Annotated in this window: 53 protein-coding genes and 1 tRNA gene (2 of these 54 only partly in view); 18 read left to right on the plus strand and 36 right to left on the minus strand. The window is 61.2% G+C overall.

Annotation, left to right across the window (positions count from 1 at the left end):
* The 3 genes from rnd to AAC850_RS00515 all read left to right on the plus strand — a co-directional run.
* Positions 1–343, plus strand: partial view of a ribonuclease D gene (gene rnd, locus AAC850_RS00505; RefSeq protein ID WP_340586306.1) — the 3' end only. Its footprint begins 896 nt before the window's first position; only the last 343 of its 1,239 coding nucleotides appear in the window; its start codon lies off the left edge, out of view; its stop codon occupies positions 341–343.
* Positions 344–350: 7 nt separating this feature from the next.
* Positions 351–1,247 (plus strand): hydrogen peroxide-inducible genes activator, encoded by an 897-nt coding sequence (locus AAC850_RS00510; RefSeq protein ID WP_340586309.1) that lies wholly within the window; start codon positions 351–353, stop codon positions 1,245–1,247.
* Between the two features lie 80 nt (positions 1,248–1,327).
* Positions 1,328–2,386 (plus strand): NAD(P)-dependent alcohol dehydrogenase, encoded by a 1,059-nt coding sequence (locus tag AAC850_RS00515; RefSeq protein WP_340586312.1) that lies wholly within the window; start codon positions 1,328–1,330, stop codon positions 2,384–2,386.
* 6 nt (positions 2,387–2,392) lie between these two features.
* Here AAC850_RS00515 and pgsA read toward each other — a convergent pair whose 3' ends face one another.
* Complete coding sequence (pgsA, locus tag AAC850_RS00520; RefSeq protein WP_340586315.1) at positions 2,393–2,986, minus strand: CDP-diacylglycerol--glycerol-3-phosphate 3-phosphatidyltransferase; 594 nt, start codon at positions 2,984–2,986, stop codon at positions 2,393–2,395.
* A gap of 117 nt (positions 2,987–3,103) precedes the next feature.
* On the opposite strand from pgsA, the gene AAC850_RS00525 reads away from it, so the two are divergent.
* Positions 3,104–4,453, plus strand: a complete 1,350-nt coding sequence (locus AAC850_RS00525; protein ID WP_340586316.1) for an MFS transporter — start codon at positions 3,104–3,106, stop codon at positions 4,451–4,453.
* A gap of 2 nt (positions 4,454–4,455) precedes the next feature.
* Here AAC850_RS00525 and AAC850_RS00530 read toward each other — a convergent pair whose 3' ends face one another.
* Positions 4,456–4,659, minus strand: coding sequence for a hypothetical protein (locus AAC850_RS00530; protein ID WP_340586318.1), 204 nt, complete (start codon positions 4,657–4,659; stop codon positions 4,456–4,458).
* A gap of 127 nt (positions 4,660–4,786) precedes the next feature.
* On the opposite strand from AAC850_RS00530, the gene AAC850_RS00535 reads away from it, so the two are divergent.
* On the plus strand, positions 4,787–6,442 hold the full coding sequence (locus AAC850_RS00535) for a thiamine pyrophosphate-binding protein (RefSeq protein WP_340586320.1): 1,656 nt from the start codon (positions 4,787–4,789) through the stop codon (positions 6,440–6,442).
* A 12-nt stretch (positions 6,443–6,454) separates the two neighbouring features.
* Here AAC850_RS00535 and AAC850_RS00540 read toward each other — a convergent pair whose 3' ends face one another.
* The gene (locus AAC850_RS00540) at positions 6,455–6,865 is read right to left on the minus strand and encodes an EVE domain-containing protein (protein ID WP_340586323.1); all 411 of its coding nucleotides are present in this window, start codon (positions 6,863–6,865) and stop codon (positions 6,455–6,457) included.
* 128 nt (positions 6,866–6,993) lie between these two features.
* Between AAC850_RS00540 and AAC850_RS00545 the strand changes: the two genes are divergently transcribed.
* The 5 genes from AAC850_RS00545 to AAC850_RS00565 all read left to right on the plus strand — a co-directional run bounded on the left by AAC850_RS00545 (position 6,994) and on the right by AAC850_RS00565 (position 12,259).
* Positions 6,994–8,646, plus strand: coding sequence for a putative bifunctional diguanylate cyclase/phosphodiesterase (locus AAC850_RS00545; protein ID WP_340586326.1), 1,653 nt, complete (start codon positions 6,994–6,996; stop codon positions 8,644–8,646).
* A 61-nt stretch (positions 8,647–8,707) separates the two neighbouring features.
* Positions 8,708–9,517, plus strand: a complete 810-nt coding sequence (gene dapF, locus AAC850_RS00550) for a diaminopimelate epimerase (protein ID WP_340586328.1) — start codon at positions 8,708–8,710, stop codon at positions 9,515–9,517.
* Complete coding sequence (gene mtaB / locus AAC850_RS00555; RefSeq protein ID WP_340586331.1) at positions 9,514–10,689, plus strand: tRNA (N(6)-L-threonylcarbamoyladenosine(37)-C(2))-methylthiotransferase MtaB; 1,176 nt, start codon at positions 9,514–9,516, stop codon at positions 10,687–10,689. The genes dapF and mtaB overlap by 4 nt, the downstream gene beginning before the upstream one ends.
* Positions 10,686–11,609, plus strand: coding sequence for a signal recognition particle-docking protein FtsY (ftsY, locus tag AAC850_RS00560; RefSeq protein WP_340586334.1), 924 nt, complete (start codon positions 10,686–10,688; stop codon positions 11,607–11,609). Before mtaB ends, ftsY begins: the two co-directional genes overlap by 4 nt.
* Positions 11,609–12,259 carry an inner membrane-spanning protein YciB gene (locus tag AAC850_RS00565; RefSeq protein WP_340586336.1) on the plus strand — a complete coding sequence of 217 codons (651 nt, stop codon included), beginning with the start codon at positions 11,609–11,611 and terminating at the stop codon, positions 12,257–12,259. The genes ftsY and AAC850_RS00565 overlap by 1 nt, the downstream gene beginning before the upstream one ends.
* 78 nt (positions 12,260–12,337) lie before the next feature.
* Here the strand turns inward: AAC850_RS00565 and AAC850_RS00570 are convergent, their stop codons facing one another.
* The 11 genes from AAC850_RS00570 to AAC850_RS00620 form a co-directional block, all read right to left on the minus strand.
* Positions 12,338–13,636, minus strand: a complete 1,299-nt coding sequence (locus AAC850_RS00570; RefSeq protein WP_340586338.1) for an APC family permease — start codon at positions 13,634–13,636, stop codon at positions 12,338–12,340.
* A gap of 62 nt (positions 13,637–13,698) precedes the next feature.
* Positions 13,699–15,591, minus strand: coding sequence for a potassium transporter Kup (locus AAC850_RS00575; protein ID WP_340586341.1), 1,893 nt, complete (start codon positions 15,589–15,591; stop codon positions 13,699–13,701).
* 97 nt (positions 15,592–15,688) lie between these two features.
* Positions 15,689–16,369, minus strand: coding sequence for a tetratricopeptide repeat protein (locus AAC850_RS00580; RefSeq protein ID WP_340586344.1), 681 nt, complete (start codon positions 16,367–16,369; stop codon positions 15,689–15,691).
* The gene (locus tag AAC850_RS00585) at positions 16,366–16,803 is read right to left on the minus strand and encodes a cytochrome c-type biogenesis protein (protein WP_422723162.1); all 438 of its coding nucleotides are present in this window, start codon (positions 16,801–16,803) and stop codon (positions 16,366–16,368) included. Before AAC850_RS00585 ends, AAC850_RS00580 begins: the two co-directional genes overlap by 4 nt.
* On the minus strand, positions 16,800–17,342 hold the full coding sequence (locus AAC850_RS00590) for a redoxin family protein (protein ID WP_340586347.1): 543 nt from the start codon (positions 17,340–17,342) through the stop codon (positions 16,800–16,802). Before AAC850_RS00590 ends, AAC850_RS00585 begins: the two co-directional genes overlap by 4 nt.
* Entirely contained in the window at positions 17,339–19,303 is a 1,965-nt protein-coding gene (locus AAC850_RS00595) for a heme lyase CcmF/NrfE family subunit (protein WP_340586349.1), read from the minus strand. The genes AAC850_RS00590 and AAC850_RS00595 overlap by 4 nt, the downstream gene beginning before the upstream one ends.
* Entirely contained in the window at positions 19,300–19,761 is a 462-nt protein-coding gene (gene ccmE, locus AAC850_RS00600; protein ID WP_340586351.1) for a cytochrome c maturation protein CcmE, read from the minus strand. Before ccmE ends, AAC850_RS00595 begins: the two co-directional genes overlap by 4 nt.
* Complete coding sequence (locus AAC850_RS00605; protein ID WP_340586354.1) at positions 19,758–19,898, minus strand: hypothetical protein; 141 nt, start codon at positions 19,896–19,898, stop codon at positions 19,758–19,760. Before AAC850_RS00605 ends, ccmE begins: the two co-directional genes overlap by 4 nt.
* Positions 19,895–20,641: a heme ABC transporter permease CcmC gene (gene ccmC, locus AAC850_RS00610; protein WP_340586357.1), complete on the minus strand. Its 747-nt coding sequence runs from the start codon at positions 20,639–20,641 to the stop codon at positions 19,895–19,897. The genes AAC850_RS00605 and ccmC overlap by 4 nt, the downstream gene beginning before the upstream one ends.
* 100 nt (positions 20,642–20,741) lie before the next feature.
* Positions 20,742–21,806, minus strand: a complete 1,065-nt coding sequence (locus AAC850_RS00615; protein WP_340586360.1) for a Leu/Phe/Val dehydrogenase — start codon at positions 21,804–21,806, stop codon at positions 20,742–20,744.
* Between the two features lie 47 nt (positions 21,807–21,853).
* Positions 21,854–21,930: transfer RNA gene (locus AAC850_RS00620), tRNA-His, on the minus strand.
* A gap of 198 nt (positions 21,931–22,128) precedes the next feature.
* Between AAC850_RS00620 and AAC850_RS00625 the strand changes: the two genes are divergently transcribed.
* From AAC850_RS00625 to AAC850_RS00635, 3 genes are read left to right on the plus strand one after another with little or no spacing between them, the layout of a single operon-like run.
* Positions 22,129–22,785: a prolyl hydroxylase family protein gene (locus tag AAC850_RS00625; RefSeq protein ID WP_340586362.1), complete on the plus strand. Its 657-nt coding sequence runs from the start codon at positions 22,129–22,131 to the stop codon at positions 22,783–22,785.
* Between the two features lie 7 nt (positions 22,786–22,792).
* Positions 22,793–23,206: a GFA family protein gene (locus AAC850_RS00630; protein ID WP_340586365.1), complete on the plus strand. Its 414-nt coding sequence runs from the start codon at positions 22,793–22,795 to the stop codon at positions 23,204–23,206.
* 10 nt (positions 23,207–23,216) lie between these two features.
* Complete coding sequence (locus tag AAC850_RS00635; protein ID WP_340586367.1) at positions 23,217–23,765, plus strand: DUF2165 family protein; 549 nt, start codon at positions 23,217–23,219, stop codon at positions 23,763–23,765.
* A gap of 65 nt (positions 23,766–23,830) precedes the next feature.
* Here AAC850_RS00635 and rpmE read toward each other — a convergent pair whose 3' ends face one another.
* From rpmE to AAC850_RS00710, 15 genes are all read right to left on the minus strand, one after another.
* Complete coding sequence (gene rpmE, locus AAC850_RS00640; RefSeq protein ID WP_340586370.1) at positions 23,831–24,067, minus strand: 50S ribosomal protein L31; 237 nt, start codon at positions 24,065–24,067, stop codon at positions 23,831–23,833.
* Positions 24,068–24,164: 97 nt separating this feature from the next.
* Positions 24,165–24,614, minus strand: a complete 450-nt coding sequence (gene fabZ / locus AAC850_RS00645; protein ID WP_340586373.1) for a 3-hydroxyacyl-ACP dehydratase FabZ — start codon at positions 24,612–24,614, stop codon at positions 24,165–24,167.
* A gap of 24 nt (positions 24,615–24,638) precedes the next feature.
* Positions 24,639–25,331 (minus strand): OmpH family outer membrane protein, encoded by a 693-nt coding sequence (locus AAC850_RS00650; protein ID WP_340586376.1) that lies wholly within the window; start codon positions 25,329–25,331, stop codon positions 24,639–24,641.
* The gene (bamA, locus tag AAC850_RS00655) at positions 25,331–28,042 is read right to left on the minus strand and encodes an outer membrane protein assembly factor BamA (protein WP_340586378.1); all 2,712 of its coding nucleotides are present in this window, start codon (positions 28,040–28,042) and stop codon (positions 25,331–25,333) included. Before bamA ends, AAC850_RS00650 begins: the two co-directional genes overlap by 1 nt.
* Before the next feature lie 195 nt (positions 28,043–28,237).
* The gene (gene rseP / locus AAC850_RS00660) at positions 28,238–29,341 is read right to left on the minus strand and encodes an RIP metalloprotease RseP (protein WP_340586381.1); all 1,104 of its coding nucleotides are present in this window, start codon (positions 29,339–29,341) and stop codon (positions 28,238–28,240) included.
* A complete protein-coding gene (locus AAC850_RS00665; RefSeq protein ID WP_340586384.1) occupies positions 29,342–30,496 on the minus strand; it encodes a 1-deoxy-D-xylulose-5-phosphate reductoisomerase in 1,155 nt (384 codons plus the stop codon).
* Complete coding sequence (locus AAC850_RS00670; RefSeq protein WP_422723172.1) at positions 30,493–31,182, minus strand: phosphatidate cytidylyltransferase; 690 nt, start codon at positions 31,180–31,182, stop codon at positions 30,493–30,495. Before AAC850_RS00670 ends, AAC850_RS00665 begins: the two co-directional genes overlap by 4 nt.
* A 40-nt stretch (positions 31,183–31,222) precedes the next feature.
* Positions 31,223–31,864 (minus strand): polyprenyl diphosphate synthase, encoded by a 642-nt coding sequence (uppS, locus tag AAC850_RS00675; RefSeq protein ID WP_340587218.1) that lies wholly within the window; start codon positions 31,862–31,864, stop codon positions 31,223–31,225.
* A gap of 58 nt (positions 31,865–31,922) precedes the next feature.
* Complete coding sequence (gene frr, locus AAC850_RS00680; RefSeq protein WP_340586389.1) at positions 31,923–32,480, minus strand: ribosome recycling factor; 558 nt, start codon at positions 32,478–32,480, stop codon at positions 31,923–31,925.
* A gap of 4 nt (positions 32,481–32,484) precedes the next feature.
* Positions 32,485–33,204, minus strand: a complete 720-nt coding sequence (gene pyrH, locus AAC850_RS00685; RefSeq protein ID WP_340586392.1) for a UMP kinase — start codon at positions 33,202–33,204, stop codon at positions 32,485–32,487.
* Between the two features lie 224 nt (positions 33,205–33,428).
* Positions 33,429–34,355, minus strand: coding sequence for a translation elongation factor Ts (tsf, locus tag AAC850_RS00690; RefSeq protein ID WP_340586395.1), 927 nt, complete (start codon positions 34,353–34,355; stop codon positions 33,429–33,431).
* A 114-nt stretch (positions 34,356–34,469) separates the two neighbouring features.
* Complete coding sequence (rpsB, locus tag AAC850_RS00695) at positions 34,470–35,291, minus strand: 30S ribosomal protein S2 (protein WP_340586399.1); 822 nt, start codon at positions 35,289–35,291, stop codon at positions 34,470–34,472.
* A 475-nt stretch (positions 35,292–35,766) separates the two neighbouring features.
* Positions 35,767–36,708 carry a CDP-diacylglycerol--serine O-phosphatidyltransferase gene (pssA, locus tag AAC850_RS00700; RefSeq protein WP_479691104.1) on the minus strand — a complete coding sequence of 314 codons (942 nt, stop codon included), beginning with the start codon at positions 36,706–36,708 and terminating at the stop codon, positions 35,767–35,769.
* Positions 36,705–37,457 (minus strand): phosphatidylserine decarboxylase, encoded by a 753-nt coding sequence (locus tag AAC850_RS00705; RefSeq protein ID WP_340586402.1) that lies wholly within the window; start codon positions 37,455–37,457, stop codon positions 36,705–36,707. The genes pssA and AAC850_RS00705 overlap by 4 nt, the downstream gene beginning before the upstream one ends.
* Before the next feature lie 83 nt (positions 37,458–37,540).
* A complete protein-coding gene (locus tag AAC850_RS00710) occupies positions 37,541–38,947 on the minus strand; it encodes a helix-turn-helix domain-containing protein (protein WP_340586404.1) in 1,407 nt (468 codons plus the stop codon).
* 158 nt (positions 38,948–39,105) lie between these two features.
* Here AAC850_RS00710 and AAC850_RS00715 point away from each other — a divergent pair, with 158 nt between their 5' ends.
* From AAC850_RS00715 to AAC850_RS00725, 3 genes are read left to right on the plus strand one after another with little or no spacing between them, the layout of a single operon-like run.
* The gene (locus tag AAC850_RS00715) at positions 39,106–40,701 is read left to right on the plus strand and encodes an isocitrate lyase (RefSeq protein ID WP_340586406.1); all 1,596 of its coding nucleotides are present in this window, start codon (positions 39,106–39,108) and stop codon (positions 40,699–40,701) included.
* A 32-nt stretch (positions 40,702–40,733) separates the two neighbouring features.
* The gene (locus AAC850_RS00720) at positions 40,734–40,889 is read left to right on the plus strand and encodes a hypothetical protein (RefSeq protein WP_340586409.1); all 156 of its coding nucleotides are present in this window, start codon (positions 40,734–40,736) and stop codon (positions 40,887–40,889) included.
* Positions 40,886–43,039, plus strand: a complete 2,154-nt coding sequence (locus AAC850_RS00725; protein WP_340586412.1) for a malate synthase G — start codon at positions 40,886–40,888, stop codon at positions 43,037–43,039. The genes AAC850_RS00720 and AAC850_RS00725 overlap by 4 nt, the downstream gene beginning before the upstream one ends.
* Here AAC850_RS00725 and AAC850_RS00730 read toward each other — a convergent pair whose 3' ends face one another.
* From AAC850_RS00730 to AAC850_RS00760, 7 genes are all read right to left on the minus strand, one after another.
* The gene (locus tag AAC850_RS00730; RefSeq protein WP_340586415.1) at positions 43,040–44,539 is read right to left on the minus strand and encodes a tryptophan halogenase family protein; all 1,500 of its coding nucleotides are present in this window, start codon (positions 44,537–44,539) and stop codon (positions 43,040–43,042) included.
* Positions 44,536–45,510, minus strand: a complete 975-nt coding sequence (locus tag AAC850_RS00735; RefSeq protein WP_340586418.1) for an alpha/beta hydrolase — start codon at positions 45,508–45,510, stop codon at positions 44,536–44,538. Before AAC850_RS00735 ends, AAC850_RS00730 begins: the two co-directional genes overlap by 4 nt.
* Positions 45,507–47,504: a glycoside hydrolase family 97 protein gene (locus AAC850_RS00740; RefSeq protein WP_340586420.1), complete on the minus strand. Its 1,998-nt coding sequence runs from the start codon at positions 47,502–47,504 to the stop codon at positions 45,507–45,509. The genes AAC850_RS00735 and AAC850_RS00740 overlap by 4 nt, the downstream gene beginning before the upstream one ends.
* A gap of 32 nt (positions 47,505–47,536) precedes the next feature.
* Entirely contained in the window at positions 47,537–49,132 is a 1,596-nt protein-coding gene (locus AAC850_RS00745; RefSeq protein WP_340586421.1) for an alpha-amylase family glycosyl hydrolase, read from the minus strand.
* Positions 49,129–50,997: an alpha-amylase family glycosyl hydrolase gene (locus AAC850_RS00750; RefSeq protein ID WP_340586423.1), complete on the minus strand. Its 1,869-nt coding sequence runs from the start codon at positions 50,995–50,997 to the stop codon at positions 49,129–49,131. The genes AAC850_RS00745 and AAC850_RS00750 overlap by 4 nt, the downstream gene beginning before the upstream one ends.
* Positions 50,994–52,508, minus strand: a complete 1,515-nt coding sequence (locus AAC850_RS00755; protein ID WP_340586426.1) for a tryptophan halogenase family protein — start codon at positions 52,506–52,508, stop codon at positions 50,994–50,996. The genes AAC850_RS00750 and AAC850_RS00755 overlap by 4 nt, the downstream gene beginning before the upstream one ends.
* 122 nt (positions 52,509–52,630) lie before the next feature.
* Entirely contained in the window at positions 52,631–55,372 is a 2,742-nt protein-coding gene (locus AAC850_RS00760; RefSeq protein ID WP_340586429.1) for a TonB-dependent receptor, read from the minus strand.
* A 321-nt stretch (positions 55,373–55,693) separates the two neighbouring features.
* On the opposite strand from AAC850_RS00760, the gene AAC850_RS00765 reads away from it, so the two are divergent.
* Both AAC850_RS00765 and AAC850_RS00770 read left to right on the plus strand, forming a co-directional pair.
* Positions 55,694–56,740: a LacI family DNA-binding transcriptional regulator gene (locus AAC850_RS00765; RefSeq protein ID WP_340586431.1), complete on the plus strand. Its 1,047-nt coding sequence runs from the start codon at positions 55,694–55,696 to the stop codon at positions 56,738–56,740.
* 129 nt (positions 56,741–56,869) lie between these two features.
* Positions 56,870–57,544: the start of an MFS transporter gene (locus tag AAC850_RS00770; RefSeq protein ID WP_340586434.1), read on the plus strand. It continues 888 nt past the right edge of the window; only the first 675 of its 1,563 coding nucleotides appear in the window; its start codon is at positions 56,870–56,872; its stop codon lies off the right edge, out of view.

Below are 57,544 nucleotides of genomic sequence, written 5' to 3' on the forward strand. Positions count from 1 at the left end.
GCGCGGCGCTCCGCTGGGCAAGGAAGGCGCGCTGGTGGCCGATCTGCTCAAGCTGCTACTCAAGATCCGTGCCCGCGAGATCGATGTCGCAAGCCGCCTGCTGACCAAGTCTGACGAGCTGGAGGCGCTGGCTGCGGGCGTTCGCAAATTGCCGATCCTCGAAGGCTGGCGTTTCGAAACCTTTGGCAAGGATGCGCTCGACCTGGTCGAAGGCAAGCTGGCATTCGCGGTCGAGAAAGGGCGTCTGAAGATGACCCATATCGACGATGTGAAGGCAGAGGCCGAAACAATTGACGCTGCTGCTGTAGACCCGTCAAGCGAAGCAACGACTGCGAAAAGCTAGACCGGCGATGTCGACCTACCTGCCCACGATCAAGCAGTTGCAATATCTTGTCGCGCTGCACGAGCACGAGCATTTCGGGCGTGCGGCGGAAGCATCCTTCGTGTCGCAATCCACACTGTCGGCAGGCATCCGCGAGCTTGAATCCCTGCTCGGCGTGACATTGGTTGAGCGCAGCCGCCGCGTGGTGCGCTTTACCCCGCTCGGCAACAGCGTGGTCGCAAAGGCGCACCGTGTTTTGCGCGAAGCCGAGGAACTGGCCGAACTGGTGCAGGCCGCTGGCAAGCCGCTATCGGGCGAACTGCGCATGAGCGTGATCCCGACAATCGCGCCCTTCCTGCTGCCGCGCATCCTGCCGCGCCTGCGCAAGGAGCGTCCGCAACTCAAGCTGTTCCTGCGCGAGGAAACTTCGGACCACGCTATCGAGTCGCTTCACCACGGGCGCGCCGACTGCGTGCTGCTCGCCCTGCCCTTCGCTACGGGCGAGGTGGAGGCGGAAGTGATTGCAGAGGACAATCTCTACGTTGCCTTCCCGAAGGATGATCCGCGTGATCCTCCCGCCGAAATTCCACCGGCGATGATCGATGAAGGGCGCTTGTTGCTGCTAGAGGACGGTCATTGCCTCAAGGAACATGCGCTCGCCGCCTGCAACCGCCCCGAAATGCGCGCGAGCGCCACGATGATCGGCACCAGCCTTCACACGCTGGTGCAAATGGTCGACAATGGCCTCGGCCTCACGATGCTGCCCAAGATGGCGATCGATGCGGGAATTCTGAAGAACACCGATGTCGTTGCTCGCCCTCTCAAAGGTCGCAATACTTCGCGGGAAATCGCGCTTGTCTGGCGCACCAATTCACCCCGCTCGGACGAATTCCGGCTGCTGGCAGACGAGTTGCGGGCGGGCTGACGATCTCGCTATCATGGCGAGGTTTGCCATGTTACGAGCTGTCCACGCGGTGCTTATGCCGTAAGTTCAGGAAGATTTTCATGAAGACAATCGGATATGCTGCACGCGACACCAGCGGCACGCTTGCGCCCTTTACCTTCGATCGCCGCGACAATCTGGCAGCCAACGATGTCGTTATCGAAATCCTCTATTGCGGCATTTGCCATTCCGATCTTCATTTTGCGCGGGACGATTGGGGGATGACCCAATATCCGGTCGTGCCAGGCCATGAAATCGTCGGTCGGGTGACTGCGACCGGCTCCGGAGTTTCCAAGCACAAGGAAGGCGACATTGTCGCCGTCGGCTGCATGGTCGACAGCTGCCAGACCTGCGACCAGTGCGGCGCAGGGGACGAGCAGTTCTGCCGCGAGGGCATGACGATGACCTACGGCTCGCCCAGTCCTGATGCCGAGGGTGTCACGCATGGCGGTTTTTCCAAGCACATTGTCGTGCGCGAGGAGTTCGTCCTTTCGGTTCCCGGATCGCTCGATCCGGCAAAGGCCGCGCCGCTCCTTTGCGCAGGGATCACGACCTATTCGCCGCTCAAGGCAGCAGGCGTGAAGGAAGGAAGCCGCGTCGCGGTCGCAGGGCTTGGCGGACTCGGCCACATGGCTGTTAAAATAGCTTCAGCGATGGGCGCGCATGTCACCGTGCTGTCGCGTACTCCCGACAAGCAGAAGGACGCCGCCGATCTGGGGGCCGACGCCTTCCTGCTCACTTCAGACGAAGCGGCGATGGAAAAAGCGACGGGCGGTTTCGATATCATTATCGACACCATCCCGGTCGCGCACGACATCAATCCCTACATCCCGTTGCTCGATATCGGTGGCGAAATTGCCATCGTCGGCCAAATCGGTCCGCTGGAAGAACCTAACGCCGCGCTTCTGATTTTTGGCCGCAAGAAAGTGACCGGCTCCTTCATCGGCGGCATCGCCGAAACGCAGGAAATGCTCGATTTCTGTGCCGAAAAGCAATGCATGCCCGATATCGAGATGATCCGCATGGACGAAATCAATACAGCTTTCGACCGGCTCGAAAAATCGGATGTACGCTATCGCTTCGTGATCGACATGGATTCGCTTGCAATGGCCGACGCCTAGCGCGCCTCAATCCATGTGCTTGAGGCCGACCCGCAAATAGTCCCAACCGGTAATCACCGTCAGGATGGCCGCGGCCCACAGCGTTATCAGACCGACCGTGTGCGGCACGTTGTGGGAGATACCGCCCGCGAGCACGTTCCAGTCCGGCAGGCCCTGGCCGAGGATCAACGACCCTAGCGCGACAAGCTGGAACGTCGTCTTCCACTTGGCCAGCTTGCTGACAGGCATGCTGACCTGCAGGCCACCCAGGAATTCGCGCAAACCTGACACCGCAATCTCGCGGATCAGGATGATCAGCCCGGCGATCACGTGCATGTCGCCGACATAAGGTCCGCGAAGAACGCCCATTGCGGTCAACACGAGGATAACCGTCGCGACCATGATCTTGTCGGCGATGGGATCGAGAAATATCCCCAGCTTGCTGACCGCGCCGCTCGAGCGTGCGAGCATTCCGTCGAAATAATCGGTGATACCCATCGCGCAGTACAAGGCGAATGCGAACAAGTATCCCAGCTCCCAACCCGGCCACCAGAGCAGGAAGGCTAGCAGCGGCAATGTAAGGATGCGAGACAGGGTGAGGATGTTGGGCAAGGTCCACATGGCATTCCTCCTAGCGGTTTAATCCTTCGGGAAAAAGCTTGGCCTATGCGGAAGATTGGCGATAAGCCGGGTCACAACTGCCCGCGGGCGAGAAAAAAGGCAGAACCAGCCGCCATCATGTTCACATCGACACACCTGCTGAAGCAGCGTCGTTTCCTGCCGTTGTTCGTCACCCAGTTGCTGAACGCGTTCAACGACAATCTCTACAAGACCACCATGGTGCTTTTCGTTGTCTATGCGGTGTATAACTCGCCTGACACGGAAACCATTTTTTCAGGCGTCGCCTCGTTCGTTTTCATCCTGCCGTTCTTCCTGCTGTCCGCAATTGCCGGACAGTTGGCGGACATGCGGGACAAGGCCGCGATAATCAGGGCTGTGAAAGCGGCAGAGATCGCGATCATGACAGTAGGGGCGTTCGGGCTTTTCCTTGCGTGGCGCGGGATTGCGGTGGACGTGTTCGCCATCCCGCTGCTGATGCTCGCCCTGTTCGCGATGGGTGTGCATTCGACATTTTTCGGGCCGATCAAATATGCGATTCTCCCGCAACATTTGGAAAAGGATGAGGTGCTGGCGGGTACAGGTCTGGTCGAGGCGGGGACCTACCTTGCTATCATGGCCGGAACGATCCTTGCCGGGTTCCTCGCACAAAGAGTCGAAATCGCAGCGCTTGCGGTAATGGGTTTTGCGATCATCGGCTACTTCACCAGCCGGCATGTCCCGCCCGCCCCGCCGATGGGCGAGCTGCCCGAGAAGGTGGATTTCAATCCCTTCACTTCGTCCTATCGACTGGTCCGCGATGTCTCGCACAATCGCGAAGTGTTCTTCGCCATCCTCGCGATCAGCTTCTTCTGGACGATCGGCTCGGTGCTCTTCATCCAGTTTCCTCCGCTGGCCAAGAACGTGCTGTTCGCCGACCCTGCCGTGGCGAGCCTGTTCCTCGTGTTCTTCTCCATCGGAGTGGCCATCGGTTCCGTCGCGGTGAACCTGCTGCTGAAAGGTCGCGTTTCGGCGCGCTATTCTCCCGTATCGGTGCTCGCGATGGGGGCGATGGTAGTGGTCTTCTATTTCGTCTGCCGCGCATGGAACGCTATGGTGATCGACGAGGAACTAATGGGGATCAGCGCCTTCCTGTCCTATCCGCTCGCTTGGGCAGTCCTGTCCAGCCTGTTGCTGATCGCCATATTCGGCGGGATGTTCGTCGTGCCGCTCTATGCATTTCTGACGACCAAGGTTCCGGCCAACCAGGCAAGCCGCGCAGTGGCGGCGAACAATATCGTCAATTCGGGCGCAATGGTGATGGGCGCAGTGTTCGCGCTCGGCCTGAGCGCGATCGGTATACCGCTGGCGGAGCAATTGCTACTGAGCGCGGCAATGTGTCTGGTGTCAGCCTGGTTGGGCCTGGCGCTCTATCGCGCCGAGCAAAGCGCGCCCGAGGCTGCCGAAGCAGCGCCAAGCGCCGCCGAGTAGCTTCAGCCGAACATTACCAACGTAGCGACAAAGCCGGCGGTATAGGTGGCGAGCACCGTTTCCGCGTCCTTGCGCGTCAGGCCAAGGCGCAGGCGCCAAGGCACCGTGCGTTCGATCTCGTTCGCCCGGTGCAATGCGTGCGGTGGAAGGGAGGCCCGGTAAGGGTGGCGGGCCGATTCATCGGTAAGGACCAGTGCGCGTCTCATGATGTGGTTTTAACCCTTTGGTAACCAATCCGGGTATCGCGGAATCGTTCCTGTCCACAGACGGGACATACTGGCGGCCTCCACAACCAGTTGCCGCTGCAACCACTCGGGGCTAACGCTTTCCGGCATGACCCGAACCGCATCGCGCCTGCTCGTCGATTGCCTTGTCGAACAAGGCTGCGACCGCGTTTTCACCGTTCCGGGGGAGAGTTTTCTTCCCGTTCTCGACTCGCTGGCTGATTGCGGCGCGATCGACACCGTCACCTGCAGGCAGGAAGGCGGGGTCGCATTCATGGCCTGTGCCGACGGGGCGATGACCGGCAAACCCGGCGTGGCCTTTGTCACGCGTGGTCCGGGCGCGACCAACGCCAGCATCGGCGTGCATGTTGCAATGCAAGATTCGCAGCCCATGATCCTGTTCGTCGGTGATGTCGATCGCGGCATGAGGGATCGGGAAGGCTTTCAGGAGGTCGACTTTCCGGCCTTCTTTGCACCACTCGCCAAATGGGCGGCGAAGATCGACGACGCGTCGCGTATCCCCGAATATGTCGCACGAGCATGGTCCACGGCGATTTCTGGGCGGCCCGGTCCCGTCGTTCTCGCCCTGCCCGAGGACATGCTGCACGAGGTGGATATAGCCAGCCCGGTGCGCCCGGCCGTGACCCGTCCCGCGCAGGCGCCCTGCCCTGATGCCATGGGTACCATGATGCGCATGATCGCTGACGCCGCTGCGCCGCTCGCCATCGTCGGCGGTGCAGGATGGCACGAACGCTCGCGCCATTACTTTACCGAGTTTGCCGAACGAATCGGACTTCCCGTCGCAACAGCGTTCCGCCGACAAGACGCTCTGCCGCCGTCCTCCAGCGTTTATGCAGGCAATCTCGGTTACGGACCTAACCCCAAGCTGGTCGAGCGTGTAAAGCAGGCCGATCTGTTGCTGGTGGTCGGCGCACGTCTGGGCGAGGCAACGACCGACGGCTATTCGCTCATCACGCCCGATCACCCGGACCAGTCGCTGATCCACGTCCACCCCGATCCTGTCGAGCTGGACAGTGTTTATCGCACCGACCTCGCACTCTGCGCGGACATGGCGGAATTCGCCGAAAGCGCTGCACTGTGGGACACGGACGACATCATTCCGTTCGACGCGGGGCCGCAGGCGCATGACGAATGGCTTGCCTGGAATACGCCGCGCGAGGAGCCTCAGTTCGACCTCGACCTGGCATTGGCGATGCAATCCGCGCGCAGACTGCTGCCGGATGATGCAATCATCTGCAATGGCGCTGGCAATTACGCCGGCTGGTGGCACCGCTATTGGCCTTATGCGGGCTTTCCCTCGCAACTTGCCCCCACGGCTGGCGCGATGGGTTACGGCGTTCCGGCGGCTGTTGCTGCTGCCCGCCGCTTCCCCGATCGCTGCGTGGTCGCGGCTGCTGGTGATGGATGCTTCCTGATGAACGGACAGGAACTGGCGACCGCTGCGCAGTACAATCTCGACCTGCTGGTAATCCTGTTCGACAATTCAACCTACGGCACGATCCGCATGCACCAGGAGCGGGAGTATCCGGGCCGCGAAGCCTCGACCCACCTTGCCAATCCGGACTTTGCCCTCATGGCGCAAAGCTATGGCGGATGGGGCAAGCGCGTGGCGACCAACGCCGAATTCGACGCCGCGCTGGAGGAAGCCGTTGCGAAAACGGGCATCCGCCTGATTCACTGCATCACCGATATCGAGCAGTTGAGCGCGAGCGGGGTAACAGTCAGCGGATTGCGCGCCAAATAGCGCGAATCGTGGCTAAGCTTTCGACATTGCGACGATTTTTTTCCATTCGTCGGCTGTAATTTCCGCCACGGAAAGGCGCGACAGGCGCACCAGTTCGATACCTTCAAGATCAGGATTGGCCTTGATCGCCTTCAGCGTGACCGGGTTCTCGACCGGCTCCACCGGCTTTACCTTGACCGTCGGCCACTTGCCTTCCGGATCGGTCGGATCGATCAGTCCGGCCTCGCTCACCGTGGCGATGCCGACAATCTCCAACCCCTTGTTTGAATGGTAGAAAAACAGCCGGTCACCGACTTTCATCGCCTTCAGATTGTTCGCGGCGCGATGATTGCGGACACCGTCCCATATTGTCTCGCCATCGCGGTTGAGATCATCCCACGAATATTTGAAAGGTTCCGATTTGATCAGCCAGTGGTTGGGCAATGCACTCTCCTTGAAAAAGCCCTGTGCGAATAGCGAGTTGCGGCGCTAGTCGCAATTAACCGATCCTTGAACATGTTGGCGGATAAGCGGATCCGATCAATCAGGGTGAGCGACCTTTGGAAAAGACATTGAAAACCAGCAAGATTGGCGTGGAAAGGGCTTTGAAAGCCGCCGACCGCGACTTTCTCGCGCTCGGAATTGCCATTGCTGCGGTAATCCTGTTCGTCGGCACGGGCGGCACCATCATGCCTCAGATCGTCCGGTCATGGATGGGAGTGGGCAGCGCGCCCGACATGTTGCTGACCAACGCCTTGCTCCTCAACGTGGCGTTGCTGATCTTCGGCTGGCGTCGCTACAACGACCTGCACCGCGAAGTCCTGGAACGGCGCCGCGCAGAAAAACGCGCTCGTGAACTGGCCGAGCGCGATCCGCTTACGGGTTGCCTCAACCGCCGCAGCGGCCCTCCTGCCATCGACGCGCTCGTCCGCGGCGCGCGCGAACGGCAGCAGGAAGTTGCGGTGGTGATGATCGACATCGACAATTTCAAGCAGATCAACGACCTCAACGGTCACCGGACGGGCGACCACGTACTTACCACAATCGCAAATCGCATCGACGCGGAGCTGCCAACCGACAGCGTGTTGATTCGCATCGGCGGAGATGAGTTCGCCTGCGCCTTCGCATTTCATCATCACGCCCGCGACCGGGCGGATTCGATTGCCGAAGCCATCATCAAGAAAGTTTCTGCACCGGTCGAAGATACCGAAACTCACATCGAGACGACCATTTCCGTTGGATTGACGCGAACCGATCCCAGTTCCGACGTTACGGCCTCGGCAGACCGGATGATCCATTGTGCGGATATTGCCATGTATCACGCAAAAAAGCGTGGCCGGAACCGTCACTACTGGTTCGAATCCCAGATGGAAGACGAACTTCGCTACCGCAGTGAAATGGAAGCCGGCATTCGCGAGGGCATGAAGAACGATGAATTCGTGCCCTATTACGAACAGCAGATCGACCTCGATTCGGGCGACCTGGTGGGGTTCGAGATGCTGGCGCGCTGGCATTCTGAAAAATTCGGAATGGTCAGCCCGGAGATTTTCATTCCGGTCGCCGAGGATATCGATGTCATCGGCCAATTGTCCGAAAACCTCATCCGCAAGGCATTGAAGGATGCCAGCGAATGGGACGCTTCGCTCTCGCTTTCGGTCAACATATCGCCCTTGCAGCTGCGTGATCCGTGGTTTGCGCAAAAATTGCTCCATATCCTCGTCGAGAGCGGTTTCCCGCCGAGCCGGCTGGAGATCGAGATCACCGAAAGCTGTCTGCACGAGAACATCGGTGCGGTGCGTTCGATCGTCACGAGCCTGAAGAACCAGGGCATCCGCATCAGCCTGGACGATTTCGGCACCGGCTATTCCAGCCTGTCGCAATTGCGCTCTCTCCCGTTCGACCGGCTGAAAATCGATCGCAGCTTCGTGACCGAAATTGCCGCAGAGGAAGTGAGCGGCGAACTGGTGCGGGCAATTGTCTCGCTCGGCAAGGGACTGTCGCTGCCGGTTACGGCTGAAGGCATTGAGAACGGCCATGTTCTCGAAAAGCTGAGCGGCCTCGGCAAGATCAAGGGCCAGGGCTACCTTTACGGACGTCCGGAAGACGCTGCCGCCACGCGGAAGAGGCTGGCCGCGCTCAACTTGCTGGCGAAGCACGTGAAGCCCAAGACTTCAGAACGGGTCACGCCGGTAGAACCCGAAGTCGACCAACGCAAGGCCAGCTGAGCCACGTCGCAAATTCGGCTGCGCCATTGCGGTTCGACCTGTCCACCCCTAGGTGGCGGACATGCGTATTCCCTTCGTCAAGATGCACGGGCTGGGCAATGACTTCATCGTGCTCGATGCGCGAGACGGCACCCTGCCCGCGCTTGAGGCGACGACAGTGCGTGCGCTGGCCGATCGCCATCAGGGAATCGGTTGCGACCAGCTGATCGTGCTGGAGCCGGATAAGAGCGCGACTTGCCGGATGCGGATCTACAACCAGGACGGCGGCGAAGTCGAAGCCTGCGGCAATGCAGCGCGCGCGGTGGGATTGCTGCTTGGTGAGCCTGCCCGCATCGCTACTGCCGGCGGGCTGATCGAAACCCGCCCGGATACCGCGGGCATTGCGGTCGACATGGGTGAGCCGCGCTTTGAATGGGATGCAATCCCCCTCGCCTATGCGATGGACACGCTCACCATGCCGCTGGGTTGGGAAGAGCTGGAACAGCCTTCTGCCGTCAACGTCGGCAATCCGCACATCATCTTCTTCGTGGAGGACAATGACGTGGTGCGGCTCGACCAGCTGGGACCACTGATCGAGCACGACGAGCTCTTTCCCGAGCGCATCAATGTAAACGTCGCCAGCGTAGAAGATCGCGCCACCATTCGCCTGCGCGTGTGGGAACGTGGTGCCGGGCTGACGCGTGCTTGTGGGACGGGGGCGTGCGCCACGGCGGTCACAGCCATGCGCCGGAACCTTGTCGACCGTGAAGTGACCGTGCACTTGCCCGGCGGCCCGCTCACCATCGCCTGGGGGGAGGACAACCGCATCACCATGACCGGCCCTGCGACCGAGAGCTTTCGCGGTTCCTTTGACTGGGACGACTTCGCGTGAGCGGAGCGGAGGTCATTTCGCTGGGCTGCCGCCTCAATATCGCCGAGAGTGAGCGTATCCGCACGCTGATGGCAGACGATGCGGATGTTGTCGTGATCAACAGCTGCGCCGTCACTACCGAGGCAGTGCGCCAGACGCGGCAGGCCATCCGCAAGGCCCGCCGCGCCCGGCCCGATGCGCGCCTGCTCGTCACCGGATGCGCGGCCGATATCGAGCGTGACCAGCTTTCCACCATGCCCGAAGTCGATGGACTGGTGCCCAACACGCAGAAACTCGATGCGCGTGCCTGGAACGTGCCCGAGCGCGCCGAGGCTGCACCGCCGACGCACACGCGCGCCTTTATCGCAGTGCAGAACGGCTGCGATCACGCCTGCACCTTCTGCGTCATACCGCAGGGGCGCGGACCGAGCCGTTCGCTCACCGTCGCGCAGGTGCTCCGCGAAATCGATCGTCACTTGGCCAAGGGCGCGCCCGAGGTTGTGCTGACCGGCGTCGACGTGACCAGTTGGGGCCATGACTTGCCCGGCGCGCCTGCGCTTGGCGAATTGGTCTCCGCTGTGCTCGACAAATTCCCAGAATTGCAGCGCCTGCGCATGTCTTCGCTCGACGGTGTCGAGATCGATCCGGTGCTGGAGGAATTGTTTGCAAGCGAAATGCGCATGATGCCGCACCTACATCTCAGCATGCAGCACGGTTCGGATTTGATCCTCAAGCGCATGAAGCGCCGCCACAGCCGCGCCGATGCGGTGGAGCTTGTCCAGCGCCTGCACGAACGTCGCCCCGAACTTGCCGTTGGTGCCGATATCATCGCGGGCTTCCCGACCGAAACCGAGCAGCATCATGCCGATAATCTTTCCATAATCGGCGAACTGCCCATCGTGCACGGTCATATCTTCCCCTACTCGCCCCGCCCCAACACGCCCGCCGCGCGGATGCCGCAAGTGGACAGGCAAGTGGTCAAGGCGCGCGCCGCCGAATTGCGCGCTGCGGTCAGCCGAACCCGCGATAGCTGGCTGGCAAGCCTGGTGGGCAAGCCGCTCAAGGTACTCGCCGAGAAGGACGGGGCCGGCTATGCGGAAAACTTCGCCCGGGTCGCCTTGCCGGAAGGCACGCCGGTCGGCACCATCCAGACCATCACCCCAACCGCAATCGAACAAGGCCTTCTTACGTGAGCGAAACCACATGGTCCGACAAGCTGTTCGGCGGATTCCGCAAGACTTCGGACCGCCTGTCCGAGAACCTCACCGGGGTCGTGGGCACCGCCAAGCTGGATGATGCCACGCTGGATGAGGTGGAAGATGCGCTGATCGTATCCGACCTTGGCCCTGCAGCAGCTGCACGCATCCGGGCAAAGCTGGCTGACAAGCGCTTCGGCCTATCGATTACCGAGCGCGAGTTGCGCGAAGCCGTGGCGGAAGAAATCGCCGCGATCCTGCGCCCGGTCGCCGTGCCGCTGGAAGTCACCGCCTTCCCGCGCCCGCAGGTTATCCTCGTGATCGGCGTCAACGGCTCGGGCAAGACCACGACCATCGCCAAGCTCGGCCATTGGCTGCAGGAGGACGATTACGAGGTCATGCTGGCCGCCGGTGACACTTTCCGCGCGGCCGCCATCGGACAATTGAAGGTCTGGGCAGACCGCATCGGTGCTCCCATCGTCACCGGTCCCGAAGGCGGCGATCCGGCGAGCATCGTGTTTGACGCGGTCAAGAAGGCGACCAATATCGGCACCGATGCGCTGATCGTGGACACCGCCGGTCGCCTGCAGAACAAGCGCGAATTGATGGATGAGCTGGCGAAGATCCGGAAGGTTCTCGGCCGGCTAAACCCCGAGGCTCCGCACGATGTTCTATTGGTGCTCGATGCCACCAATGGCCAGAACGCGCTCAGCCAGATCGAGATATTCAAGGAAGTGGCGGGCGTCACCGGCCTCATCATGACCAAGCTGGACGGTACCGCGCGCGGCGGCGTGCTGGTGGCGGCGGCAGAACAATACGGCCTGCCGATCCATGCGATCGGCGTGGGTGAAACGCTCGACGACTTGCGTCCATTCGATCCCGATCTGGTCGCGCGCGTAATTGCAGGAGTGGCGTAATGACCGACGAAGCCCGGAAAAAACCGAAATCCGGCTGGCTGAACGTGGCAGTCGATTACGGACCGCTGCTGGTGTTCTTCCTTGTCTACAAATACTTCTCGCCGGACGAGGATGGAAACATGACCGGCGAAATCTTCGCCGTCATCCGGGGCACCGGCGCCTTCATCATCGCCGCAATCGCTGCGCTGGCCATCAGCAAGTGGCGACTGGGCAAGGTCAGCCCGATGCTGATGGTCTCGACCGCCATGATCGTCGGCTTTGGCGCGCTGACCATCTATTTCCAGGACGAAGCATTCATCCAGTGGAAGCCGACGATCATCTACGCGATCTTCGCAGTCGTGCTGCTGGTCGGGTACTGGCGCGGCAAATCGCTGCTCAAGATACTGCTCGAAGCGGCCTTTGAAGGCTTGAACGACGAGGGTTGGCTGAAATTGTCGCGCAACTGGGGGCTGTTCTTCATCCTCCTTGGCATAATCAACACCACGCTCATCTACACCGTCAGCTTCGAATTCTGGCTGGGCGCCAAGCTCTGGCTGTTCCTGCCGCTGACCTTCCTGTTCACTTTCACGCAAGTGCCCATGCTGATGCGGCACGGGCTCGATCTGGGTGAGAAGGAAGAGGTGCTGGAGGAAACTCCGCCGCCGGGTTGAGATTTAACTCGAAGCGCACTCGAATTCTGCCTCACCACGAAGATTCGACCATGCGACTGGTGAGCGAAAAGCATCCGCTCAAACCGCTGGCGCGGCCGCTGTATCGCCTACGTCCGAACGCTTGCAAAGCCAGCGCACCACAAGGCCTATCGCGAGCAGGACAAACACCCACAACACCGGCTCCAACCCGGCGCCATATGTCGCGAACAGGGCGAACACGCTGGCCACGCCAAGCACAGGCCAGCGTTTTGCACGCTTGTTTTCCAGGATCGCTGCCAGCGTGCCGAAGATGTAGAGGACAAGAATTGCGCCGGTCGTCAGCAGGGCAAGAAAGGCGAACATGCCTGCAAGCCCGCGGGACATGGTGCTGAGGACCAGCACGGTCGCCGCGATCCCCTGGATCAGGATCCCGTAATGATATGCGCCGAACCGGTTGGCGCGCAGGAACACTTGCGGCACTTCCTTCCGAAAAGCCATCGAATATGTGCATTCCGCGCCGATCAGGATGAGTGAATTCGAACAGCCGGTGACACTGACAAAAATGCAGAACGCCACCAGCCCGCCCATGATCGGTCCGAGGTTTGCGGACAAGGCATCGGAAAAGGGCGATGATGAAGCGGCAACCGCCTCCCACTCGTAAATGCTCATCAACCCCGCGCTGGCCACCAGATACAGTCCCGTCACCGCCACGACCCCGCCGATCAGGGCCAGTGGCACATTGCGTGCCGGATTGCGGATCCTGTTTACGGTCAGGACCGCGACTTCGAAGCCGAGCAGCGCGAACAGCGTCAAGGCAACGGCATCGGAGATGTTGCCAAGGTTGATGGGAGTTGGTGCTATCGGCTTGAGCGGCGCGGCGCTTAGCCCCACCCACATGAACACGCCCGCGGTCAGCAGCAGCGGAATTAGCTTGATAGCGACGGTCACGACCTGAAACCTGCCCGCCGACCGCGCGCCGCCAAGGTTGATGGCAACCAGCAGCCAGATGAGCGCGATGGCGATGATCGACCCGGCATATGCGCCGAGTTCGATCAATCCGAAGCTGGCAACAATGCCGCCCCCTGCAATGCATAGCGCCGCGATTGATGTGGGGCCGGCAGCCCAATAGGCCCAGATCGAAAGAAAGCCCGGGATCTCGCCCAGCACCCTTTCGATATTGTGCTGCGCGCCCTTGCCCGTGCCATCCATCAGGTAACGCAACGAAAGCGCGAGGCTGATTGCGCCGGCGCCGCATATCAGCCAGCCGATCACGACATTCCAGCCCAAGGGGGCGAGTGCCGAAGGGAGGAAGAATATTCCCCCGCCAACCATTGTCCCGATAACCAGGCACACGCTCATCACCGCGCCCAATTTCGGCGCAGTTTCAGCATTCTGCATCGCAACTTCCCCCCAAAGTGCTTTGCAACCCCGGAACGGGCTATGTCACGGCGGGGGACGTGTCAAATCTCTACCTGGCTTCCCAGCTCGACCACGCGGTTGGTGGGCAATCGGAAGAACTCCATCGGGGTCGCCGCATTTCGCATCATCCAGGCGAACAAACGCTCACGCCAGATCGCCATGCCCGGCTTTTCCGCGCTCAGCAGTGTCTGCCGGCTGAGGAAGAAGCTGGTGTTCATCATGTCGAACGGGCCGCCGCACATCTCACGGCTGGCGAGCGCCTTGGGCACGTCCGTTTCTTCCATGAAGCCGTAATGCAGGATCACGCGGAAGAAGCCGTCGCCCAGTTCCATGATCTCACATCGCTCTCCCGGATCAATGTAGGGTACGTCGGCAATATCGACGGTCAGCACCACGATGCGTTCGTGCAGCACCTTGTTGTGCTTGATGTTGTGCAGCAGCGCAGATGGTGTGCCACTGGAACCCGAGTTCATGAAAATAGCCGTGCCCGGGACCCGCGCCGAACTGGAGCGGGCTGACTTGGCGAAGATATCGAGCGGCAGCCCCATCTCGGTCATGCGGCTGCGCATCAAATTGCGCCCCTTCGCCCAGGTGGTCAGGATCGTGAAGGCAATCGCGCCCACGAGCAGCGGGAACCAGCCGCCGTCGGGCACCTTGGTCAGGTTTGCCGCGAAATACGCCCCGTCCACTATCAGGAACACCAGCACCACCGGAATGGCGATCCACTTGGGCCATTTCCATACCCCGATAAACAGCACACCCATCAGCAAGGTGTCGATCGTCACCGCGCCCGTCACCGCGATGCCATAGGCGCTGGCAAGGTTGGACGAGTTCTGGAATGTCAGCACCAGCAGGATCACCGCGCACATAAGCGCCCAGTTGATCACCGGGATGTAGATCTGGCCGGAATGCTCGTCGCTTGTATGACGGATCGACAGGCGCGGCACGAAGCCGAGCTGGATAGCCTGGTGGGTGATGCTGAACGCGCCAGAGATCACCGCTTGGCTGGCAATGAAGGTGGCGCAGGTGGCTAGGATCACCAGCGGCAGGCGATAGGCCTCGTCCGCAAGGAAGAAGAACGGGTTGTTGATCGCCTCTTCGGCTGCCGCATCGGGCAGGCCCATGATCATTGCGCCCTGCCCGAAATAGTTGAGCAGCAGGCACGGCATCACGAAGCCGAACCACGACAGCTTCATCGGTCCACGCCCGAAATGGCCCATGTCCGAATAGAGTGCCTCTGCACCCGTCACCGCCAGCACGACCGAACCCAGCGCGAGGAAAGCGAACCATTTGTCGATGATGAAGAATTGCACTGCGTAATAGGGATTGAGCGCCCACAGGATTTCCGGTGTGCCCAGGATCTGCACGATGCCCAGGACGGCGATGACCGTGAAATAGATGATCATCACCGGGGCAAACAACGCCCCGACCTTCTCTGTGCCGCGTTGTTGCAGCACGAACAGCCCCACGAGCAGCACGAGCGCGATGGGTATGACGTAAGGCTCAAGCGAGCTGTCTACGACTGTCAGCCCCTCGACCGAGGAAAGAACGGAAATCGCGGGCGTAATCATGCTGTCGCCATAGAAAAGCGCCGTAGCGAAGACGCCGAGCAGCACGATGAGCCAACTGTAATTGCTCTTGCCGATGCTGCGAGAAAGCAGCGCCACCAGAGCGAGGCTGCCGCCCTGCCCGTTGTTATCGGCGCGCATCAGGATGGTGACGTACTGGATCGCCACGACCAGCGTCATCGACCAGAAGATCAGGCTGACAACGCCGAGGATATGCAGATCGTCGATCGGCATCTTGTGCGCGCCGCGGAATGTCTCGCGAAAAGCGTATAGCGGGCTCGTACCGATATCGCCGAAAACGATACCGATAGCGCCGGCGGCCAGTTTCAACTTGGCCGAATCGCGGTCATTAGTGGCTGCGCTCATATGGATTTAAGGCCCAATTCGCTAACTCGCCCTGCGGCGAAGCGCGCGCGATAGCAGCGTGGAAGCGGCCTAGCAACATTGTGCGATGCACAAACGCTCATTCGCCTTCTGCCGTAGTGGCGGGGACAGGAGCAGCAGGAGCCGGCGAACCTCCCATTGCGCCGAGCATGGCATCGAGGCGCTGCAGCCGTTCCTGCAACCCCGCCCTGCCCGCCGCGTCCTCAGGCGCGTTGGCCAGAGCTTCGGTCCATATCCCGCGCGCCTCCATCAGCCTGCCTTGGCGGATCAGCGCAACTCCAAGGAAATAGCCTGGTGCCGGATGCTCCGGTGCGAGGGTCGCCGCCTGCTGGTAGGCATACAATGCAGGCGCGGTCAGCGCGCCGTCGGCATGTTCGACAAGCGCATTGCCCAATGCCAGCCATGCCTCGAAATCGCGCGGGTTGTCGCGGGTAATGCCATTGAGGAACTCGGACGCGTCCGAATACTGGCCTCTGCGCGCCATACCATCAGCGGTGAACATCATGTTGGCGCGGCTCTGTTCATTCTCGGCAACGAATTCGCGGCGCTGTGCCACGATATCGAAATTGTCCTGCTGACCCGCCGATTGCGCACTTTTGGGGGCTGACGGCAAATCGGGGCTCGCCTGCCAAGCGTAACCCGCCAGACCAAAGGTAAGCGCTGCAGCAAATGTGGTCCACAGCGCGCGTTCGATCCGGAAGGCAAGAACCGAAGCGACAAGAACAGCAAGAGCCAGCAGGGCGACGAGGAGCCAGATCATTCCGCTTCCCCTCTCCGCCCGATACGCCGCCACATGACGAGCCCTGCCAGCAGGATCAGCAACACCGGTACGGCGAACAGCGGCCAGGTGGTGGCGCTGACCTGCGGTTCATAGCTGATGTAGTCACCGTAGCGGGAAACCAGATAATCGCGCACCTCGTCAGGGCTTTCGCCAGCGGCAATCCGCACTCGCACCTGGTGGCGCATATCCCCCGCAACCGGGGCATCGCTGTCGGCGATGGACTGGCTCTGGCATTGCAGGCAGCGCAAGGTCGCCATCAATTCACGCGCTGCTGCTTCCTGCCGGGGATCGTCAAGCTGCGTATAGGCATAGGGTGCTGGCGGCACAGCCGTTTGCGCGGACAGCATAGCTGGCGTGGCCAGCGGCGCGAAGACCAGAACGAGCAGGAAGAAATAGGGGCGCAGCAGCTTCATGATCCGCTCCCCGCGCGACGCAATTCGTCGAGCAGCAACGGCACATCCTGCTCGGTAACGATACCGATATGCTGATAGGTGATCCGGCCGCTGCCATCGATCACGAAAGTTTCCGGCACGCCCGACGCGCCTAGCGCGAATTGCGTTTCGGAAATGTCATCGCTCCCGATCCGGGCAAAGGGGTTGCCATATACCTCCAGGAAGCGCGCAACATCCTCCGAATGGTCGCGCAGGGCGATTGCATTGACCGTCGCTCCTGCCCGTTCGAGCGCTTCAAGCTGGGGAGCCTCTATCCGGCAGGGGATACACCAACTGCCAAACAGGTTGAGCAATTGCGGTTCACCATTGGTGAAATCAGATGTTGCAAGGCCGGGCCGCCCCTCGAATGCGGGCTCGAGATCGAATTGCGGCAAGGGCTGGCCGACCATGGCGCTACGGACGAAATCATCCTTGGGCTGCGAAAGCTGGTAGGCGAACAGCGCAAACAACGATGCAGCAAGTGCAACGATGATCCAGAGAGAGATACGCAAACGCCTCATGCCGGCACCTCTTCGAAGTCGTGACCGGCTTCGTCCTCAGCCTCGCCCTCGTTACGGCGACGGCGCAGATCGCCCAAGACGCGCCCGATCAACGCCAGCGCGCCGCCGAGTGCGATCAGCAATCCGCCATACCAGATGAAAGTCACGAACGGCTTCCACCACAGGCGCATTTGCCAGCGGCCATCCTCTGCCTGGTTGCCCACGGCGACATAGAGCTGGCCGTTCCAGCGGGTGAGCAGTGCCACTTCGCTGGTTTCCATCTGCGGTGTCCAGAAGTTGCGCGATTGGGGATGCGCCTCGCGCTCGGGCCCGCCCTTGTAGGATACCATCATGTTGGCCTGCATCGCAGTCCAGTTCGGGCCAGCGACAGCGTTGACGCTGTCGAGCCTCCCGGTCCACGGACCGACCTCCACCACATCTCCGACACTGGTTGCGACCAGCCGCTCCTGCTGGAAAGCCGTGTCGGCGGCCATGCCGAACAGCGCAACGGCTACTCCGAAATGGGCAATGCACATGCCCCAGACCGCCAGCGGCGTGCGGCGCAGCGCGCGCTTGAGCAAGGGGGCGAAGCTGGCAATCGCCAGACCAGCGGCGATCGCCAGGCCGAACATGGGCAGGATGCCGATATCATTCCAGATGGCGACGCGGATCAGCACGGTGAACGCGATGGCTGCGACCAGCGCCACCGGCTTGATGATGCGGGAAAATTCGTCCCGTCGCCAGCGCAGCAGCGGGCCGACCATCAGCACCACCATCATGGGCAGGAAGAAGATTGCACTCACCGGGTTGAAGTAAGGCGGTCCGACTGAAACGCGCACGTCGAACGCCTCTGTCAGCAGCGGATAAAGCGTGCCGAGCAGCACCACGCCGAGGATAGAAGTCAGCGCGACATTGTTCACCACCAGCGCGCCTTCGCGGCTGACGAGGTTGAAGCGCTCACCCTCCGCAATCGTGTTGGCGCGCAAGGCAAAGATCACCAGTGCACCGCCGATATACAGCGCCAGCAGCGCGAGGATGAAGCTGCCGCGCTCCGGATCAACGGCGAAGGCATGGACACTTGTCAAAATACCCGAACGCACCAGAAAGGTGCCGACCATGCTCATCGAGAAGGCGACCACGCCCAGCATGATCGTCCATGTACGCAAGGCATCGCGCGCGGCCAGAACGCTGACAGAGTGCAGCAATGCGGTCGCGGCGAGCCATGGCATGAGGCTGGCGTTCTCTACCGGATCCCAGAACCACCAGCCGCCCCAGCCCAGCTCGTAATAGGCCCAATATGATCCGGCAGTGATGCCGATGGTCAGGAAAATCCAGGCCCCCAGCACCCACGGACGCATGACGCGTGCGAAATCGGGTGTAACATTGCGCGTCAGCAGCGCCGCGACGGCAAAGCTGAAGGCGACGGAGAGGCCGACATAGCCGATGTAGAGCGTGGGCGGATGGAAGGCGAGGCCGACATCCTGCAGCAGCGGGTTCAGGCCATTGCCCTCGGCAGGCACTTCGCGCAGCCGCTCGAACGGATTGGACGAAAGCAGCAGGAAGGCATAGAAACCAAGCGCGACAAAGGCTTGTGCACAGAGCGTTGCCATCATCGTACGTTCGGGCAGTCGACGCTCGATCAGGGCGATCAGGCCCCCCGCAAGCGCCATCACCGTGATCCACAGCAACATCGAGCCTTCGTGATTGCCCCACGCGCCCGACAGCTTGAAGATCAGCGGTTTCATCGAATGCGAATTCACCGCCACCAGCTTTACCGAAAGATCGGTGATCGCGAAAACGTAGAGCAGCGAGAGGAACGCCACCGCGCATAACACCGCCTGCATCACTGCTGCCGGGCGAACCAGCGCGGCGATTGCAGTGTTGCCATCGGCCACACGCGCACCGGCAAACCCGGCGAACAGTTGCAGCGCGGCAAGCGCCGCAGCGAGCCACAGGGCAGCGAGGCCGATTTCTGCAATCACTCGACCGTTTCCTGCACTTCCTCGCGAATTTGGTCGCTCGTCATGCCTTCGAGTTCGCGCGGCATGTAATTCTCGTCATGCTTGGCGAGGAGGTTGTCGGCGACGAACACGCCGTCTGCATTCATGCGGCCGTCCGCTACCACGCCGGACCCTTCAACGAAGAGCGCAGGGCGAATCCCTGTGAAGGTGACGGGAACGCGCGCCTCCCCATCATGGACGATGAATTCGATAGTGACCCCGTCAGCCTGCGTGGCGAGTGAACCCGTCTCGACCATGCCGCCAAGCCGGATCGCTTGCCCCGTTTCGGGTGGATTGGCGGCAATGTCTGCTGGAACGTAGAAGTAGCTCGCCTGATCGCGCAGCGCGTAGATAGCCAGCAAGGTGGCGCCGATCATCGCAGCCACCGCCACCAGCAACAGCACAAGGCGCTGGTGCTTGGGTTTGAAGCCCGTGTTCATTCGCCCTTGGCCCTGTCTCGCCGCGCCTCGGCGGATTTCATCGCAAACCAGCTTTGCGCGACAAGCGCCAGCGTACCGACCACGCCAACCCCGTAGGAGGCGTAGACGAACGTCATCTGGTCGAGCGTTTCCGTCACGAGACTGCGCCCTCTGCCTGCATTTCCGCTTTCTGCGCCCTGCGCCGGAGCCGCGCCTCGGCCTGTATGTCGGCGAGGATCATCCTCATCCGTGCCAGCACCACGCCGCCGAACAAAAGCGAAAAGCCCGCGACTGCGGCGAACAGCGGCCACAGGAACACCGGGTCGATAGAGCTTTGCCCCATGGTGATGCTAGGCGGCTGGTGCAGCGAGTTCCACCACACGACCGAGCGGTTGATGATCGGCACGTTGATCGCGCCCACCAGTCCGAAAATCGCGGCAATCCGGCTCGATTGCCCTTCGCGCGCGAGCGAGGCGGACAAGGCGATGTATCCGAAATAGAGGAAGAGCAGCACCAACATGCTCGTCAGCCGGCCATCCCAGACCCACCATGTGCCCCATGTCGGGCGACCCCAGATCGAACCGGTTGCAAGGCAGATCGCCGCAAACGCCGCCCCCGGTACAGCGGTTGCACGCGCAGCAATGGCAGCAAGCGGGTGACGCCAGACCAGTTCCACAAGGCTGGCAATCGCAATCGCGGTCCAGCCGCCCATACCCAGCCATGCGGCGGGGACGTGGACAAACAGGATGCGCACCGTATCACCCATCAGCCGGTCGGGCGGAACCTGCGTGAAACCCCACAACAGCGCCGCACCGGTAATCACCAGTCCACTCACCAGCAAAATCGGGGTGAGCCACTTCGCGATTCTCAGGAACCGGGCGGGGTTGGCGTAGATGTGCATTGTCAGACAGAAGCCATTTTCTGGCACCACCTTTGGCAGGTGGCACGACGGGCGACAAGCCTTCGCCTGTCACCAGTCGCCGATATCGCCAGCAGGCTGTTCAGCCGCGGCCGATCAGTTCCATCGCCATCGCATCGGCAACTTCATTCGAAGGACGCCCCTCGGCATCGCTCGCGTCCCAGATCGATTGCAACCGTCCGGGGATCTGCGCGATACGCTGGCGCACTTCGTTGATGTCGCAGGTCTCACCTCTCTGCCGGCACAGATATTCCCAGCTCACGTTGATGATGCCACCCGCGTTGATCACGTAATCCGGAGCATAGAGGATGCCGCGTTCGTGCAGCCGCTTGCCATGCTCGCGCCGCGCCAGCTGATTGTTCGCGCCGCCTGCAACGATTGCGCAATCGAGCCGGGCAATGCCCTCGTCATCGAGAATCGCGCCGAGCGCATTGGGACTGAAGACATCGCATTGCGTGCCGATGACATTATCGGATTCGACCGCTGTGCCGCCCACTTCGCGGGCCAGTTCCTGCGCGCGCTTGATGTCGATATCGGCAAGCACGAGGTCCGCGCCATCCTTGGCGAGCAGGCGGGCTACGCCGCCGCCGACCGAGCCGCAGCCCTGCACGGCAACACGGACGCCTTCCATGCTATCCTTGCCCAGCTTGTGCGCCGCTGCCGCCTTGATGCCGAGGTAAATACCCATCGCCGTGAACGGGCCAGGATCACCGCCCGCATCACCCTCTTCGGCAGGAAGTCCGCAGACATGCGACGTGCGCTGGGCAATCGCCACCATGTCCGCCTCGCTCGCGCCGACATCTTCGGCGGTCACATAGCGACCGCCCATCGCCTCGACGGCATCGCCGAAGGCTTCGAGCATTTCGGGTGTCTTGGTGCCGTTCTTGTCGAGCAGGACGACAGCCTTGCCGCCGCCGATCGGTAGACCAGCCATGGCGTTCTTGAAGCTCATCCCGCGTGACAGGCGCAGTGCATCGCGCATGGCACCCGATGCTTCTGCATAATGCCAGAAACGCGTGCCGCCCGCAGCAGGGCCGAGATGGGTCGAATGCAGGGCAATGATTGCGGTCAGGCCTGAAGCGCGGTGATGCACCACCTCCACCCGTTCGTGTTCGTCCCAGTCCGGTTCGGTCCACAATGCCGACATAAACGCCCTGCCTTCTTCAAATTAATCGACAGGGTTGCTGGGAGAAATGGGGCGATCGAGGGGTCTCGAACCCCCGACCTCCGGTACCACAAACCGGCGCTCTAACCAACTGAGCTACGATCGCCACACCAACAGCAACACATGCCAAGATGCGCGGCTGTAAGGTTCTGCGCCTGCCGGTCAAGCGGCTTGCGGCGCGGGGGCGAGCCAATTGCACAAGCAGGCCGTGTTGCAAAGCAAAAAGTGGCCGCCGCACCATTTGGCGAAAGATTGTTACGCGCCCCCCTTTTTTTGCGACCGCGCGCGCCCTATCAAATATCGCATGTCAACGCCTACACCGAATCTGGCCGCGAATCCGGGCGAGACTCGCGCCGAGATATTGTTGCGCCATGCCGGGATGCGGCGCGTCCCCTCGCCCCGCCTGACCTTGCTCGATTGCCCTGCTTTCCTGCCGCCTGATCTGTGCACCCGGCTTATCCGCCTGATCGACAAGGACCGCCGCCCCTCGACCATCGCCGACAGCGACGGCGACAACTACTTTCGCACCAGCGAGACATGCGACCTGGAAGCGAGCGAGCCCGCAGTTCAGGACCTGGAAGCGCGCCTCTTCGCGCTCAACGGCATTAACTCCGCGCATGGTGAGCCTTTGCAAGGCCAGCGCTACGAGGTCGGGCAGGAATTCAAGCCGCACACCGATTTCTTCGAACCCAACGGTGCTGATTTTGCCAGATATTGCAGCACCGCGGGCAATCGCACCTGGACGTTCATGATCTATCTCAACGAGGTCGAGGCAGGCGGCGCGACGCGGTTCAAGGTCGTGAAAAAAACTTTCCAGCCCGAAATTGGCAAGCTGGTGTGCTGGGACAATCACCGCGAGGATGGCTCTCTCAACACCGCGACGCTTCACCACGGGATGAAGGTACGCAAGGGCGTGAAATATGTGATTACCAAGTGGTATCGCGAAAAGCCGTGGAGATAGAATCGTCGTGACCGAAATACGCCAAGGCGGCTGCCACTGCGGCGCCGTGCGGTTCCGCTTCACCATGCCGGACGAGCCGCTGATCCGCCGATGCAATTGCACAATCTGCGCGATGAAGGGCATTGTTATGCTCGATGTGCCCAAGACAGATGTCGAGATCACGGCAGGGAAGGACGCGCTGTCGACCTACACTTTCGGGTCCGGCGTGGCGAAGCACCACTTCTGCTCCAACTGCGGCATCCACGTGCTGCAGGAATTGCGATCGGAGCCGGCTAATTGCGCAGTCAGCCTCGCCTCCATCGATGGCATGTCGATCTATGACCTGCCGGAAACGCAAGTATTCGATGGCCAGAACCACCCGGCAGATACCGGCGATTACAACTACATCGGCGTGCTGAAGTTCGAACGACACCAACGATAGGCCGCAATATTTGCGCGAAGCCTACCGCCCGCCTAACCTGCCTGACCGGAATCTAGTCTGGGGGGAACCAATGATCCGCATTGTGAAGGCCGCATTGGTGGCATCAGTCGGGCTGCATGCCCTTTTCTACGCACTTCAAAACCTGGCCAATTTGTCTCAGGCACATGGAGCGCTGCTCTATGTCATGTCCCTGGCTGACCACGAGGTATATCCGGTCACCGCGTTTTTCGCGCTCGACAACCCGGCAATGGCATGGATCGCACTGGGCATAGTCCTGATCGGCGAGTTCGGCGCAGGATTTTTCGGTCTGAAGGGCGGATGGGACCTGCTGCGAGCCCGCAAGGCCGAAGGCGCGGAATTTCATGCTGCCAAAAAGGCCGGCATCATCGCGGCCGGACTGGCTTTGCTGACCTGGTTTGGCCTTTTCATGACCTTTGGGGCGGCGTTCTTCCAAATGTGGCAGACCCCGATGGGGACAGGGTCGATGGAAGGCGCATTCATGTATTCGGTCGCATCTGCGGCGACGATCCTGTTCGTCTGCCTCACCGCTGACGACTGACACCACGAACGAAAAAGGGCGGCCCAATTGGACCGCCCTCTTGAATTTTGAGCAAAGGTAGGCGCTTAGCCTTCCTTCTTGCCGCCGATCTTGAGGCCGCCGAAACGCTGGTTGAACTTGGCAACGCGGCCGCCGTCCTGCAGGCGCTGCGGACCGCCGGTCCATGCCGGGTGGCTGGTCGGGTCGATTTCGAGGTTCATCGTATCGCCTTCCTTGCCCCAGGTGCTCTTGGTCTGGAAGGTGGTGCCGTCGGTCATCTTGACGTTGATGACGTGGTATTCGGGATGCGTATCGGCCTTCATGGCGTATTGTCCTTTTGAGCATGCGCCCGGTTCCGACCGGACAAGCTGTTAAAATGCGAAGGCGCGCGGTTAGCGGCGCCGCGCGCTAAAATCAACCTTATTCAGGCGGGTCGGCTATCATGGCGGTGAAGCTGACGTCGCAGGTCACCTTGCCATCGACGCTCGCCTTGCCGGCGAATTTGCATATCTTGCTGCGCTGCTGGGTAAATTCCACATCAAGCGACAGCAGACAGCCCGGCTCTACCGGAGCGCGGAATTTCGCGTTCTCGATTGCCATGAAATATACGAGCTTGCCGCTATCGGCCAGATCGAGCGTCTCGATCCCGAGGATACCCGCAGCTTGTGCCAGTGCCTCAATCTGTAAGACGCCGGGCATGATCGGGCGACCGGGAAAGTGTCCCTGGAAGAAACCTTCGTTAAAGGTCACTCCCTTGACTGCGCTGATCCGCTCGCCCTTCACCAGTTCGGTGACGCGATCGACCAGCAGCATCGGGTAACGATGCGGCAGGGCCTTGAGAATACGCGGAATATCGAAAGCGTCGCTCATCGCCCTGCCCCGTTCATCGTGTGCTTAGCGGCCCGTGCTGGCCGGAGCCTGCTGACCGGCGGCAGCCTGCTGCTGCTGCATGGCAGAGATCATGAGGATCTGCTGGATCTGCTGGAACAGCTGAACCGCGCCTTCGGAAGGCTGGTAGTCTGCAGCCGGCACGATCTGTGCAGCAGGCATACGCGTGTTGAGCGCGGTCACCACGTGCGACGTGATGTTCACGGCGTCAGGCGCATAGATAATCGCATCAGGCTGGAGAATGATCTGGATATTGCGGTCCGATGCCACCTGCTGGAGAGCTGCCGAATACTGGCTGGCAATCTGCGAAACCACGTATACGCGCGCAAGATTGATCGGCTGCTGCAGCGTGGCGATTTCCTGATCGATTGCCTGGATCTGCTGCACCGTCGTGTTGTTCGGGTCCTGCAAGGCAGGCTGTTCAGCCGCGTCGAGCTGGCCGTTGCCATTGGTGTCGAACGTCTGGATCAGCTGCTGGCGCTGCTGCTGGCGCTGGTCGATGGTGGTGCGGTTCGCCTGGTACTGCGTGGCGATCTGCTGGTAGCCAGTCTGGAAAGCCTGCGATTGCGCAACGGCAATCGGCAGGTCTGCAGTAGCGATACCATTGACCTGTGCCATCGCGGGCGTGCTCATGGCGGGCGCGGCCAGAGCCGTCGCGGCGAAAGCGGCGGCGAGCGCCGGCTTAATCATGCTTTTCATCAGAATTGTGTTCCTACGTTGAACGAGAAGAGTTTGGTTTCGTCACCACGCTCTTTTAGCAAAGCGGTGGCGATATCGATCCTGAACGGACCGAAAGGCGAGTTCCAGTTGACGCCGAAACCGACCGAGACGCGGGGAGAAATCGAATCTCCGACAAACTCTTCCACGAATGGCGGCAATTGCGTACCGACGGGCGTGTTGTTCAGCCCATCGGGCCCGATCGGGCTGGTCACGATTTCCTGGCTTATAATCGCACCAGTTGAATCGCGGGTGAATTGCGAGAACAGTGCATTGCCTTCGCCGTCACGCTGCGGGATGAACAGGCCGTCCGGCAGCGGACTTTGCGTCAGATCCGGCCTGTTCACGTCGAACACAGAACCGACATCGATGAACACGGATGGCCGCAGGCCAAGCTCGCGGGCACCGGAACCAAGCGGGATTTCAACCTCGGCACGGGCAAGATAATAGGCGTTTCCGCCCAGCGCGTCGTCCTGGTTGCGTTCGTTGCCCAGTTCCAGCAGGTCGGTATCGTCCAGCACCCCGTCGCCATTTTCATCGACGTAGAAGCGGCGCACGACGCGCGGACCGATACCGCGAATGTCAAACCCGCGCATCTGCCCTTCACCAAGGAAGAAGCGTTCGGTCAGCAGGACATCTTCATCGCCCCAGCCGTAGATATAGCCACCTTCAAGCGAGAGCGAGCCGATGAAGCCGCTGCCTAGGTTCCAGTAACGCGCGGCGTTGATACGTGCGCGGGCATATTGCGTGTCACCGCCAAGGCCAGCGAAGTCGACCGAAAGCGAAGCGCTGGTACCACGGGTAGGTCGCAATCGGCTGTTGAGCGTGTTGTACGACAGCGTCGCGCCAAGGATCGACTGCACGCGGTCACCCAGCGCATCGCACAGGTAGCGACCGGCCAGCAGCGGTTCACACTGCGCTACCCCGTCACCATCGAAATCAGCGAAGAACTGGTTCTCGTCGATCGTGATTTCCTGGTAATTGAGCGTGTAGCGACCCAGCAGGCTGATATATTCGGTCAGCGGCACACCGACGCGCAGGCCGATACCCGTGGTAGCCTGCTCGTAGGTCGCGCTGTCGCGGTCGAAGTAGCCGTTGTTGTAATCGCGGCGGTAGATATCCGCGCCGACCGCAATATCGCGGTCGAACAGTTTGGGTTCGGTGAAGCTGATGTTCGCCGAGCGTGAATAGCGCGAGTAATTGACGCCAACGCCCACCGTCTGACCGCGCCCGCGGAAGTTGTTCTGCCGGATCGATCCGTTGAAGATGAAACTCTCGAGGCTGGAGAAGCCAGCCGAAAGCGTCAGCTCGCCGGTCGGCTCTTCCTGCACATTGGCCTGCAGGATGATGCGGTCGGGGCTGGAGCCTTCGACCTGTTCGACTTCGAAGTTTTCCTGAAAGTAGCCCAGCGAGTTGATGCGGGCGGTGGTGCGTCGAACCTGCAAGGAACTGAAAGCGTCGCCTTCCGCGATACGGAATTCGCGGCGGATCACCTTGTCCTGCGTCAGCGTGTTGCCGTTGATCTCGATAGCCTCGACATACACGCGCGGCGCATCGGCCACCGTGAAGGTCACGTCCATCGTACGGGTTTCGGGGTTACGGCTGATGCGCGGGCGCACCTCGGCAAAGGCATAGCCAAAGGCACCGGCAGTTTCGGTCAGGCCTTCGACAGTATCGTCGATCTGTTCGGCATTGTACCAGTCGCCGCTCGCCATCGCGAGACCGGCGGTAAGCTGCTCACTGGAGAAATCGCGCAGCTGGCTGACAACTTCGACATCGCCGAACTTGTACCGCTCGCCTTCTTCAACCACGTAGGTGATGATGAAGTCGCGGCGGTCCGGCGTCAGCTCGGCCACGGCGGAAACGACACGGAAATCGGCATAGCCTTCCGTCAGGTAGAACTGGCGCAGCTTCTGCTGGTCGAACGCCAGGCGATCAGGATCGTAGCTGGTATTGGAGCTGAAGATCGCGAACAGGCTGGCTTCCTGGGTCGCCATCTCGTCCTTCAGGTCGCCATCGGAAAATACTTCGTTTCCGATGATGTTGATCTGGCGGACCTTGGACTTGGGACCTTCGGAAATCTCGAAGATCACGTCCACGCGGTTCTGGTCGAGCATGACCATCTGCGGTTCGACCGTCGCGGCGAAGCGGCCCTGACGCTTGTACAGCTCGATGATGCGAGCCACATCGGCACGCACGCGGCTGCGGGTGAAGATCTGGCGTGGGGCGAGATTGATCTCGGGCAGGATCTTGTCAGAATCGACGCGGCGATTGCCTTCGAGGATGATGCGATTGATGATCGGGTTTTCTTCAACCTCGATCGTCATCGTCCCGGTACCTTCGTCGAAGGCGATCCCGAAATCGGCAAACAGTTCGCTGTTGGCAAGCGCGATCAGCGCCTGGTCAGCCGCGGCGGGCGTATAGACATCGCCCGGTCGCAGCTGGATATAGCTGACAATGGTTTCCGGCTCGAGCCTTTGCGCGCCCTGTACGGCAATGACACGGATCACCTGCTCCTGCTGCTGCACGGTGGCAACAACAGGTGCTTGTGTGTCCTGTGCCCCCGGAGGCGGCGCAGTTGTGCCCTCATCCTGAGCGTGAGCAACGAGCGGGAGACCCGCGAGCATGGTGCACCCCATGAGGGTGGCAGCGTAGTGCTTTGCAGTGATAGTCTTGGCCTTCTTGGAACTCATTATCCGTCCACTCTAGTCGACACCAGCGCCCCAAGCGATCAGCCCGTCCGGCCCTGCCCGTACAAGGCCCGCCTTCCGGAATGTTAATTCGGTCGTCAGCGCGAAGACGCGCCATTGCCCGATGCCAGCTTGGCAATCAAGCGATCTAGCCGAATTTGGCCCGGATTTCGCGCTGAGTTGTCTACCTTTCCACGCCTAGCCGCCCCAGAAGGGCAATTTGGCAATATCGATCACCGTCACGAACAGCATCAGTGCCAGGACTATGGCCATACCGGTGCGGAACGCGAGTTCCTGACTGCGAGCGCTGGCAGGTTTGCGGCGAATTGCTTCAACCGCGTAAAACGCCAGATGTCCGCCGTCGAGGGCGGGGATTGGCAGCAGGTTAATGAATGCCAAGTTAATTGAAATCAGCGCGGCGAAAAACGCGAAGGACTCAATTCCAAGGCTCAAGCGCTCACCGGAAAACTTGGCAATCGTGATCGGTCCGCCAAGCTCTGTAACAGAGCGACGACCGCTGATTATCTGCCAGATGCCGGTGACCATCATATCCAGCACCTGCCAGGTCTGCGTGGTCGCCAGAGAGAAGGATTCGAGCGGTCCGACCGGCACGAATTCGCGGCTTTGCGACCCTATGCCGATGCGCCCGACCTTGAACCTGTTGCCGAAACGATCGCTTTCATCGACCGATGCAATGGTGAAGGAATAAAGCAGTCTTTCGCCATCGCGGTCGACCGTGACGTCGATATCATCATTGGGATAGGGCGCGACCAGCGATGCGATCTCGCTGAAATCCTCGATCGGCTTGCCGTCTACAGAGATGATACGGTCGCCTATTTCCAGCCCCGCCTCGGCCGCCACGCCTTCTTCCTGCAGCACCTCGATGACGGGCGGTGAAACGCCGCGGCCGTAGATCATGTTGAAGCTGGCGAGGATGGCGATTGCGACGAGGAAATTGGTGACCGGTCCAGCGGCCACGATCAGGGTTTTCTGCCACAAGGGCCTGGTCTGGAAATGGTCCGGCCCAGCGGGCGCATCGAGATCGGGCACGCTGGCGGGGTTCATGTCACCCCTGAACTGGACATAGCCGCCAAACGGCAGCGCAGAAAGCTTCCAGCGGGTGCCGCGCTTGTCGGTATAGCCTGCGATTTCCTTGCCGAAGCCGACCGAGAACGCCTCTGCGCCGACGCCGAACCAGCGCCCGACCAGATAGTGGCCAAGCTCGTGCAGAACCACGAGCGGCCCCAGCATCAGCAGGAAGCCGACAATATACATCCAGAACGGCAGGCTTTGAATTTCCACTCAGGCAGGCTCCAACATGTGCATCGCGCGTGTTCGTGCCTCGGCATCGACAGCCAGCACGGCGTCGAGCGTTTGGGGCGCGTCGGGCGCGTAATTGTCGAGGGTTCTGGCAGTAATTGCCGAAATTTGCGTGAACTTGACCTGACCGGCGAGGAAAGCCGCCACCGCGACCTCGTTCGCCGCGTTGAGTACGGCAGGTGCCGCCCCGCCCGCGTGCGCCGCCTCTCGCGCTAGTCTGGTGGCAGGGAAACGCTCCTCATCGGGAGCGAAGAAGGACAATTCGCCGATCTCGGTGAGGTCGAGCGGTTTGCAATTGGTGTCCATCCGCGCCGGATGCGCCAGCGCAGAGGCGATAGGCACACGCATGTCACTCGGCCCGAGCTGGGCGAGCGTCGAGCCGTCGCGATATTCGACCATCGAGTGGATAACGCTTTGCGGGTGGACGACGATGCGCAGCCGGTCCAGCCCCACAGGGAACAGGTGGTGCGCCTCGATAAATTCCAGACCCTTGTTCATCATGGTGGCGGAATCGACGCTGATTTTCGCGCCCATGTCCCAGTTGGGATGCGCCACCGCCTGCGCGGGCGTTGTCGCATCCAGTTCGGCGTAGGACTTTGTGCGCAGCGGGCCACCGCTGGCGGTCAGCGTGATCCAGCGTACATCCTCGACAGCATTGCCCTGGAGGCACTGGAAGATGGCGTTGTGCTCGGAATCGACCGGCAGCAGCGTGGTGCCGTGCTGCGCGACCTTGGCGGTCATGACCTCGCCAGCCGAAACCAGCGCTTCCTTGTTGGCGAGCGCGACTGTGTTGCCTTGCTCGATCGCCGCCATGGTAGGCGCAAGTCCCGCGCAGCCGACGATTGCGGCAACCGTTATGTCTGCGGGGCGCGAGGCAGCTTCGCACAAGGCCTGCGCCCCACCCGCTGCTTCGATGCCGGTGCCCGAAAGATACTCGCGCAGTTCTTCAAGAGAGCTTTCGTCGCCAACGACCGCAACCTCTGCGCCGAATTCACGCGCCAATTCTGCCAGCTTCTTCGCAGCGCAGTTCGCCGTGAGCGCGACGACGCGCCATTTCCCGCGCTCACCACGGATCAGGTCGAGCGTCGAATCACCGATGGAGCCGGTCGCGCCGAGGATGGAGATTGAGCGGGTCATGGATGCACACGGTACCACAATTCAGCCGAAACGATGGCTACGGGCAAAAGGCCGTCGATCCGGTCCAGCACGCCGCCATGGCCAGGGATCAGATTGCCCGAATCCTTGATGCCCGCACGCCGCTTGAGCCAGCTTTCGAAGAAGTCGCCTGCTTGCGCTACCACAGCGAGGCCCGCGCCGATTGCGAGCGCGGCAAGGCCCATGACGGACATTGCGTCAGGCCCGACGTTCGAGGCAAAAAATGCCAGTGAGACAAGGCCGGCGGCGATCATTCCGCCGCCCAGGCCCGCCCATGTTTTCGAAGGGCTGATGCGCGGCGCGATCTTCGGTCCGCCAATCGCTCGGCCTGAGAAATACGCGCCCGTATCGGTCGCGATCACGATGGCCACAACGCCCAGCACCACCGCTTGCGGTAGCAGGGCCAGAGCGGTCGCGCCCCAGCCGAGGTAGAGCACACCTCCGATAATAGTCCCGGCTCGGGCAAGATTGTTCGACGAAATGCGAGTAGCGATCCGCCAGAATTCGTAAACACCGACCAGCGCGATCACCGCGACAAGCGCACGCCACCACCAGCCGCCCAGCCACAGGGCAAGCCCCGCAATGGTTACCATCACAAGCGCACTCGCCGCACGTTTGGGAAGATCGCTGGTCCGCACCGAAAGCGGGACGGTGACGAGCCTCTTCATACCCGCCTTCAGCCGGTCACGCCTGCGCTCTGGCGGGATATCAGCGCCCTCCATAGCGGCGCTCCCTCTTGGCGAAATCCTCACAGGCGTCGCGCAGATGAGCCTCGTCGAAATCGGGCCACAGCACATCGAGGAACAGCATTTCGGCATAGGCCGCCTGCCACAGCAGGAAGTTGGACAGGCGCACTTCGCCACTGGTGCGGATCAACAGGTCGAGCGGCGGGAGGTCTGCGGTGTAGAGGTGCTTTTCAATGCTTTCAGGATCGATGGCACCATCTTCAGCCGCGCGCCGTGCGGCGCGGGCGATTTCCTGTTGCGCTCCGTAGTTGAGCGCCACTGCCAGCGTGCGCTCCCCGCCCTTAGTCCGCTCAAGCGCATCTTCGAGCTTCGTGACAATATCGGGCGCAAAGGCCTTGTAATCGCCTATGATCTTGAGCCGGACCTTCCGCTCGATCATATCCTTGAGGTTGGCTTCGATAAACCTGCGCATCAGGTTCATCAGGTCGGAAATCTCATCCTCGTCCCGCTTCCAGTTCTCGGACGAGAACGCATAAAGCGTCAGGCACTCCAGCCCGAGAGTTTCCGCCGCCTGCACAGTCTTGCGTACGGCTTCTCCGCCCTGCTTGTGACCGAGCGCACGCGGAAGGCCGCGCTTCTTTGCCCAGCGGCCATTGCCGTCCATGATGATGGCGACATGACGGGGATATGATGGATCTGGCACCCGAAAATTCCCGCGACGCCTACTGCGTCATGATTTCCTTTTCCTTCGTCTCTGTCGTGGTGTCAGCTTCGGCGACGAATTTGTCGGTCAGTTCCTGGACTTCGGTTTCGAGGCGCTTGCGTTCGTCTTCCGAGATTTCCTTTTTCTTCTCGTCTTCCTTCAGCGCCTCATTGGCATCGCGACGAACGTTGCGGATGGCGATCTTGGCCTTTTCGGCATAAGTGCCAGCGAGCTTTGCCAGCTCCTTGCGTCGCTCCTCGTTGAGGTCGGGCATGGGCAGGCGGATGGTCTGGCCGTCGGTCATCGGGTTGAGCCCGAGATTGGCCTTGGTGATGCCCTTTTCCACCGCGCTAACATTGGCCTTGTCCCACACCTGCACGCTGAGCATCCGCGGTTCGGGAGCAGAGACGGTGGCCACCTGGTTGAGCGGCATCATCGAGCCGTAGACCTCGGCCACGACCGGATCGAGCAGAGCGGTGTTGGCGCGCCCGGTGCGCAGGCCACCCAGATCGCCCTTCAGGCTCTCAACCGCGCCCTGCATCCGGCGCTCGATATCGGCCTTGTCATATTTCGGCATCGTCTCAGTCCTTCTGTACTATCGTTTGAACGCCCTCGCCCGCCAGCACGCGCGCGACGTTGCCCCTTTCGCGGATCGAGAACACCACGATGGGGATATCGTTGTCGCGGCACAGTGCCACAGCGGATGCATCCATCACCCTCAGATTGTCGGCAAGCACCTTGTCATAGGTAACGGTGTCGAACCGCTTGGCATCTGGATTTCTCTTGGGATCGGAATCGTACACGCCATCGACGCTGGTGCCCTTGAGCAGCGCGTCGCAGCGCATTTCGGCAGCGCGCAGCGCGGCCCCGCTGTCGGTAGTGAAATAGGGCGCGCCGACACCGGCGGCAAAAATCACGATGCGACCCTTCTCGAGGTGCCGCTCTGCCCGGCGGCGGATCACCGGCTCGCACACCTGGTCCATCTGGATGGCGCTCTGTACGCGGGTGTGAACCCCGATCTGCTCGAGCGCGCTCTGCATGGCCAGAGCATTCATCACCGTCGCGAGCATCCCCATGTAATCGGCCTGCGCACGGTCCATCCCCTGAGCCGCGCCCGCCATGCCGCGGAAGATATTGCCGCCGCCAATCACGAGACAGATCTGCAGCCCCGTGTCGCGTGCAGCCTTCACCTCTTCGGCAAGGCGCGCGACGTAGGCGGGGTCGATTCCATACTCCTGCTCGCCCATCAGCACCTCGCCCGAAAGCTTGAGCAGGATACGCTTGGAGTTGGGCAGCAGCATGTGGTGGTGGTCCCTCTCGGTCGGAGCAGAATACGACAGTTCGCGCGGCTTTAGAGCGCAAGGGCAGCGAAGCCAAGGGTTTGCCGGTGCTTTTGCCGATGTGGCTTGCCCGGAGCGAAGCACATAGGCGGGACGCCAAGTTGCCCCCCACCCCGTCCGACCATCAAAAAGGCCGCCGGAGCGCTAACTCCGGCGGCCTTTCGAAGCCTCAATGGCGAGAGCGATCAGCCGCCGACGGCAGCCGCAACTTCTGCCGCGAAATCGCTTTCTTCCTTCTCGATGCCTTCGCCGAGCTGGAAGCGGACATAGTCCTTCAGCACGATGGACGTGCCGGCTTCCTTGCCAGCGGCTGCAACCACGTCAGCGATGGGCGTCTTGTTGTCCATCACGAAGACCTGGCTCAGCAGGGCGTTTTCCTTGGCGTATTTCTTGACTGCGCCTTCGACCATCTTTTCCTGCACGTTTTCGGGCTTGCCGCTTTCGGCAGCCTTTTCGGCAGCGATCTTGCGCTCACGCTCAATGATGTCGGCGTCGAGGTCTTCGGCGGTCAACGCCTGTGGGAAAGCCGCGGCGATGTGCATGGCAAGCTGCTTGCCGAGCGGTTCGAGAACGTCCGCACCCGCTTCGCTTTCCAGCGCAACGAGCACGCCGATCTTGCCGAGGTTCGGAGCCTGCGCATTGTGCATGTAAGGCACGATCACGCCGTTGCTGACGGTGACGCTCTTCATGCGGCGAACCTGCTGGTTCTCGCCGATGGTGGCGACGTTATCGGTCAGCTTGTCCGAGACGGTACCGCCATCGGGATAGGCGGCAGCCTTCAGCGCGTCGACATCGTCCGAATCCTGTGCCAGCGCGACGTCGGTCGTCTTGCGCACGAAATCCTGGAACTTGTCGTTCTTGGCGACGAAGTCGGTTTCGGAATTGACTTCCACCGCAACACCCTTGGTGCCGGTCACAGCCACGCCCACGAGCCCTTCGGCGGCGGTACGGCTGGACTTCTTCTGCGCGGTGGCGAGACCCTTGGCGCGCAGCGCGTCAACCGCGGCTTCGATATCGCCGTTTGCGGCTTCGAGTGCCTTCTTGGCATCCATCATGCCCGCGCCGGTCTTTTCGCGCAGGGACTTCACGTCGGAAGCGGTAAAAGCTGCCATTGGTTTATCCTTTTTGAAATTGATCAGGCACCGGACCTCTAGGGTGAGGACCGGCGCGATATGAGAGAGAGATGTAGCGCGCGGCTGGCAATTCAACCGCGCGCTTCATCACATTCAGGCGTCGGCCTTGGGCTCTTCCTTGGCAGCTTCCTCGGCGGGAGCGGCTTCGGCGGCAGGCGCTTCTTCGGCAACCACGGCTTCGGCAGGCGGTGCGTCCATGGCGCCGACATCGGCACCCGAATCAACCACGCCCTTGTCCGAACCGGCGGTTGCGGCCTTGGCAATCGCGTCGCAATAGAGGCGAACAGCGCGGCTCGCATCGTCATTGCCGGGGATCGGGAAGGAGATGCCTTCGGGATCGACATTGGTGTCGAGCACGGCCACGACCGGGATACCCAGCACGTTGGCTTCCTTGATCGCCAGGTCTTCCTTGTTGGCGTCGATCACGAACATCACGTCGGGCACGCCGCCCATGTCGCGGATGCCGCCGAGCGAGAGTTCCAGCTTGTCCTTCTTGCGGGTAAGCTGGAGGACTTCCTTCTTGGTAAGGCCGCCGGTGTCGCCCGAAAGCTGCTCTTCAAGCGACTTGAGTTCGCGGATCGAGCCCGAAATCGTCTTCCAGTTGGTGAGCATGCCGCCCAGCCAGCGGTGGTTGACGAAGTGCTGGCCGCAAGCGCGTGCAGCTTCGGCAATCGGCTCCTGCGCCTGACGCTTGGTGCCGACGAACAGCACCTTGCCGCCGGCGCGAACGGTCTGCTGGACGAAATCCAGGGCGCGCGCAAACAGCGGAACGGTCTGCGAGAGGTCGATGATGTGGACACCGTTGCGGCTGCCGAAAATATACGGCTTCATGCGCGGGTTCCAGCGGTGGGTCTGGTGGCCGAAGTGTGCGCCGGCCTCGATCAGATGCTGCATCGTGACGGTGGGACCCGCCATAAGAAATTCCTTCCGGTTATACCTCTGGATAGCGGGGAACCGGCCGCGACCTTCTGAAAGACCGCAGGCGGCACCGGTATGTGTGCCATCCATGTGAATTTGCCGAACGCGCAAGCTGCGGGAATCGCAGAGAGCTGACCGGCGCGTGCGCCTCTAGACGAGCCGATAGGGAAAAGCCAGCGCCAATTGCGGGATTCCTCGTTCTATAGCGCACGAGTGGAACACAATGAGAACAAAATGCTTGACGCGGCGGAACAGAGGTGGAACAAACCATGCATCAGGGGCGGAAACAGGAACTTCCGGCCGACTCGAAGCTTTATCCTCCAGCGGCACGCCGCATCGCAAAGGACATTCGATATGACGCTGGCAATTGCGATTTCACTGTTTTTCGGCCTCGTAGCCGCATTTTCGCTGACCTCTTGCTACGCCTCGCTGCGCAAGGCGCTGGTTCATTACCATGCTATCCGGGCCGAACTCAGTTCGTTGGATCGTGCGGAGGCATTGCGCGATCGTGCTGTTCACCTTCCGGTTCGCCGCCCACGAGAGGCGTTTGCACGGGCTCTTGCGGTCTAGCTGTCGCACGGCGCTCTCGCTTGACCTTCTGGTAGCGTACGATGCTCCAGGCGATCAGGCTGAGATAGATCACCCCGATCAGCACCAGCGTCCACCACGTCTCCAGCAATAGTCCGCCAACCAACAATCCGGCGACCGCTATCGTCGCCAGCTTCAGATTCCCCTTGGGACGAAGCGATTTCCAGCTTGGCGTTGCGACATTCGACACCATCATCACGGCAACAAGGATCAGCCAGGGCCCGACGAGCCATGGGTCACGGAAGATCGGCTCATCCGTCGCCAGCCACAGATAGATTGGCATGAAGGCGAAACCCGCACCCATCGGTGCAGGAACACCGGTAAGGAAACCGGCAGACTTGTGCGGCTGGTCCTCGACATCGATCTGCGCATTGAACCGCGCCAGACGCAGCGCGCAGCAAATTGCGTAGGCCAGTGCCGCCAGCCAGCCGAGGCGTGGCAGCTCCACCAGCGCCCAAAGATAGAGGACAAGCGCCGGCGCTATGCCGAAACTGGCCGAATCCGAAAGGCTGTCCAGCTCCGCGCCGAAACGCGACTGTGCCTTCAGCAACCGCGCAACACGCCCGTCCATCATGTCGAGCACGCCTGCAATGATCATGGCAAAGACGGCCTTGTCCCATTGCTCGGCAATCGCGAACAGGATGCTCGTCAAACCCGAACACAAGGCTGCAGCGGTGATGGCGTTGGGAAGCACGGCGCGCATCGAAAGGCCCCTGCCCGCGCGTGAACGCGTCACATGCTCATGCTCGCTCGCCTTGGGACCAAGCCATGCCGGGCCGGGCGTGGCAGTCGCCTCGTCATCGAATTCGTCATCATGTCGGTTCACTGGCTAACGCCCTCCAGCAGGCCTTGTTGCCCGATCTCCGCCAGAACCGTCTCGCCTGCGATAACGCGCTGGCCGAGCAGTACTTTCGGCTCCGTCCCGGCGGGTAGGTACACGTCGACGCGGCTTCCGAAGCGGATCAAGCCCACGCGCTGGCCGGCCGCGACTATATCGCCAGGCTTGATAAAGGGCACGATGCGACGCGCGACCAATCCGGCGATCTGGGTGAAGCCAATGCGGGTGCCGTCGGACCGTTCGACAAGTATATGCTGGCGTTCGTTTTCGTCGCTCGCCTTGTCGAGATCGGCATTCATGAAGGCGCCCGGGATATAGACGATGCGCCGCACTGTTCCGGCAACCGGCGAGCGGTTGATATGTACATCGAACACCGACATGAAAATCGAGATGCGCGTGACAGGTTCCGTGCCGAGCCCCTGCCCGCCATCACCGTCGCTACCCTGCAATTCAGTAGGAGGCGGCACCTTCGCGATCAGTGATATCTGACCGTCTGCAGGCGACACGATAAGATGATCGTCCTGCGGAACGACACGTTCGGGATCACGGAAGAAGGCGAACACACCGCCAGCCAGCGCCAGCAGCGGCCAGCCGATCAGTTCCCAGTCGAAAATGACAAGGAACATCAGCGCTATGCCGACCGCCGCAATGCCGAACTTGCGTCCTTCTGGATGGATTGCGGGAAGACCCCATTCGGCGTCTCCGCGCCCACGATTGTCTCTTAATTCTCCGGCCATTTGTAACTTCTAGGCGCTGTGCAGCGCGCTCACAAGCGTGCAATGTGGCGCAATTCGTGGATAGCGCAGCCTAATCCCGCCAATCACTCCATTGAGAAATCGAAAGGAACGCCGCTTTCGCGGAAGCGCGCGGGCACGATTTCGCGGCCCATGGGCGGGGCCGAACGCGCTATGCAACGCGGCCGATGGCACAGGCGACAAGCCACGCCGATCGGCATCGGATCATGTCCTTGCAGTGATGCTGCATACGCCAGCCTGTCGAGATGCGTCGCCGAACAGGCAATCGCGACGGAGCGCGTTACGCTGGCGGCCCCAACACCGCCTCCGCCTCCGCGCACCGTGCGCGCGATGGACACATAGCGTTCGCCATCAGGCAGCTCGATCAATTGCGCGTCGACTTCGCCGGGCCGTTCAAAAGTGTGGTGTACGTTCCACAACGGACATGCCCCGCCATGGCGCGCGAAGGGGAATCCTGCTCCGTCGAGCCGCTTCGACACGTTGCCCGCACGGTCAACGCGCAGGAAGAAGAACGGCACGCCCTCCTCGCCCGGCCTCTGCAAGGTAGTCAGGCGGTGCGCAGCCTGTTCGAAACTGACGAGAAAGCGCGAGCACAGCGCTTCCACGTCATAGCCCAATTCCTTCGCCGCGCGCGCAAAGGCGCGGTGCGGCATCAGCAAGGCAGCCGCCCAATAGGATTGCAGCGCGCGCCTGATCAGCCGCTTGCCATCCTCGCTAGCAATACGACCCTCGGCGATTATCCCGCCGATGACCTGATCCTGCTCCAGTATCGCGATTTGCAAGGCGGCCTGGAAGCGGCGGCCAGCGTAGTCGAGCCGCTCGGCAATATAGATCCGGCGACGGTGATAGTCGTGCCAGCGCAGCGCGCCCTGCAGTAGCCCATCATCGGTCAGCCTCAGTTCGAGCTGGTGGTTCTCGGCCAGATGGTCACGCATGGCCTCATATGAATCGAGTTCGCGCGCGGCGGCGCTGGCGCTGTCGTCTAGCTCGGGGAAGCAATTGCGGCGCGCGGCGAGAAATGCACGGGCCTCCCCTACCGGATCGCTCGCTCCTGGCGCACTGTCAGCAACGCCCTCGCCAGTGTCGCGGCGTTCGGCGAGCGCCAGTTGCTCTTCACCAAAGGCCGTGTGCAACCGCAGCAGCGCCTCTGCCATGCCCGGATAGCTGGTCGCGATGTCCTGAATGTCGAGCGGCTCGATCGCGATATCGGCAAAGATCGGGTCACGCAGAGCACCCTGCAGGCGAACGGCAGTTTCGTCCGCATCCTCATCGGCCAGCGTGCCGACATCGATGCGATAGGTTGTTGCCAGCTTGATGAGCATCTCGGCCGTCACCGGACGCTGGTTGCGCTCCATCAAGGCGATATAGCTGGGCGATATCTCGAGATCGTCCGCCATGTTGGCCTGAGTCAGACCCAGTTCGCGACGCAGTTTCTTGAGCCGTGGGCCGAGATACAGCGCTTTACCCGCCATCGTCATTTTCACCTTCATCCGCGCGCGGAAGTGCGCTCCTTACAACTTTACATACATTTTTTGTAAAGTTTGACAATATGACACTTCCAAGGGCGACGAATCTCAACTCGGAAGGCAGACAGGCTCCAGAACACGCATTTTTACCACTTGGAGCTGCTATGACCTATTTCGCCGAAATCCACCGTCAGACGGGAATCAAGCACCGCGAAGGTGCCACGTGGCAGGGTATCGATCCTGAATTTGCCGCACGCCTGCGCTTGCAGAACCGTTTCCAGAACGGCCTCGATATTGCGCGATATACTGCCAAGATCATGCGCGACGACATGGATGCCTATGACAAGGACCCGGCCGCCTACACGCAGTCGCTGGGCTGCTGGCACGGATTTATCGGCCAGCAGAAGATGATCTCCATCAAGAAGCATTTCGGGACCACCAAGGGGCGCTACCTCTATCTTTCGGGATGGATGATTGCCGCCCTGCGCAGCGAGTTTGGCCCCCTGCCCGACCAGTCGATGCACGAAAAGACCAGTGTTCCCGCGCTTATCGAGGAACTCTACACCTTCCTGCGCCAGGCCGACGCCCGCGAACTGGGCGGCCTGTTCCGTGAACTGGACGCTGCGCGGGAAGCCGGTGACGAGACCGCCGCCGCCACAGCTCAGCAGGCGATCGACAATCACGAGACTCACGTTGTGCCGATCATCGCCGATATCGATGCAGGCTTCGGCAATGCCGAGGCGACTTACCTGCTCGCCAAGAAGATGATCGAAGCGGGCGCCTGCGCCCTGCAAATCGAGAACCAGGTGTCGGACGAAAAGCAGTGCGGCCACCAGGATGGCAAGGTCACCGTTCCGCATGAGGACTTCCTGCAGAAGATCCGCGCGATCCGTTACGCCTTCCTCGAACTCGGCGTTCCCGAAGGCATTATCGTTGCCCGCACCGACTCGCTTGGCGCAGGACTGACGAAGCAGATCGCTTACAGCAAGGAGCCGGGCGACCTCGGTGACCAGTACAACAGTTTCCTCGATTGCGAGGAAGTCGATCCGGCTGATCTTGGTACGGGAGAGGTGCTGATCAGCCGCGAGGGCAGGCTTTTGAAGCCGAAACGCCTGCCCTCGAACCTGTTCCAGTTCCGCCCCGGAACCGGCGAGGATCGCTGTGTGCTCGACTGCATCACCGCATTGCAGAACGGCGCCGACCTGTTGTGGATCGAAACCGAAAAACCGCATGTCGAACAGATTGCCGGCATGGTCGATCGTATCCGCGCGGTCGTGCCCAATGCGAAGCTGACCTATAACAATTCGCCCAGCTTCAACTGGACGCTCAATTTCCGCCAGCAGGTTTACGATGCCTGGGAAGCAGAAGGCCGCGATCTCAGCGATTTCGAACGCGATCGCCTGATGAGCGAGTTTTATGATGACAGCGATTTGGCGAAGGAGGCCGATGAACGCATTCGCACCTTCCAGGCCGATGCTGCCAAGCGTGCTGGCATCTTCCACCACCTGATCACGCTGCCGACCTATCACACGGCCGCGCTGAGCACGGACAATCTCGCCAAGCGCTACTTCGGCGAAGAAGGCATGCTTGGCTACGTCAAGCAGGTGCAGCGCGAGGAAATCCGCCAGGGCATTGCCTGTGTGAAGCACCAGAACATGTCGGGATCCGACATCGGTGACGACCACAAGGAAGCCTTTGCCGGCGAAGCGGCTCTCAAGGCCGGCGGCAAGAACAACACGATGAACCAGTTCGCGGCCTGATCGGGCGCGGACACTATCGAAGGAGACTTACCATGGCAGAACCTACACTGGCCCGCCCCGTGTTCTCGACTGAGGATTTCGGACTCATTCGCAACGCCTTGGCCGTCGCCATCCGCAATGGCGAAGACAATGCCGAAACCCGCAAGCTGGTGAACCTCCACCACCGTCTGGGGCGTTTCGCACGATGACTACGCAGGCCCTGGCAGAAATCACCCGCCCCACAACTGGTGCGGAGACGGACAATGGCTATCAACAGCGCGCCGGTTTGCAGGTGGCGCATGAGCTGGTCGCTTTCGTCGAGCAAGAGGTGCTTCCGGGCATCGGCCTTGGCGCCGCAGATTTCTGGCAGGGTCTCGCCCGTCTTGCGAAGACCTTTGTCCCGCGCAATCGCGACCTGCTCGAAAAGCGGGGCTATATGCAGGCGGCGATCGATGACTGGCACCGCAGCCATCCCAACACGCCGGGCGGCGCTCCGGAAGAGTTCCTGCGCGAAATCGGCTATCTCGTTGACGAGCCCGAACCCTTCACGATTGGCACCGAAAACGTCGATGCGGAGATCGCGCGAATCGCCGGACCGCAGCTTGTGGTCCCCGTGCTCAATGCGCGATTCCTGTTGAATGCTATCAACGCCCGCTGGGGCAGCCTTTATGACGCGTTCTACGGCACTGATGCTCTCGACGGGAAAGCGCCCGCATCAGGCGGGTATGATCCGGCGCGCGGCGCGCAGGTCGTCGCTCGGGCCAAGGCGTTTCTCGATAAATCTGTCCCCCTCGCCGAAGGATCTTGGACCGAATGGACTGGCGGAGTCGCTGCTCTTGCCAATCCCGAGCAATTGCTGGGCACATCAGGCGACAATCTTATCCTCGCCAATAACGGCTTGCATATCGAGCTGGTGATCGACGCAAATCATCCCATCGGCAAGACGGATCCCGCCAATATTGCCGACGTCCGGCTGGAGGCCGCGCTTTCGACAATTGTTGACCTGGAAGATTCAGTCGCGGCCGTTGATGCGGCTGACAAGGTTGCCGCCTATCGCAACTGGCTCGGCGCGATGCGCGGCGATCTGGAGGCGAGTTTCACCAAGGGCGGCCAGACGATGACCCGCACCGCCAGCCCTGATCGCACCTACACCGACATGGAAGGCGAGGCGCGGGACATTCACACGCGCAGCCTGCTGCTGGTGCGCAATGTCGGCCATCTCATGACCACGCCTGCGGTTCGACTCAACGACGATGCCGAACTGCCCGAAGGCCTGCTTGACGCGGCGATCACGATCGCCATCGGTATGCACGACCTCAGGGCGACCGGTCCGCTGCAAAGCAGCAGGACTGGCGGCATCTATGTGGTGAAACCCAAGATGCACGGACCCGAAGAATGTGCCTTCACCAACGATCTGTTCAACGCGGTGGAAGACATGCTCGGCCTCGCCCGCAACACGGTGAAAGTGGGCGTGATGGACGAAGAACGGCGTACCAGCGCCAACCTTGCTGCCTGTATCCAAGCCGTGAAGGATCGCATCTTCTTCATCAACACCGGCTTCCTTGACCGCACGGGTGACGAAATCCACACTTCGATGCTGGCTGGCCCGATGCTGCCAAAGGCCGAAATCAAGCAGGCCGACTGGATCGCGGCCTATGAAGATCGCAATGTCCAGATCGGCCTAGCATGCGGCTTTGCCGGACGGGCGCAGATCGGCAAGGGCATGTGGGCGGCCCCCGACCGTATGCACCAGATGCTGGCGGAAAAGTCGGGCCATCCCGCAAGCGGCGCGAGCACAGCCTGGGTTCCCTCCCCCACCGCTGCCGTACTCCACGCGACGCATTACCACGCCTGCAATGTCGCAGAGCGCCAGCAGGAGCGTGCGCGTGAACCCATCGCATCCCTTGAGAAACTTCTCACCGTGCCATTGGCTGAGAAGCCCAACTGGTCCGACGCGGAAATACGCGAGGAATTGCGCAACAATGTGCAGGGTATTCTCGGCTATATGGTGCGCTGGATCGATCAGGGCGTTGGCTGTTCCAAAGTCCCGGACATTCATGATGTAGGACTGATGGAAGACCGCGCCACGCTGCGCATCTCCAGCCAGCACATCGCCAACTGGCTGGAGCACGGCATCGTCAACCGGTTGCAGATCGATGAGGCGCTGCATGAAATGGCGGCTATCGTCGATGCGCAGAACGCTGGCGACCCGGCCTATCGCAAGATGGCCGAGCACCCGCGCGATTCCATCGCGCTGGCTGCGGCGCGCGAGTTGATCATCACGGGCACGCACCAACCCTCCGGTTATACCGAGCCTGTGCTTCACCGTGCACGGGCGCGGGCGAAAGCCGCCAGCTAGCTAGCCGCTGCCGAGAGTGATTTCGGGGAAATTGGCAGCGCAGGACGCGAGCAATTGCCGGATACGCTCCGGATCGTGGCCAGCACCGCCAGGCGGTAGCGGCTGCATCTTTTCGACCGGCGGAAACGTCCCGTAACCGGCGAACAGCGCGTGCCAGCTCATCGGCGCATAATGCGGCGTTCCGTAGAGTTGCACGTTTGCCGCCGCGATATCCTTGTGCGTGAACCATGCGGTCATCATCGCCTTCAAATTGTCCGACAGATCGTGGTTCGCGGCATTTTCGCGCCAGTAGTCCGTGTCGCTGCGCTGGTTCATCCGGTAATGCGCGACGATGTAATCGCGAATGCCCTCATAACGAGCATTGGTCTTGGTGTTGAACGCATCTCGATGCTGCGCGCTATACCCCCCCTGTTCATAAGCATCGGCAAATTCCAGTGCCGTAGAGATGACGATGTGAAGAGCGGTCGCTTCGAGCGGTTCGAGAAACCCCTGCGCCAATCCCGCAGCTAGGCAATTGCCACGCCAGCTTTCTGCCATGCGGCCAACTTTCATGCGCAGGAGACGCGGTTCCGTCTCGTCCGCCTGCAAGCCCAAGGCTTTAAGCAATTCGGCCGCAGCATCCTCATCCGAGATATGACGGGAGGAATAGACATAGCCATTGCCCGTGCGCGAGGTGAGCGGGATGTGCCACTGCCAGCCCGCCTTCATCGCGACCGCCTCGGTCTGCGGACGGAAATGATCGACCGGCGGCGTAGGCACTACCACAGCGCGATCGTTGAACAGGTTTTCGCCGAACGAGACGAACTCGCCTCCCAGCGCCCCCTGCGCGATCATGGCACGAAAGCCCGAGCAATCGACGTAAAAATCGCCGCTGATGCGTTCCCCGCCCTCGCACACCAGTGCTGACACTTCGCGGTTATCCGAAAGCTCGACCTCTTCAACCTTCAGGGGCCGGTGATCGACACCGCGCTCCACCGCCCAGTCCCGCAGGAATGCGCCCAGCTTGTAGGCGTCGAAATGGTAGCCATAGCTTGGCGCGAAAGGGAAGGTTTCCGCAGCCTGCGGCCCCTTGCCCTGCTCTGCCAATACCGCTGCAAGAAACCAGTCGTCGGGCAATGCGCCAACGTCCAACCCGCGCCTTGCCAGCATACAGGCGTGGGTAAAGGCCGGCTCTGTGTGCAGATCGACGGGACCGGGGAACGGGTGAAAATAGCTGTCGAAGTCGGGACGCTCGCTCCAGCCGGTGAAGCGGATGCCGAGCTTGTAGGTCGCATCGCAAGCCGCCATCCATTCAACTTCAGCAATGCCGAGATGGTCGAACATGGCTTTCATCTGCGGAGTGGAGCCTTCACCGACACCGATAATCCCGATGTCCGGACTTTCGATGACGGTGACCTTTCCGCCGCGATCAGCCCAGCGGTGGTGGAGCAGGCAGGCGGTGATCCACCCGGCGCTGCCACCGCCCAGGATGACCATGTGCGGCGGCGTGGGCTCAGTCATTCCTCTTCCCGCCAAAGCCATGCCAGCATTTCGGCCATTCGTGCGTTCCAGGCAATCTCGTCATGCTCTGCGCCTCGATAGACGCGTGCGGAGAAGTCCACGCCCTCGCGCCAACCATTGCGGGTAAGGTCTTCGGAAACGGCTCGCTGCCACGGGGCGTAGTATGCATCGAGCATTTCGGTACCATGATCGAGCCACAACCTGCGCTCTCGCGGCCCACCAAGCTTGGCATCGAGGTACGCATCCCACGCGGCAGTTATCGCCTCGGAATGGTTCATGGCGAGTTCCGGGTCGACCAGGGCGAAATGCGCACTGACACAGCCCGCACGGCCAAAAACATCGGGCCGCTCGATGGCTGCAAAACATGCCATCAATCCGCCCATGCTCGCACCAACGACGGTGGTGTCCTCGGGCGCAGCAAGCGTCCGGAATTGCGCGTCGACATGCGGTTTGAGCGTGTCGCTCACCCAGTCGAGCAAGGCTCGGGACGCAATCGGGCCGCCTGCCATCTCCTCGACATTCGCAGCCAGCAATTCGCCATCCAGACTCTCCGCAAATTGCGGCACATATAGGCGATAGCGGTCAGTCCCCGGCGGCGACCAGTGGCCGACCACGATATGCGACCGCGCCGTGCCACTCGCCACCATGTCGGTGAGCACGTCATCCACTTCCCAGGCCTTGCCGTAATGCGTCAGCTCGGGATCGAACAGGTTTTGCCCGTCCCACATGTAAAGCACCGGGTAACGCACATCCGGCGCATCATGATAGCCCGGCGGAAGCCAAATAGTGATGCGCTGGTCAGGCAGGCCCGGTGCAGCGATAGCTGTCCATTCGACGCGCTGTGCCGGCGATTGCAGTTCATCAGCGCGGGTGGCGGAGATGGCGCTTTCCGGAGCAACGGTATGAGCGCAGCCACCTGCAAGAGTGGCGGCGCAAAATATCGCCAGCAGTTTCACAGCCCGCGTTATCACTCGCCGCTATACTTGATCTCGATGGCAAAGCCGCCAGCCCGCGCCATGTGGAGGTCAAGCGTATCGCCGCGCCTTACGGTCACTTCGCGCACGTCCATCGCGTGGCGATCCTCTCCCATACCGTCGGCTCCCTCTCCGTCTTCCCAGATGGTGGCAACATATTCCGTGTCTTCGTAAAGGAAGTCCAGCGCGATGGTTACGTCACGGGGCTGATCGTCGGTGACGCCGCCGATGTACCATGCATCGCCTTCACGGACCTGCCGCGCAATCACAGCGAATTCACCCACCGCGCCATCGAGCAGGCGGCTATCGTACCAGTCGACACCCACGCGTTGCACGAAATCGAGTGCCTGTGGGTATGCAGCGATGTTTTCCGGCAGGTCAGCGACCATCTGGATCGGTGAGTAAATCGCGACATAGAACGCAAGCTGGCGCGCCAGGGTGGAGGGAATGTCCGGCACGGTTGCGTGGCGGCCTGCCAGCGAAAAGACGCCGGGCGTGTAATCCATCGGGCCAGACAGCATCCGCGTGAAGATCAGCTCTGGTACGTGATCCGGCCCGTTCTTCGGGACTGCCCAGGCGTCGTACTCTGCCCCGCGAGCGCCCTCGCGGCTGACCCAGTTCGGATAGGTGCGGCGCAGCCCGGTATCCTTGATCGGTTCGTGCGGGTTCATGGCAATGTGATGCTCGGCGGCCTCCTGCACAACGCGCAAATGGTGGTTCACCATTTCCTGCCCATCATGCCAGACGAATATTTCGCCGCCTTCGCCATCGGGTGCGATTATTCCTCCGGCATCGGCGACATAGCCGCTTTTGACAGCATCGATACCGAGGCTTTCATAGAACGCCATCGCATCACCCAACTGGCGTTCGTACACGTCGATATTGCCACCAGTTTCGTGATGTCCGATGATCCGAACGCCGCGTTCGCGGGCGTAATCGGTCACGGCAACGATGTCGAAATCAGGGTAGGCCTCGGTGAAGCTGTAATCGCGGCCATTGCCGAACCAATTGCCGTCCCAGCCGATGTTCCACCCTTCGATCAGCACGCCGCGAAAGCCGTTTTCGGCGGCGAAGTCGATATGACGCATCGCATTTTCGGTCGTCGCGCCGTGCTTCTCGCCGCTCGCCCAACTGCTGTCATCGAGGTGCATTTCCCACCAGATGCCGATGTATTTGTGCGGCTCGAACCAGCTTACATCGCCGAGCACATTTGGCTCGTTGAGGTTGAGGATCATCGCACTTTCAAACAGCCCGGCGGGTCCGTCGGCAATCTGGATCGTACGCCAAGGTGTATGGAATGCGCCTTCACGAATGACCTTTGGTCCGCGCGGGCTCGGCGCCAGCTGTGCGCGTAGCCTTGTGCCTTCCATCCGGCGAAGCCACATGCCCGAATAATCGACCAGTGCAGCTTCGTGGAACGACAAATGCGTGCCGCTCTCCAGCACCATCGTCACCGGCGTGTGGACGGTGGACAAGGCGCTGATCGGCGTGCGCTCATAAAGATATTCGTAGCGATTCCAGTCGCCTGCGGGAATGGACCACGCCTCCCCATCGCTCGCGATACGAAATTCGGTAAGTTCCTCCGCAATATTGGCGACAAGCAGACTGTCCTGCTGCGGAAATTCGATGCGGAAGCCGACGCCGTCATCGAAGACGCGCATCCTCACGGTCATTTGCCGCGCTGCGTCATCCTGCTGGCGGAAGGTAACGGCCAGTTCGTTGTGGCGGTCAGCGATGAAGCGACGTTCGCCCCACGGCTGCTCCCATGTCGTGTCGATGGTATTGGTGGTTTCTTCCACCACCGCGAAATTGCGGCGCATCGGATCGACATCAGTGAAGGTGAAACCGATGGTCGATTGTTCGATCACCAATTCTCCATCGAAGCGGATCTCGTATGACGGGACGCCTTCGCCATTCGCCTCGAGCGTGGCGACGATCCGGCCATCGGGAGATGACACCGTGCCTGCCAGCGCTGCCGCTGGAACGAGCATACAAAGCAGTGAAAGAGCAAGGCGAATCAAGGTCATAACTGCACCACTATGGCTGCGAATGGAGGGAGCATTTCGGAGGTCGCGCCGTTGACTGCGGCAAGCACTGGACCAGCGGTTTCAGACGGGGCGAGCGAAGCCTCAGCATCCCCGAGGTTGACGAAAACACGCACCACCTGCCCTTCGGCACGCCGTTCCAGCATCAGGACATCACCGCGCACGTCGCACGCTGAAACACCGCCATGGTGCAGCGCCGGATGCGCCTTGCGCAGCGCGAGCATGTTGCGGGTATGATTGAGCAGCGAACCTTCATCGCCGGCTTGCACTTCCACAGCGCGTTGAAGGTTTTCCTCACCCAAGGGTAACCAAGGACTGTCACTGCCGAAGCCGCCGCAATCGCGAGCGTTCCACGGCATTGGCGTGCGTGCGCCATCACGGCTGAGCGTCAGCGGCCAATTGGCAATCGCCTCGGGGTCATGCAGTTGGTCGAACGGGATATCGACCTGCGTCAGCCCCAGTTCTTCGCCTTGGTAGAGAATGATATTGCCGCGCAAACAGGAAAACAGCAGCATCTTCATCCGGGTGAAGGCTTCGTGCTGTTCCGGCCGGCACCAACGGCTGAGAGCGCGCGGGGCATCATGGTTCTCGAACGCCCAGCTTGGCCAGCCAATGTCAGGCTCGTCCGGCCATAGGGAGAGCGCATCACAAACAAGCTGCGGCGTCAGCTTTTCGGCGTAAAGAAAGTCGAAGCCGTAGGCCGAATTGAGATGCGTTTCTCCGTGTGTAAACGCTTTCATTTCCGTATCGGCGTCATCTCCGCCAACTTCGGCAACAGTGAAGATACTATCGTACTCGTCCGTAAGCGTCCGGATACGCTCGATGAATGCGGGAATATCGGCGTGAGACTGGTTGTGAACGCGCAATTGGAAATCGAACGAGCGCGTGCGTGCCTTGCCATTCTCCGGCGCGGGGGGATTATCGCGCAGTTGCGGGTCGTGCATTGCGAAATTGAGCGCATCGATGCGGAAGCCATCGACACCGCGATCGAGCCAGAAGCGCATGACATCGAGCACCGCGTCCTGCACTTCGCGATTGTGCAGATTCATCTGCGGCTGGCTGCTGAGGAAATTGTGAAGGTAATACTGCCCCCGCCTCGCGTCCCATGTCCAAGCGGGTCCACCGAAGACCGATTGCCAGTTCGACGGGGGAGAACCGTCCGGCTTGGGATCGGCCCAGACATACCAGTCAGCCTTGGGATTATCCTTGCTGGATCGGCTCTCCACAAACCACGGGTGCTCGTCCGAACTGTGCGAATATACCTGGTCTATCAGCACCTTGAGGTCGAGTGTATGGGCGCGGGCAACCATTGCATCGAAATCGGCCAGCGTCCCGAAGATCGGATCGACATCGCGGTAGTCCGCCACGTCATAGCCGAAATCCTTCATGGGAGAGGTGAAGAACGGGCTGACCCAGATCGCATCTACACCCAGCCGCGCCACGTGATCGAGGCGCGAGGTAATGCCCGGCAAATCGCCGATGCCGTCACCATTGGAATCCATAAAGCTGCGCGGATAGATCTGGTAGATCGCCGCGCCCTTCCACCATGGCAAATCGGATTGCGCTTCGCTCATTCAGCTGTCTCGCTTACGCGGCAAACAGCCCAACCGAAGGCCGGAACGGTGAAGGCGGCGCTGCCCGGTGCAGTCACCACGGCAGGGCAGGCCCCTGCCAGCGTTTCGAAAGCGCGCGCATCATAACCGACGCGCACATTGGCCGAACGCGGGACAGCCGTGGTGTTGAAAACGGCAAGATATTCGGTGCCATCGTCGGGGTCGAAGCGCGCAGCAGCGAAGATGCCCGGCTCCTGCTCGTAATGGCGCACCTGCTGGCGACCCCGGCTAAGCGCCGGATGCGCCCGCCGGATCGCGGAGAATTCGGCAATCAGGCGATAGAGCGGATGGGCCGTATCGAAATTACTGTCCGCCGTGGTGGCATCGGTGCCGATCAGCACATTATCATTATATTCGGCAGTCACGCTGGGGAACATGTCCTCGCGCGCCATCTGGTCGTTGCCATCTCCGACAAAGCCCTGCTCCGCACCGTAATAGACGGTTGGTGAACCGCGCAGCGTCAACATCATGGCATGGCCCAGCTTGACGCGGGCGAGCAGCTCATCCTGCGAAATTCCGGCCATGTCTTCTCGGATGAGCGTGGAAAAGCGGCCCATGTCGTGATTGCCGAGAAACGTCGGCAGCGTGAGCGCGGTCGCCTCGCCGCCTTGATACAATACGTCGCCATCGAACATTTCGGCGAGGACATGGGTGCCCTGCCCGCGACCCAGTATCTCGCGCATGGCCGACTGGAAGGCGAAATCGAGCACGGCGGGCAGCTCGTCGCGGCGGGTGTATTGCGCGATGTAGCCACTGTTGGGCGAGTCCATGTAGACTTCGCCGAACATGTGGAAATTGGGAATGCCCGCCGCTTCGGAACAGCTTTCCATGGCCGGTACGAATTCGCGCCAGAAGCCCGGATCGACATGGCGAGCGGTATCGATGCGGAAGCCATCGACCCGTGTGTTGGTGATCCAGTCGCAGAAGATGTCGATCATGCCTGCACGAACGCGCGGGTGTTCGGTAAAGAGATCGTCCAGTCCCACAAAGTCACCAAAGCGGCTGCTTTCGCCGGTGAAAGTCGTGTCGCCGCGATTGTGGTAGTAAATTGGATCGTTGAGCCATGCGGGGACTTTCACCTCGCGCTCGGCATCGGGCACATACGGCGTGTAGGCATAGGCTGGATCGGTCAACTGGGTGAAGTTTGCCTCGCCCGAATCCTCATGCCCCATGAAGCCGGGATTGATCGGCTCGCCGTCGACACCGCCGCGCCGCGAATAGGGAAAATCGCCGAGGCTGCGGTAGACATAGCCGGTGTCATCGCCTTCGACATAGCGGATCACATCCGCCGTGTGGTTGGTGATGATGTCCATGTAGACCTTCATCCCGCGCGCATGGGCGGCTTCGACGAAAGCGGTAAATTCCTCGCGCGTACCGAAATGGCCGTCAGGCCGGGTGAAGTCGGTCACCCAATATCCGTGGTAGCCTGCGCTTTCATCGCCTTCAGGACCCTGCACGGGCTTGTTCTGGAAGATCGGCGCGAACCAGATCGCGGTGACGCCAAGCCCTTCGAGATAATCGAGCCGCCGGGTCAGACCGGCAAGGTCACCGCCATGATAGAAACCGCGTGCGGCAGGGTCGTAGCCCGTTTCCAGCCGACCACCCGTGAAATCGCCGGTGTCGTTCGACGGATCGCCGTTTTCGAAGCGATCGGGAAGAACGAAATAGATAATTTCCTCGCTCGGCAAGCGGTCGAGATAACTCGCCTCCGCGCCAGTCGTGCTAGCTACGGGAGCTGCCGCCTGCTGGGCGGTCGCGCACCCGGGCAGCGCTGCGGCGCCAAGCGCCAGCGCAAGGGCATGGGTAATCCTTGGGCGAATAATCATGCGGGAATCTCCGGGCGGGCCATGCCGCCGACATAGGATTGCAGGAAATCTTTGTGGCCGGGCATCTGGCCGACCTGTTGAGCGGTTATGGCCTCGGTCTGCTCCAGCAGCGCGCGCAGATCAGCCTCGGGCAAGGCATCAGCGACCGGATTATACGCTGCCGGCTCGACACCCTGCCCTGCGAGGACCTGGAACCAGCCCACCTCGGTGAACAGTTCCTCATGCTCGCGGTGGATCAGGCCGGAAGCGCGCCATTGCGCCAGCTTGGTCGCGAGAGTGTCGGGCAGTTCCATCGTGCGCAGCGCATCCCAGAACGGCTCTCCAACGCGCTGGTTGGCATGATAATGCAGCACGAGAAAATCGCGGATGCGCTCCCATTCGAAGCGCGCCTGCGCATTGAACCAGTCGCGCGTCGATTGCTCGCCGCGGCCTTGGGGCAATACGGTCAGGAAGCGGCTGATCGCGCTCTGGATCAAATGGATACTTGTTGATTCCAGCGGCTCCATGAAACCGGCCGAAAGACCCACGGCAAGGCAGTTGCCCTTCCAGTGTTCGCGCCGCATTCCGGTGGTGAAGTGGATAGGACGCGGGTCGGACAGCGGTGCTCCGTCGAGATTGGCAAGAAGCGTGGCGCTGGCCTCGTCATCGGACATATATTCGCTTGAATAGACCAGTCCGTTGCCGATGCGGTGCTGCAAGGGAATGCGCCACTGCCAGCCCGCCTTGTGCGCGATCGAGCGGGTATAGGGAATGAACTCGCCGCCCTGTTCGCAAGGAACCGCCATGGCGCGATCACACGGCAGGTAGCGGCTCCAGTCGTCGAAGCCTGCTTCGAGCGCGCCTTCGACCAGAAGGGCACGGAAGCCGGTGCAATCGATGAAGAAATCACCCTTGATACGCGCGCCGCTGTCCAGTTCGAGCGTCGCGATGTCTCCGCTATCGCCATCGCGGGCGACGGCGGAAATCGTGCCTTCGACGCGAGTGACTCCGCGCTTTTCGGAATACTCGCGCAGGAAGCTGGCGTAGAGGCCCGCATCGAAGTGGTAGGCATAGGGCATTTCCTGCCCTCGGGCGGTCTGCCCGCGTCGCATTCGGCCCGCGCGTGCGGCCACCGCGTTGAGCGAGTATGCGCCCGGCTCCTTCGCGAAACCCGCCTGCCTGGCGCGCAGCCACAGCTGGTGGAACGGCATCAGGCCCGATGCACGTCCGACCGGCCCGAATGCGTGGATGTAGGAATGCCCTTCGCGCAGCCAGCCATCGAAAGCGATACCCAGTTTGAAGCTGGCTTTGGTAGCGCGCATCAGTTCCTGCTCGTCGATGCCGAGTGCGCGGTGCAGCAGGTGGAATTGCGGGATAGTCGCTTCGCCGACGCCCACCGTGCCAATGGCATCGCTTTCAACCAATGTGATGCTTGTCCCCGGCGGGGCAAAGCGGGCCAGCGTGGCTGCGCTCATCCAGCCGGCAGTTCCGCCACCGGCAATCACAAATCGAGTTGGAGCTGTGTCCGTCATATCGCTGCCCTATGCCGACCCCGTGGCGTCAATCCACCATGCATGGCGCATCAACCGATGCCGCATGGTGGACCGACGGGGAGTCAAATGGGAGGTGCTACTCCCCGCCGGCCAGGGTCGTATCAGAAACGATAGGTGAAGCCTGCGAGGAAGCGGCGCCCGTATTCCTGATAATCGATTACCGCACGCGGTTCAGGCACGTTGAACTGCGAGACAAACGGTGCGTTGGTGAGGTTCTGGCCTTGCAGGTAAACCGACAGGCCATCGAGCGCACCGGTGTCGAAATCATAGCCGATCTGCGCGTCGAAAATCGTCTCTGCGCGGGCCAGGCGGCGCGTGGGCGATCCGCCAAAGCCGGTGAAATCGGCAAGGAATTCCGAACGATAACGCACGCTACCACGGGCGTTGAAGCCACCGCGTTCGTAATAGAGAGTGCCGTTGGCGACCCATTCCGAATAGCCGGGGATCTGGTCGACATTGCCGTTGGCATCTTCGATTTTGGTCTTCGTGTAGCCGACGCCGCCGGTCACGCCGAAGCCTTCGAGCGCGCCGATGAAGGCGTCGAACGGAACCGTTGCCGAAAGCTCTGCCCCGTAGAAGTCGCCGCCACCCGTGTTCACTTCTGAATCGAGGTAACCGATGGTGGTGACGGGAGTCTGGCCGGCAGGTGTCGGCAGGCCCGCGTAATCAAAGACTGTACGCGATCCATCGATGTAGCTGACGATGTCCTTGTAGAAGAACTGCAGCGCAACCACGCCCGATCCGCCAGCAAAATACTGCTCGATGTTGATGTCCATCGCATTCGCGCGATAGGGGCGCAGAAGCGGGTTGCCGCCGCCGCCGCTGATAAACGGTGCCTGCCCGGTGGGGCTGTCGGCCACGTTGTTGTTGATCCCGTATCCGATAGCCGAACGCAGGTCGTCGAGCTGTGGCCGCTGGATCTGCCGCGATGCGGACAGACGCAGGACAAGGTCGTGGTCGAAACGCGCCGTGAAGCTGACGCTTGGCAAGACATCCCAGAAGGTGTCGCCCAGCGTGATGTCAACCTGCTCGCCAGCAGCGAAAGCGATGCCCGATGAGCTCTGGTCGGTACGGATCGCCTGCACGCCAACATTACCGGTGAATACGCCGCCATCGAAATCCTGCTCGATATCGAGCTGGACATATCCGGTCAGCAATTCTTCCGAGATCGAGTAGGCCTTCGCCGGGATGTCGTTCGAGGTGTTGCGATCAAGGACGAGCAGGCCAGCATCGATCACGTCTCGCGCGTCATAGCTGACGATCGGGCCAAGACCGAGATAGCCGAGATCGGTCGAGCGCAGCAGCAGTTCGGACGGGATCGAGACTTCGGTCGCGCCATTGGCCGGCAGGATGAAAAATTCGTCCGGCGTCAGGCTCTTGCTGCGGTCGGTATAGGCTACGCCAACGTGTACGGCAGAGAAGAAGCCGTCCAGTTCATAGGCCGTGCCCAGACGGTACTGGAACAGCTCGTCTTCGAGGATGCGGTTGTTGAAATAGCCCGCCTGCACCCGGCTGCCACCCCAACCCAGCGGGTCGGTAAGGACGATCTGGTTCGGATCCGAATAGTCCAGCATGGGAGAGAAGCTGGTGCCTTCGGTGTTTGATACGAAGCCGATGGTGTCGGTTGCGCCAACACCTGCGTTGTAACCGGTGCCCGAATAGCTTTCGAGGCTCAGTTCGTTACGGTCGGTGCGCGAATAGCCGAAGTCGGCGAAAGCACTGAAGCGGCCGCCATCGTCCCAGGCGAGATTCACGCCGCCCGAATAGAGATCGGCCTGGCGCTGGAAGATGTCATTACGAACAACGCCTTCGACATTCTCAAATGTGCCGGCTTCGGCGAAGCCGCCAAACGGACCGTCCACCACGGTGGCAGTGCTGGGATCGAAGGTGGTGCCGAACGCGCCGAAACCGAGTGGAAGCTCGATGCCGCGCTTAGTCGATTCATCGTCGAAGTTGGAATAGAAGCCATCCACCGTCAGCATCAGCGCGGGTGAAAGTTCGGCCTGGAATGTGCCGTTGAAGCCAAGGCGCTCGAGCTGGGTCGAGGTCACGAAGCTCTTGTTGCCGCCGATCACGAAGGGGCTGCCCGGATCGCCGTTACCGGCGTATCCCCAGGCGTTGAATTCCTGCAGCTGGTACGGCTCGTTGGTGTAGGCGACAGCAAGCGCGATACCCATGGTATCGTCTGCGAACTGGTCGACATATGTGCCGTTGATACGATAACCGAATTCGTTCGAACCGGCGTTCAGCGCGCCGATATCTGCGTAGGAACCCTTGCCGCCGATGGCGAGAACCCGCTCACCAGCTTCCAGAGGACGGATCGTGCGGACGTCGATCGTGCCGACAAGACCTTGTCCGACAAGGCTAGCGGACGGCGTCTTGTAGACAACGACCTGGTTGACGATTTCGGCAGGATACTGGTCGAACTCGACCGCGCGGTTATCACTGGTCGAAGTCTGCTCGCGGCCGTTCAGCAGCGTTTGCGAGAAATCAGGGCCGAGGCCGCGAATGGCGATCACGTTCGCGCGGCCGTTGAGGCGCTGCGAGGTCACGCCGGGAAGGCGCGCAATCGATTCGCCGATGGAAGCATCAGGCAGGCGCCCGATATCTTCGGCAGAAACCGACTCAACGATCAGGTCGTTGAAGCGCTTTTCGGAAACGGCCGTGTCGAGCGCCTGGCGGAAGCCGGTCACGATGATCGTGCTCTCGTCGGCTTCCTGCGCTTCTTCCTGTTCGGAATTGGCAGGATTGTCCTGGGCAAGAGCCACACCCGGAAGGGCCAGCGTTGCGATTGCAAATGCAGTGGTGCTGGCACCGGTGCGCAGTGTATTACGGATGTTCATTCAGTGTCCCCGATCAAGCGCCGGCGGACATTCTATGGTCCCGACCGGCTAATCCTCGTCCAATACTCGCAAGGTCGACGCCCCGCAGAGCGCGCCATGTCTGTGCCTCACGTATCGAGGGCGAACGCCGGTGGCGGAAGACAGCATACGTATACGCAATTCTCGCCGGTCGGCGCAGTGTGGCCGAATTGTCGCAAGTTTGCCGGATGCAACAGCTTGCCCAAAATCGGCGTGAGACAGCCTGTTCGGTTTGCAAATGATGCTGTGCGCTTTTACCGTTTGTAACGGGCGCAAAAATACCAAGCGCCGCAGGGAGGTTGCATGGGACGGGCCCCGACAGGTCGGCCAACCAGCTTCGATATCGCGTATCTTGCCGGGGTCTCTCAACCCACGGTGAGCCGCGCCCTGCGCGGTGACAAATCGGTAAGCGAAGCCACGCGCGAACGGATCAAGGCCATTGCGCGCGACCTCAACTACACGGTCGACAAGAATGCATCCTCGCTGCGCTCGCAAAGATCGAACACGATCGCGCTGCTTTTTTTCGAAGATCCGACGCCCGACGAAAGCATGATCAATCCCTTCTTTCTTGCCATGCTCGGCTCGATCACGCGCGCCTGTGCCAATCGCAAGCTGGATCTGCTGATCTCCTTCCAGAAAATGGAGGATGACTGGCACGTGCAATATCAGGACAGCCACCGTGCCGACGGGCTGATCCTGCTCGGCTACGGAGACTACACCGAATACGAAGCGCGCCTGAAAGAGCTCAAGCGGCAAGGCACGCATTTTGCCCGTTGGGGTTCGGTGACGAGCGAGACATCCGGCTCCACCATCGGATCGGATAATTTCGGTGCGGGACGGCTGGCAGGGGCGCACCTGGTGGAGCAAGGTCGCAGGAAGCTCGCGTTTCTGGGCCATGCGGACGATCACTATCCCGAATTCGCACAGCGTTACCGCGGTATGTGCAAGGCGTTGGAGGATGCCGGCATTGCGCCCGACAGCGCGCTGCAGCATGACGCCATCACCACCGAGGCAGATGGTTATGCAGCGACATGCAGGCTGATCGAAGCCGGTGAGCCCTTCGACGCAATTTTCGCTGCCAGCGACCTGATTGCCATTGGCGCGATGCGTGCGCTTGCCGAAGCGGGGTTGGGCGTGCCGGGCGATGTCGCGCTAGTCGGTTTCGACGATATCCCCGCCGCCAGCCTCACCAACCCGCCGCTCACCACGATCATGCAGGACATCAAAGGCGCGGGCGAAAGGCTGGTCGAGACGCTGCTCGCCAAGGTGGAAGAGCGCGAAGGTCCGGACAATCGCCTGCCCACCAAGTTGATCGTGCGGGCCAGCACCGGGGCTACCGCCGCCTCCTGAGCGTGCCGTCACCGAGCGATACATTCGTATACGTATTGTCGGCATCGACCAATCATGCCAGCCCATTGAATTGACGCAGGACGGCACAGACCGGCCGCGCATTGGGTATGACGGGTAGAGGAAATTCGAATGGCATCGATCGAGGGCGCAGAGCCTGTTGTGAACCCGGCTCGCAAGCCGCAGATGGGATGGCGCGGACTGGCCAACATCAGCTTCGGCTTTTTCGGCATCCAGATTGGTTTCGTCCTCCAGAATTCGAACATGAGCCGGATTTTCCAGACGCTGGGCGCCAGCATGGACGATCTGCCGATCCTGTGGGTTGCCGCTCCGCTGACCGGCCTGATCGTACAGCCCATCATCGGTCACCTGTCGGACAACACTTGGAACCGCTTCGGTCGTCGTCGCCCCTATTTCATGACCGGCGCGCTGCTCGCCGCAATTTCGCTGATCTTGATGCCGCTCGCGCCCACATTTGCCGCTCCGCTGCTGTTTGCTGCCGCGCTGTTGTGGGTGCTCGATGCCAGCCTCAACATTGCAATGGAGCCTTTCCGCGCTTTCGTCGGCGATATGCTCGACAAGTCGCAACATTCGACCGGCTATTCGGTGCAAACCGCCTTTATCGGTGCGGGCGCGGTGGTCGCCGCGATCTTCCCCTGGCTGCTCGAACAGTTCGGCGTCAGCAATGTCGCCGCCGCGGGCGAGATCCCCGACACGGTCCGCTGGAGCTTCTGGGCGGGCGCGGTCGCCCTGTTCTGCGCGATCGGCTGGACGGTCATGTCCACGAAGGAATACTCGCCCGAACAG

The organism is Erythrobacter alti, from assembly GCF_037996805.1.
Lineage (GTDB): Bacteria > Pseudomonadota > Alphaproteobacteria > Sphingomonadales > Sphingomonadaceae > Alteraurantiacibacter > Alteraurantiacibacter alti.

What these genes read in the sequence shown, in the direction of transcription:
- AAC850_RS00670 (WP_422723172.1), bottom strand. Translation starts at nt 31,182, where the DNA reads ATGAAGAGGCTCGTCACCGTCCCGCTTTCGGTGCGGACCAGCGATCTT.
- frr (WP_340586389.1), bottom strand. Translation starts at nt 32,480, where the DNA reads ATGCCGAAATATGACAAGGCCGATATCGAGCGCCGGATGCAGGGCGCG.
- pyrH (WP_340586392.1), bottom strand. Translation starts at nt 33,204, where the DNA reads ATGCTGCTGCCCAACTCCAAGCGTATCCTGCTCAAGCTTTCGGGCGAG.
- AAC850_RS00750 (WP_340586423.1), bottom strand. Translation starts at nt 50,997, where the DNA reads ATGATTATTCGCCCAAGGATTACCCATGCCCTTGCGCTGGCGCTTGGC.
- AAC850_RS00740 (WP_340586420.1), bottom strand. Translation starts at nt 47,504, where the DNA reads ATGCTCGTTCCAGCGGCAGCGCTGGCAGGCACGGTGTCATCTCCCGAT.
- AAC850_RS00530 (WP_340586318.1), bottom strand. Translation starts at nt 4,659, where the DNA reads ATGAGACGCGCACTGGTCCTTACCGATGAATCGGCCCGCCACCCTTAC.
- AAC850_RS00585 (WP_422723162.1), bottom strand. Translation starts at nt 16,803, where the DNA reads ATGAAGCTGCTGCGCCCCTATTTCTTCCTGCTCGTTCTGGTCTTCGCG.
- AAC850_RS00615 (WP_340586360.1), bottom strand. Translation starts at nt 21,806, where the DNA reads ATGTCGGCATTGTGGACCGAACCGGACTGGGACGAACACGAACGGGTG.
- AAC850_RS00715 (WP_340586406.1), top strand. Translation starts at nt 39,106, where the DNA reads ATGACCTATTTCGCCGAAATCCACCGTCAGACGGGAATCAAGCACCGC.
- ccmC (WP_340586357.1), bottom strand. Translation starts at nt 20,641, where the DNA reads ATGCACATCTACGCCAACCCCGCCCGGTTCCTGAGAATCGCGAAGTGG.
- AAC850_RS00710 (WP_340586404.1), bottom strand. Translation starts at nt 38,947, where the DNA reads ATGGCGGGTAAAGCGCTGTATCTCGGCCCACGGCTCAAGAAACTGCGT.
- pgsA (WP_340586315.1), bottom strand. Translation starts at nt 2,986, where the DNA reads ATGTGGACCTTGCCCAACATCCTCACCCTGTCTCGCATCCTTACATTG.
- AAC850_RS00725 (WP_340586412.1), top strand. Translation starts at nt 40,886, where the DNA reads ATGACTACGCAGGCCCTGGCAGAAATCACCCGCCCCACAACTGGTGCG.
- AAC850_RS00650 (WP_340586376.1), bottom strand. Translation starts at nt 25,331, where the DNA reads ATGAAAAGCATGATTAAGCCGGCGCTCGCCGCCGCTTTCGCCGCGACG.
- ccmE (WP_340586351.1), bottom strand. Translation starts at nt 19,761, where the DNA reads ATGAACACGGGCTTCAAACCCAAGCACCAGCGCCTTGTGCTGTTGCTG.
- AAC850_RS00745 (WP_340586421.1), bottom strand. Translation starts at nt 49,132, where the DNA reads ATGAGCGAAGCGCAATCCGATTTGCCATGGTGGAAGGGCGCGGCGATC.
- AAC850_RS00510 (WP_340586309.1), top strand. Translation starts at nt 351, where the DNA reads ATGTCGACCTACCTGCCCACGATCAAGCAGTTGCAATATCTTGTCGCG.
- bamA (WP_340586378.1), bottom strand. Translation starts at nt 28,042, where the DNA reads ATGAGTTCCAAGAAGGCCAAGACTATCACTGCAAAGCACTACGCTGCC.
- AAC850_RS00705 (WP_340586402.1), bottom strand. Translation starts at nt 37,457, where the DNA reads ATGGCCGGAGAATTAAGAGACAATCGTGGGCGCGGAGACGCCGAATGG.
- AAC850_RS00575 (WP_340586341.1), bottom strand. Translation starts at nt 15,591, where the DNA reads ATGAGCGCAGCCACTAATGACCGCGATTCGGCCAAGTTGAAACTGGCC.
- rpsB (WP_340586399.1), bottom strand. Translation starts at nt 35,291, where the DNA reads ATGGCGGGTCCCACCGTCACGATGCAGCATCTGATCGAGGCCGGCGCA.
- AAC850_RS00590 (WP_340586347.1), bottom strand. Translation starts at nt 17,342, where the DNA reads ATGAGGCGTTTGCGTATCTCTCTCTGGATCATCGTTGCACTTGCTGCA.
- AAC850_RS00525 (WP_340586316.1), top strand. Translation starts at nt 3,104, where the DNA reads ATGTTCACATCGACACACCTGCTGAAGCAGCGTCGTTTCCTGCCGTTG.
- AAC850_RS00535 (WP_340586320.1), top strand. Translation starts at nt 4,787, where the DNA reads ATGACCCGAACCGCATCGCGCCTGCTCGTCGATTGCCTTGTCGAACAA.
- rpmE (WP_340586370.1), bottom strand. Translation starts at nt 24,067, where the DNA reads ATGAAGGCCGATACGCATCCCGAATACCACGTCATCAACGTCAAGATG.
- AAC850_RS00570 (WP_340586338.1), bottom strand. Translation starts at nt 13,636, where the DNA reads ATGCAGAATGCTGAAACTGCGCCGAAATTGGGCGCGGTGATGAGCGTG.
- AAC850_RS00760 (WP_340586429.1), bottom strand. Translation starts at nt 55,372, where the DNA reads ATGAACATCCGTAATACACTGCGCACCGGTGCCAGCACCACTGCATTT.
- AAC850_RS00625 (WP_340586362.1), top strand. Translation starts at nt 22,129, where the DNA reads ATGTCAACGCCTACACCGAATCTGGCCGCGAATCCGGGCGAGACTCGC.
- AAC850_RS00580 (WP_340586344.1), bottom strand. Translation starts at nt 16,369, where the DNA reads ATGATCTGGCTCCTCGTCGCCCTGCTGGCTCTTGCTGTTCTTGTCGCT.
- AAC850_RS00665 (WP_340586384.1), bottom strand. Translation starts at nt 30,496, where the DNA reads ATGACCCGCTCAATCTCCATCCTCGGCGCGACCGGCTCCATCGGTGAT.
- fabZ (WP_340586373.1), bottom strand. Translation starts at nt 24,614, where the DNA reads ATGAGCGACGCTTTCGATATTCCGCGTATTCTCAAGGCCCTGCCGCAT.
- AAC850_RS00565 (WP_340586336.1), top strand. Translation starts at nt 11,609, where the DNA reads ATGACCGACGAAGCCCGGAAAAAACCGAAATCCGGCTGGCTGAACGTG.
- uppS (WP_340587218.1), bottom strand. Translation starts at nt 31,864, where the DNA reads ATGGACGGCAATGGCCGCTGGGCAAAGAAGCGCGGCCTTCCGCGTGCG.
- AAC850_RS00720 (WP_340586409.1), top strand. Translation starts at nt 40,734, where the DNA reads ATGGCAGAACCTACACTGGCCCGCCCCGTGTTCTCGACTGAGGATTTC.
- dapF (WP_340586328.1), top strand. Translation starts at nt 8,708, where the DNA reads ATGCGTATTCCCTTCGTCAAGATGCACGGGCTGGGCAATGACTTCATC.
- tsf (WP_340586395.1), bottom strand. Translation starts at nt 34,355, where the DNA reads ATGGCAGCTTTTACCGCTTCCGACGTGAAGTCCCTGCGCGAAAAGACC.
- AAC850_RS00730 (WP_340586415.1), bottom strand. Translation starts at nt 44,539, where the DNA reads ATGACTGAGCCCACGCCGCCGCACATGGTCATCCTGGGCGGTGGCAGC.
- AAC850_RS00755 (WP_340586426.1), bottom strand. Translation starts at nt 52,508, where the DNA reads ATGACGGACACAGCTCCAACTCGATTTGTGATTGCCGGTGGCGGAACT.
- AAC850_RS00515 (WP_340586312.1), top strand. Translation starts at nt 1,328, where the DNA reads ATGAAGACAATCGGATATGCTGCACGCGACACCAGCGGCACGCTTGCG.
- AAC850_RS00765 (WP_340586431.1), top strand. Translation starts at nt 55,694, where the DNA reads ATGGGACGGGCCCCGACAGGTCGGCCAACCAGCTTCGATATCGCGTAT.